The sequence below is a fragment of the Streptomyces barkulensis genome (assembly GCF_002843305.1).
GTDB classification, from domain to species: Bacteria; Actinomycetota; Actinomycetes; order Streptomycetales; family Streptomycetaceae; genus Streptomyces; species Streptomyces barkulensis.
In genome coordinates this window covers 170,403-219,483 of record NZ_PGSG01000110.1, presented here as the reverse complement: position 1 = coordinate 219,483, position 49,081 = coordinate 170,403, and the positions used below count along the sequence as shown (strand labels likewise).

Genomic DNA, 49,081 nt, shown 5'->3' with positions numbered 1-49,081 from the left:
CCGATGCCGAGCTTCTCCTTGATCTTCTTCTCGATCTCGTCGGCCAGATCCGGGTTGTCGCGCAGGAAGTTGCGGGCGTTCTCCTTGCCCTGCCCCAGCTGATCGCCCTCATAGGTGTACCAGGCGCCCGACTTGCGGATGAAGCCGTGCTCCACCCCCATGTCGATCAGCCCGCCCTCCCGGCTGATCCCCACCCCGTAGAGGATGTCGAACTCCGCCTGCTTGAACGGCGGCGCCACCTTGTTCTTGACCACCTTCACCCGGGTGCGGTTGCCCACCGCATCGGTGCCGTCCTTGAGCGTCTCGATCCGGCGGATGTCCAGCCGCACCGAGGCGTAGAACTTCAGCGCCCGCCCACCGGTGGTCGTCTCCGGCGACCCGAACATCACTCCGACCTTCTCGCGGAGCTGGTTGATGAAGATGGCGGTGGTCTTGGACTGGCTGAGCGCACCGGTGATCTTGCGCAGCGCCTGGCTCATCAGCCGCGCCTGCAGGCCCACGTGCGAGTCGCCCATCTCGCCCTCGATCTCCGCGCGCGGCACCAGCGCGGCCACCGAGTCGATCACGATCAGGTCCAGCGCCCCGGAGCGGATGAGCATGTCGGTGATCTCCAGCGCCTGCTCGCCGTTGTCGGGCTGGGACAGGATCAGCGAGTCCACGTCCACCCCCAGCCGCTTGGCGTACTCCGGGTCCAGCGCGTGCTCGGCGTCGACGAAGGCGACCGTGCCGCCCATCCGCTGGGCGTTGGCCACCGCGTGCAGGGTCAGGGTGGTCTTGCCGGAGGCCTCCGGCCCGTAGACCTCCACCACCCGGCCGCGCGGCAGACCGCCCACGCCCAGCGCCACGTCCAGGGCGGTCGACCCGGTCGGAATGGCCTCGATGGGATCCCACGCCCCGTCGCCCAGGCGCATCACCGCACCCTTGCCGAACTGCCGTTCAATCTGTGCGAGCGCGGCGTCGAGCGCCTTCTCGCGGTCCTGTGCTTTCACTGGGTCCACCTCGGTGGGTCGGGTTGCGCCGGCGCGGCGGGCGGCCTGGGGTGTCGGTCGCGGCCGCCCGCCGCCGTGGCGCCGGGTGTGCGGCCTTGTGGAAGACCGCCGCGGTCAGAAGGGGAGTTCGCTCTCCCTGGGTGCGTGCCGCTCACCGTCGTCCCGTCCGGGCGGGCCTTCGGCCGCCGGTGCGGCGCCGAAGCGGTCGCCGGCGGGGACACCCGTACGCGGGCCCCTGGCGAGGGTCGCGCTGGCGAACCGCAGGGAGGGACCGACCTCGTCCACCTCGCACTCCACCACGGTGCGCTTCTCGCCCTGTCGTGTCTCGAAGGTCCGCTGGCGCAGCCGGCCCTGGACGATGACGCGCGTGCCGCGTGTGAGGGACTCGGCGACGTGCTCCGCCTCCTGCCTCCAGGCCGAGCAGCGCAGGAACAGCGTCTCGGCGGAGTCCCTCCACTCGTTGCTCCGCCGGTCGAAGGTGCGGGGTGTGGAGGCGACGGTGAAGTGGGTGACCGTGTCTCCGGACGGGGTGGTGCGGATGTCGGGGTCGTCGGTCAGGTTGCCGACGACGGTGATGACGGGCTCACCGGCCATGGCCGGCTCCTCTCGTGCCAGGGATGTACGGCGGATGTGGGGCGGCTGCGAAGCGGACGCGCCGTGGGCGCGCGGCGCCGGTGGTCAGCGCTCCTCGCCCCGGGCCTCGCTACGGGCCTCGCTACGGGTCTCGCCCCGGATCTCGCCGCGCCCTTCGCCGCCATCGAGGGCGAGCAGCCGGGGCAGGTCGATCTCGCCGGTGCGCCAGGCCCGGGCGACGTGCTCCGTTCCGCCCGGCACGGGCCGGAGGCTGAACGAGCGCGGCTCCGGCGGCGGGGCCGTCTCCAGGCCCGGGACCACCTCTCCGGTGTGCGGGTCGGTGACCGGCCCCGGCCAGGCGGTGAGCCCGGCGGTGAACTGCCTGCGCCAGCTGGGGCGCACCCTCACGAGCGTCTCCACCTCGTCCGGGTGGTTCTCGACCACCCAGGTGGTGAAGGCGTCCTCGTCGGCGACCACGACCTCCGGCCTGGGGTCGATGAGCGTGATGGTGGCGATGGGCGTGCCGTCCCGCAGGGTCACCCGTATCGACTTCAGCGCGTACTCCTCGCGGGCCGCACGCAGTTCGTCGAGGACCTCGCGGCGGGTGGCCTGATACTGCTCCTCCACCGCGTCGCGCAGCGCCTTGAGTACGGCGACCCTGGTCGCGTGCTCCTTGAGGTTCATGCCGGCACGGCTTTCCGATCGGTCTCCTTCCGGGTCTCCCCGGCTTTCCCGGCCTCCTTCCTCGCCTCAGTCCCGCGGCGCACGATGAGGTCGCCCAGTGTGGTGGGCTCCCCCGCCGGGTCCAGGACGGCGGCGGCGAGCAGGTTGTGCCGGCGGGCCTCCTCGTAGAGGGCGCGCAGTTCCTCGTAGGTGGTGTTCGGGGCGGTGGCGGTGGCGAGGTAGTCGGACGCGCTCGGGGTGGGCTTGCCCGCGTTGAGCCAGTCGAGGACGGAGTCGGCGAACTCCGTGCCCGGTTTGCGGATCACCAGCCCGGACAGCGGCTTCGCCCGCGACTTGGAGATCACCAGGGTGTTCTCGTGGTCGAGGTCGCCGACGATGTCGAACTCGTACTCGATGCCCTCCCGCTGCTCGGGCTTGAGCCCGACCTTGCGCGGCACCTTGCGCCCGCGGTCGTCGGTCTCCACGACGTACTCGGTCTTGGTGCGCATGGTGACGATGAGGTGACCGGGGTAGGCGAGCAGGGCGTCGATCATCGCCCGCTCCATGGGGCGGGTCTCCTTCCAGGCGGCGAAGCTGCTGCCCGTCCCGTAGCGTTTCGCGGCGTTGTCGACCTGTTCGAGCACTCCGCCCGCGCCGGACCAGAAGTGCGAGAGCGAGTCGACGATCACGGTGTCGTAGCCCTGGTGGGCGGCCACCGCGAGGACGTCGATGAGCCCGGTGGGCTCGAACGAGGTGAGCTGGAGGGTGTCGAAGGCGAACTCGTCGGCGTACTTGGACGCGCTGCCGTGCTCGGTGTCGATGAGGGCCACCCGCTCACCGATCGCGGTGCCGGTGATGAGCGCGGTGTAGGTCTTGCCCGATCCGGTCGGTCCGGTCAGCGCGATGCGGGCCTTGGCCTGTTCCTTGGTGGCGGGGGCGAAGGTGAAGGTGTTCACGCCATTTCTCCTCTGGCGCATCCGACGGCGGTTCGGGGTGGGCTCGCCGGTTGGCGGGACGCGGTCCCGGTCCGGCGGGACGTACACCCCACGGCCGAAGCTTCAGTTCGAATCTACGTTCGAAATCTGTCCTGAGTCACAGACTAGGCACGTCTTGTCGACAAATCAACACTTACGGGACGGAAAGTCCCATGGGCTCCGGCGCCCGGACCGCCGACTCCCCGAGCTGCGGCACGACCCGCCGCCAAGACCTGCGGACAAGGCGCCCCGGAGCCTCTCACTCCTCTTTGACCAGGCCTTTTGTCAGTGGCCCACAGTAAAATGGAAGGCAGATCGAGACGGCCGGACGACCACCTCAGGAGGAAGCCGATGGCCTCTGCCGCGCTCGCCGCCAAGCACCCCTCGAAGGTCCCGACCACACCCGCCGCCACCGCGCTGACGACCCTGACCACCCTGCCCAAGAAGCCGCTCCCGGCCGGCCGGCCCCGCGAGTGGTACGTCTCGCACAACCGCCGCCTGAAGGCCATGCGCCTGGCCATAGCCCTGCTCGACACCGGCGTCCACCGTCCGGAGCGGGCCACCGACCGCAGGATCCGCGCCACGGCCGAGCAGATCGGCGTCCACCCGCCCTCCGGGGCGACCTGCCGCATGGTCCGTTCCCTGCTCCGCCACGGCGACAGCTGACCGGGGCGGAAGCGCCGCCCCGGCGGTACGGACGGAGGGTCCCGTCGCGCACCTGCGCAGGTGCGCGACGGGACCCTCCCGACCGCGGTGGGCGCGGGGGCGCGGCGCCCCCGCCCCGTGCGTCAGTCCACGGTCATCACATTGCGCGGCGCCCCGGCCGGCCAGGCGAACGCCCCGCCGAAGTCGCTTTCGACCTCCGCCTTCTCCGCCGCGTTCGGATAGGGGTTCGTGCACGCGGTCCCGGCGCTGGAACCGGACATCAGGCTCGAGCAGGGGCCGGGCTTGCGGTCCGGCAGCCCCAGGATGTGGCCCAGTTCGTGGGAGGAGATGCGAACGGTGTTGTAGCCCTGGTCGACGGCCTGCCGGCCCATGTATACGACGCCGTTGCCCAGCGAGTAGGTGTAGGCGCGGGGCCAGCCGTTGTCGGCGAGGATCCGGATGTTGGCGCGCTGCCCGGCCGCCACCGGCCGCAGTTCGACGGCGTCGACACTCTCGTTCCAGATCGCCGCGCCCCGGTCGACCGCGGCCCTGAACTCCGCCGCCCCGCTCGCGTCGTAGGTGAGGATCCGCGGGGCGAGGGCGCGGTCCCCGGCCGCGGGGGCGGCCGGCGCGGCGGCGGCCTGGCCGCCGGCCAGTGCGAAGGCAACCGCCAGGGCCGCGGTGAAGCCGCGGACGAGTGTGCGGACGTGCATGGTCGTCCTCCTTGTGGGGGGTTGAGCGTGCTCATGACATGCTGCAAGCTCCCTGCCCAGCCGCGGCGCACCCCAATCCGTCAATCGGCACGCTCCCGGCGGCGGGACCGATCGGGCGGCGGGACCGATCGGGCGGCGGGACCGGCCGCTGTGGACCGGCACCGCCGCCCGGTCGCGGGGTGGCCGGCGAGGGGTCAGCTCGCCCAGATCTCGGCGTCGTCAGCCGGGACGGTGGTGGCCAGGCCGAGCTCCTTGCGGGCGGCGACCGTGTCACCGGGGTCCAGGCCGGTGAAGGCGGGGTCGTAGGCGATGTAGAACGCGTCGGCGTCGCCGGCCTTGGCGGCGTCCTTCCAGTGGCCGGCGGTCTTCTCCAGCCGGGTGCGGAGCCTGCCGGTCTCCGTCCCCTCGATGCCGCGCAGACCGTCGAGGTGCGCGTCGAGGGCGGTGGCGACGGCGTCGGCCTGCGCCTTGTAGGCGTCGAGGTCCTCCTCGACGGTCTCCGCCTCGGGCTGGTTCGCCCACAGAGCCTCGTAGACGGCGTTCGCGTCGTTCAGGTAGGTCTTCCGGCCCGGCTTCAGCGACTTCGCGCCGACCTTGAGCGAGCCGGTGAACTCGCCCGACTCCTTGGTGTAGGTGCAGCTCACGGCGCGGTCGCCGGTGGCCCAGCTCTCCGCGGTGGGGGTGTAACAGGAGAGGCCGACCCCTTCGGGCAGCGCCCAGGTGTCCGGGGCGAACTCGCCCGCCTCGGCCGGGCACCGCTCGTCGGCGATCGCCGTGACCGCCTCCTCGCCGGGGGAGTCCCCCTTCTCCTCGATGTCGAACTCACCGACGGCCTGGCCCCGGTGCGGCTCGCCGCACGGCACGAGTTCGATGGCGAGCGCCTCGCCCTCGATCTTCCACGGCTCGCGGACTCCTGCGATGGGCACCGCGAAGTGCACCCAGTGCGGCACGACCGGCCTGGAGCCGGGATTCACCGAGGACTCGGGCGACAACTCCCGCGGATACGCCCGCTGGATCGCCGGACCGCTGGAGCGCGGCGTGTTCGGTGGCGCCAGGCGTGTGGGCCGTCCCCGGTGGTGGATCGACGCCTACCGCTGCCCGAGGTGCGGGCATCTGGAGCTCTTCGCACGTCAACCGGCCTGAACCACCGCGCCCGGTCCCGGCGCGTCAGCTTGCCGCTTCCGCGTCGCGCCACAACTGCCACAGCGCCTCGTTGACCGCCTGTGGCTGCTGGGTGTGCGGGTAGAAGCCGGGGACTCTCAGATGACGTGCGCCGACCGTCTCGGCGATCACCTCGGCACAGGCGATCAGCGGTTCGCCCGCGTACTTCCGGTACGGCTCCGGGGCGCCGGCCCAGTCGCCGGAGACCAGCAGCGTGGGCCAGGGCGCGTCGGCGATCGGCCGCAGCGGGATGTCCGCGTCCCAGCAGGGGCGTTCCCGCATCGAGGTGCGCGCGGCGCGCAGCCGCTCCCGTGTCGGCTCCGGCATCGGCAGCCCCAGTCCCTCGGTGGAGGCGCGCAGGTAGTCCTGCGCCGACATGTCCGCGGGGAGTTCCGCGGTGCTCCGCCGTGCGCGGGCCAGCGCCTCGGCCACCACCGGGTGCCGCTCGGCCACCCGCAGCGCCCCCGGCTGGATGAGCGTCAGGGAGCGGACCAGATCGGGCCGCCGCGAGGCGGCGAGCATCGCGCCGACGCCGCCGTAGGCGTGCCCGACCAGATGGGCGCCCTCCCCCAGGAGGGAGACGATGTCCTCGGCGTCCACCGCGTAGTCGCTGCGGTCGGTGTCCGGGCTGCGGCCGTAGCCCCGGCGGTCCATCAGCAGCAGCCGGGCGCGGGCGGCCAGTGGGCGCTGCGCCGCGAAGCCGTACTCGGCGTCGTCGCCCCAGGTCATGATGTTGTGGACGAAAACCGCCACCGGCGCGTCGGCGTCGCCGTCCTGCCAGGTGGTCACGTGTACGGGCGCGGTCGTCATCGGTGGCCTCCCACGGGTCGGGGCGTCCTGCCGGGGGTGCGTCACCCCCCGGCGGAAACGGTAGGCGCGCCGGTGCCGGGAACGGGAGGGGGTGGTGCGCCGTGCCGTCAGTGCGCGCCGGTCCGGCGCACCGCCGCGGTCGCCTTCCGGGCCGCCACCAGCACCGGATCCCACAGCGGGGAGAACGGCGGCGCGTATCCCAGGTCCAGGAACGTCATCTGTTCGACCGTCATGGACGCGGACAGGGCGACCGCGGCCACGTCCACGCGTTTGCCCGCGCCCTCGCGTCCGACGATCTGCACGCCCAGCAGGCGGCCCGTGCGGTGCTCGGCGAGCATTTTCACATGCATCGGCGCGGCGCCCGGGTAGTAGCCGGCGCGGCTGGTCGACTCGATCGTCACGGTCACGAACCGCAGCCCCGCTGCCCTGGCCTGGCTCTCCAGCAGGCCGGTGCGGGCGATCTCCAGATCGCAGACCTTGCTGACGGCCGTGCCGACGACGCCGGGGAAGGTGGCGTAGCCCCCGCCGATGTTGGTGCCGATGACCTGACCGTGCTTGTTGGCGTGCGTGCCCAGCGCGATGTGGCGGTCGAGGCCGGAGACGAGGTCCAGGACCTCGACGCAGTCTCCGCCGGCCCAGATGTTCTCCCTCCCCCGCACCCGCATCGCCAGATCGGTGAGCAGGCCTCCGGACTCCCCCAGCGGCAGTCCCGCCTCGCGCGCGAGCCCGGTCTCGGGCCGCACCCCCAGTCCGAGGACCACCAGGTCGGCCGCGTACTCGGCGTCCTCGGTGGCGACGGCCCGCACCCGGCCGTCCTCACCGGTGCGGACGGCGGTGACGGCGGCCTCGGTGACCGTCTCGATGCCCATACCGGCCATCGCCTCGCGCACCAGCCGGCCCATGTCGGGGTCCAGGGTGGTCATCGGCTCCTCGGCCCGGTCCAGCACCGTGACCCGGTAACCGCGGCGGACCAGCGCCTCGGCCATCTCCACGCCGATGTAGCCGGCGCCGACCACGACCGCGCGCCGCCCGGTGCGCGCCGACTCGGTCTCCTCCAGGGCCTCCAGCAGGGATCTGCCGTCGTCCATGGTCTGTACGCCGTGTACGCCCTGCGCGTCGATGCCCGGCAGGCCGGGGCGCAGGGGGCGGGCGCCGGTGGCGATGACCAGGTGGTCGTAGCCCAGCCACTTCCCGGGGCCGCCGCCGTCACCGCCGTCGCGGACGCGGACGCGGACGCGGCAGCCGTCCGGGTCGAGCTCGGTGACCTCGGTGTGCAGCCGCAGATCGATGTCCCGCCCGCGGTGCTCCTCGGGGGTCCGTGCGATCAGGTCCTCGGCGGCCGCGACATCACCCCCGACCCAGTAGGGGATGCCGCAGGCGGAGTAGGAGGCGTAACCGCCCCGTTCGAGGGCGATGATCTGCAGTTCCCCGGGCCCCTTCAGTCTTCGTGCCTGCGACGCGGCGGACATGCCCGCCGCGTTGCCTCCGATGACCACCATGCGCTGCGCGGTCGCCATGGTGTGTGCTCCCTTCGCCGTACCGGGCACGCGTCGGCCCCGGCCTCCGTATGCCCACGCTACGCTCCGCCACCGCCGCCGCCCGGCTCCTCCCGGCGCGGGCGTCAGTCCCGCGGGGCGGCGCCGGCGTCCAGGACGGGACCGAGCTCCCGCGCCACGGTCTCGAGGGCGCGTACGTCGCGCTCGGCCCTGGCTATCACGATCGCCCCTTCCAGCGCGCTGATCATCAGGGTCGCCAGCGAGGCGGCCCGCCCGGACGGCACGCCCATCTCCGTCAGCGCCCGCGCCACCGGGCGGTTCCAGGCGGCGAACGCGGCGGCGGTCGCCTGCCTGGTGGACTCGGCGGAGCCGGCGCGGTCCACCGTGGCGGCGACGACGGGGCAGCCCGTCGCGAACCCGGCCGACCGGTACTCGTCGGTCCACTGACGCACCATCGCCTCGAACAGGCGGCTCGGCGACGGCTCGGGCATCTCGGCCAGGAACCGGGCCACGCGCTTGGCCGCGTAGTGTCCGGCCCACTCCACGGCCTCGTTGACGAGCTGCTCCTTGCCGCCCGGGAAGTAGTGCCGCAGCGATCCTCTCGGGGCCTGCGCGTGCTCGACGACATCGCGCAGGCCGGTCGCGGCGACTCCGTCGCGCCGGATGAGCTGGGCCGCGCTGAAGACCATCCGCTCGCGCGGTCCCCGCCGGGAAACCGCCATCGCCGACCTCCGATCCCCTGGCGAACCGGGCGGGCGGCGCTCGCCCCGCCGGTCCGGCCAGCCTATCGGTGCCGCTCCGGCCGTCCCGGTACGGGAGAGAGATCCCGTCCGGCCCACCCAGGACCGGACCGCGCCCGGCGCTATGACACACGTCACAACGGCCGCTACTATGACGGCTGTCATAGAGGGCGGGGCCGGCAGGCAGGCGAGGGCCGGGGCCCTCCGGTCGGAAGGGCGGCACAGCGTGGACGTGGGTTTCGTCGGCCTCGGCGTCATGGGACAGCCCATGGCGCTGAATCTGGCCCGCGCCGGCATGGCGCCGGTCGTCTGGAACCGCACCGCCGCCCGGAGCGAGCCGCTGCGCGCGGCCGGGGCCGAGGTGGCGGCGAGCCCCTCCGAGGTCTTCCAGCGGGCCGGCACCGTCTTCCTGATGCTGGCCGACGAGGCGGCGACGGACGCCGTACTGGGCCGCGGCACACCGGACTTCGCCCCGCGCGTCGCCGGGCGCACGGTCGTGCACATGGGGACGACCTCGCCCCACTACTCGCGCGGGCTGGAGGCCGACGTCCGCGCGGCCGGCGGCGGTTACGTCGAGGCCCCCGTCTCCGGCTCCCGCGTGCCCGCCGAGGCGGGGCGGCTGGTGGCGATGGTGGCCGGGGAGCCGGCGGCCGTGGAGCCGGTGCGCCCGCTGCTGCGGCCGATGTGCCGGGAGGTGTTCGTGTGCGGGCCCGCTCCGAGCGCGCTGCTGATGAAGCTCTCGGTGAACCTGTTCCTGATCACCATGGTCACCGGTCTCACCGAGGCGTTCCACTTCGCCGACCGCCACGGTCTGGACCGGCGGCTGTTCCTGGACGTGCTCGACGCCGGCCCGATGGCCAGCGGCGTCTCCCGTATGAAGGCGCCCAAACTGCTGGCGCGCGACTTCGGCGTCCAGGCCGCCGCCCTGGACGTACTGAAGAACAACCGGCTGATCCACGAGGCGGCCCGGGAGGCCGGTCTGGCCTCTCCCCTGCTGGAGGTCTGCCACGCCCTCTTCGGCGAGACGGTCGCGCTGGGGCACGGCGACCGCGACATGGTGGCCGTTCTGCACGCCCTCGAGACCAGGACCGACCGCGGTCGGCGGCCCGCTCCCTGACGCTTCCCGGACGGGGCCACCACCCGGACGGGGCCGCCACCCGGACGGGGCCGCCACCCGCCCCGCTCCGGAGCGGGAGGCCGGAGCGGGGCGGGTGTTTCACCCCGGAAGCCGCCGGCGGCCGCGGGCCGCCGCCACCAGTTCGGGGACGGTGGCCAGCTTCTCCCTGGGCCGTCCGGCCCGCAGTCCGCGGGCCACCTCCACCCGGTCGATCGCCGCCTGGCCCCGGGCGTCGACCAGGCGGCGGTTGCGGCCTCTCACCAGTCGGCGGAAGGCTCTCGCGCCGTGCTCGGGCGCGGGCAGGGCGCCGTCGAGCGCGTCGGCGAGCAGGGTGCCGACCGTCTCGGCCGCGCAGGCGCGGTTGGCTCCGATACCGCCCGAGGGGCCGCGTTTGATCCAGCCCACGACGTATGTCCCCGGCCGCCCGGTCACGCGCCCGCCCTCGTGCGGGACGGTGCCGGTGGCCTCGTCGAAGGGCAGACCGGGAACCGGCGCGCCGCGGTAGCCGACCGCCCGCACCACCAGGCCGGCCGGTATCTCCAGCTCTCCCCCCGCCGCCGTGGCGCGCACCGCCCGCACCCGCCCGTCGCCGAGCACCTCCGCCGGCGCGCTGTGGAAGCGCAGCACGATGCGCCGCCCCGGCGCGGGCGGGAGGGACCAGTCCACCGTCTGCCGGGAGACGTCCCGCAGTACGGCCGCCTTGTCCCCCGGGCCTGCCGCGTCGATGCTTCCGGCGATGCGGGGGTCGTGGTCGTCCACGACCAGCTCCACACCCGGCAGATGCTTCAGGGCGAGCAGTTCCGGCCTGGTGTACGCCGCGTCGGCCGGACCCCGGCGTCCGAGGAGGACCACCTCCCGCACCTTTCCGGTGCGCAGCGCGCCGAGCGCGTGGGCGGCGATGTCGGTACCGGCCAGCTCCTGCGGGTCGGCCGTCAGGATCCGGGCGACGTCGAGGGCGACGTTGCCGTTGCCGACCACGACCACTCGCTCGGCGGACGGGTCGACGGCGTCCGGGGCGGTCTCCGGGTGGGCGTTGTACCAGGCCACCAGCGTGGTCGCGGAGATGCTTCCGGGCAGCTCCTCACCCGGGATCCCCAGGCGGCGGTCGGCGCGGGCCCCGACGGCGTAGACGACCGCGTCGTGGTGCGCGGCCAGTTCCTCCGCGGTGACGTCGGCGCCCACCTCCAGGCCCAGGTACATCCGGACCCGCGGGTGCGCGTACAGCCGCGCGAAGGTGTCCCCGACCCCCTTGGTCCCGGGGTGGTCGGGGGCCACCCCGTAGCGCACGAGACCGCCGGCCACCGGCATCCGGTCGACGAGGGTCACCTCGGCGCCGGTGTGGAGCAGCAGGTCCTCGGCGGCGTACATACCGGCCGGGCCGGTGCCGACGACCGCGACCCGCAGCGGCGCGAAGTCGGAGGGCAGGACGCGCTCGAACGCCGGCCTGCCCCAGGCGTGGAAGTTCGGCCCGTGGTCGGCGGGTCCGGAGCCGGATCCGCCGTCCGCGCCGCCCGCGCGGTCCTCGAAGTACGCCGCGTTGACGGCTGCGTACTCGCGCTGCGCCCCGGTGAGCCGGTCCTCCGGGAGGATCGCGTCCACCGGGCAGGCGTCCGCGCAGGCACCGCAGTCGATGCACGCCCCGGGGTCGACGTACAGCATCTCCGTGCTGCCGAAGTCCCTCTCCTGCGGAGTCGGGTGGATGCAGTTGACCGGGCAGACGGCGACGCAGGTGGCGTCGCCGCAGCAGTTCTGGGTGATGACGTGGGTCATGTCGCGGCCCGTCCGGTCTCAGATGAGGTTGGCGCGCTTGTAGAACACCAGCGCGGGCTTCGTCAGCAGGCCGGTGGAGGCGAGGAACTCCATCAGGCCCGAGCAGCTGGAGCGCATCATCGCCTTGTGGTGCTCGTTGGTCCTCGCCTCCCGGACCGCGCGCTTCTCGTCGAGCCCCGCGTTGGCGTACACCTTGCGGTTCACCATGCTGGTGACGATGACGTAGGCCGAGATCGCGATCACCAGGGCGTGGATCCGGCGGCGCAGCCGGCCGGCGCCCGCCAGGCGCTTGCGCGTCTCGTCACGGGCGAACTTCATGTGCCGGGACTCCTCGACGACATGGATGTTGTTGATGGTGCGGACGAACGGCACGACCCGCTCGTCGCGCATCCAGTCGCGCTGCATGACGTCCAGGACCTCCTCGGCGACCAGGATCGCCGCGTACGCCGCCTCGCCGAACGCCAGCGTCTTGAACGCCCGGCCGAGTTCGAAGGCGAACCGGTGGGGGCGGTACGGCGGGGCGCCCAGCTTCCGGGCCCCCCGGGCGAACATGATCGAGTGCCGGCACTCCTCGGCGATCTCGGTCAGCGCCCACTGGAACTCGGCACTGGTCGGGTCCTTGGAGTAGATGTCGCGCAGCACCATCTGCTGGAGGATCATCTCGAACCAGATGCCGGTGCTGGCCACCGAGGCGGCCTCCTGCCGGGTCAGCTCCTTGCGCTGCTCATCGGCCAGCTCGTCCCAGTACGGGGTGCCGTAGAGGGTGCTCCACTCGGGGCTGGCGCCGTGGAAGTCCTTGTCCAGCGGCGTCTCCCAGTCCACCTCGACGGCCGGGTCGTAGGCCAGCCTCGCCGCCGAGTCGAGCAACCGGCGGGCGACGTCCTGCTCGTCGTGCCGGTCGTGTTCCGCCGGTCGTTCCGCCTGACGTCCCGTCGGTCGCCCCGCCGGTCGGACGATGCCGGTGCTGCTCGCCATGCGCACTCCTCGAACTCGTGTACGACGTTCCCTGTCCGTCCGCCGCGCCGGAGGCGGCCGTGAAGCCGCCGGTCCGCTCCCGCGTCCCGCGGCCCACCGAAGGCGCCCTCCAGGCTTGTTAGACAAAATGTAAATCAAGGGGTGCCGTGCATGCTACCCCTGGTAACACTTCCGATGACCGGCCGGGAGAAGTGACCGCGCGCGTGTACGGCGCCGTTCAGACGCGCAGACCGCGAACCGCGGTGCGCAGGGCCTCGCGGACCGCCTCGACCGGACCCTCCCCGCCGGCCCGCGTCCCCTCGGCGGCGCGCAGTGCGTGGTGCTCGACGGCGGCGCGGAGGGCACCGTTGACCATGGCCGCCCCACCGCCACCCACAGACCGCCGGCGGGCCGGCCGGTGCGGCGCGCGGCCTCGTCGACGAGCGCGGTGATGTCGTCGCCGGGCCGCCACTCCCCCGGGGCGCGCGCCACGACGTCGGTGCCCGTGGTGAGCAGCGGGCGGACGCAGTCCTCCTTGCCGGAGGAGTAGCGCCAGAAGGTGCGCAGCGAGATCCCGGCCTCGACGGCGATGTCCTCCACGAAGGTCGCCGCCACCCCGCGTTCGGTGAGCAGCCGGACGGCGGCACGCGCGATCTCGGCCCTGGTCTCGGCCTTGCGCCGCTCGCTCGGCGGGGGCCGCGTACACGGCCTCCAAGCACGGTGTCGTGGGCCTGACCAAGTCCCTGGCCGTGATGTACCGGAACTCCGGCATCCGCACCAACGCCGTAGCGCCCGGCGGGACCAGGACCTCCATCACCGGCGGCGCCGCGGAGGGACACGGCCCGGCCACCCTCATGCCCTACATGGGCGGCGTCGGCCGCATCGCCGAGGCCGAGGAGCAGGCGGCGGTGATCGTGTTCCTCGCCTCGGACGCGGCGAGCAACGTCAACGGCGCGATCGTCCCGGTCGACAACGGCTGGTCGGCGGTCTGAGGACCGCCACCGGCACGGCGGGCGGGCGCCGGCGTGCCGCAGGGCCGCCCGACCCAGGCGCCGCGGCGCCTTCGCGGCCGCTCTGCCCGGCCGCGAAGGCGCCCGACCAGGAGCGTGCCCGCGGGCGCTCTCAGCCCTGCTCGTCCAGCGTGATCGCCGCGGCCGGGCAGACGGCGGCGGCCTCGCGGACCGCGGTGTGCAGATGCCCGGCGGGCGCCGGGTCCAGCAGGACGACCACCCCGTCCTCGTCCCGCTGGTCGAACACGTCCGGTGCGGCCAGTACACAGGAGCCGGCGCCGCAGCACTTGTCCTCGTCAACGGTGATCTTCACGTCTCGACTCCTCGGTTCGATCGGTCCGGCGTGACGGCGCACGACGGCGCGCACCGGATCGGTCCCGGCGCCGAAGCGGTGGTCGGCCGCGAGGCCGCCGCCCCGGCGGGCCGCCTCGCCGATCCGGCGGCCGGAGGCGGCGGACGCCCGCCCTGCCCGGCCCGCGCGTCCGCCACCGCTACCAGCGCACCGGCAGCGTGCGCAGCCCACCCACCACGAGCCCCTCCAGCCCTTCCAACTCGTCTGCGGGTACGGCGAGTTCCAGTCCGGGGAGTCTGCGCAGCAGCACCTCGAGCACGGCCTGCAGTTCGGTGCGGGCCAGTGCCTGCCCCAGGCACGAGTGTGCGCCGACCCCGAAGGCCAGGTGGGTGTTGGGGGCGCGGCGCAGATCCATCGTCTCCGCACCGGTGAAGGCGTTCTCGTCGCGGTTGGCCGAGGACAGGCTGCACACCACGGTCGTACCGCGCGCAAGCACCGTCTCCCCGACCCACGTGTCCTCGGTGATGTACCGGGGCAGACCGAAGCCTCCGTTGGCGTCCATCCGCAGCGCCTCCTCGACCGCGGTTCGCACCAGTGACCGGTCGGCGAGCAGTTCCTCCCAGCGGCCGCGGTCGGCCAGCAGCATCCCGACCATCTTGCCGATCATGTTGGAGGTGGTCTCGTGCCCGGCGACCAGCAGCCCCTGGGCGGTCGACAGCAGCACGTCGTCGGGCATGACGTGGCCCGCGTCGGCAGCGGCGGAGATCAGTTCGCTGACCAGGTCCTCGCCGGGGCGCTCACGGGTCGCGGCGATGTGATCGGCCATGTAGACGCGGAACTCCGCCTGCGCCGCGTCGATCTCGTCCTGGGTGTAACGGGTCAGGCTGAGCAGTGTGTCGGACCAGTACGCGAACTTCTCCCTGTCCCGCTCCGGCACCCCGAGCATGTCGCAGATGACCCACACCGGCAGCGGGAAGCCGAGTTCCGCCCGCAGGTCGGCGGGCGCGCCGCTCTCGACCATCCCGTCGATCAGCCGCTCGGCCATCGCCTCGATGCCCGGGCGCAGAGCGGTCATCCGCCTGGCGGTGAACCACTTGCCGACCATGCGCCGCCACTGCCGGTGGGTGGCGGCGTCCATCGGCCTGGCCAGCGTCCCGCTGAACACGCCGCCGGACTCGTCGGCCGTCACACGGGCGGCGTCGGGGGCACTGAGGTGGCGGCTGAACCGCGGGTCCGCCAGGACCTGCCTGACGTCCTCGTAACGGGTCAGCAGTGACGCCTCGTCACCGCTGGGCAGCCTCACCCTGGCCACCGGGCACTCCCGCCGCAGATCGGCCCACTCGGCCGGGGGCTCCAGTGGAGTCGGAGCGGGAATGGGGTAGTCGAGCAGCTGGTCGGCGTCACCTTGTGCCACCGGACCTCCTCGTGTCGGTCTGCGCCGTCCCTCGGGCTCAGCCAATCGACTCCCGGGATACGGGTCAAGTGACTGACTCGAAACCGACGGTGATATCGGGGCGCGGGTCCGGATGCCGTTGCGCGCGGGCGCGGGGCGGTCGGCGGGACACCGGGATCCGCGCCGGCGCGCGCTTCCCGCGTGCTCCAGACGACACCTCGGGGCGCCCTCACCGAGACACCGGGGAAGAGGAGCGCCTCCTTGGGGTTGAGGACGTTGGTGAGCAGCGCCTCGGCGAACCTCCCCCGCAGGGCGGCCCACACACACCCGGAGCGCCGGACGCCCACCGGTTCCGTGACATCCGTCACAGCGCATATCGGTACTACGCCTGCCGGGTAGTAGACGACACCCGGCGGACATAGAGGCCCGTCCCACCCGAAACGGTCATACCGCGCGTCCGGTTCGGTGGACTCCGCCCCGCTTCGCGCACTCCTCCGTGCACGACGGCACGGGACGGCTCCTGACGGGGCGACACGGCACCACCGCGCACCCCGGCGCCCGCCCCGGCACGGTCCCGCGCCGACCGCAAGGGGCGCGGAGACCTACGAGGCGGCGTAGTACCAGCGCTCGTTGCCCAGTCGGCCGAACGCTTCCGACAATGACGGCCCGCACCGCGTTCCCACAGCTCAGAGGTGGGTTCCGTGCGGGTCGTCCATATCCCGGGGGGATCCGCGATCCGACGATTGGGGCCACACATGAACAAGCACCGCAGAACGAGGCGCTACCGGAAGATATCCGTCGCGGCCCTCGCCGTGACCGCCCTGGGAGTGCCCACCGTGGCCCTTGCGTGCGTGGACCGGCCGGCGACCGCCGACAACCGCTCCCACTCGTGGCAGAGCCGTTCCCACGATGACCGTGAACGCTCCTGGCAGGACCGTTCCTCCGGCGACCGGGACCGCTCCTGGCGAAGCCGGCGCTCCGAGGACCGGTCGCCCGTCTCCAGGTCGACCTCGCGGCCCGAGGCGGAGAAGACCCGCACGCCCGCCGCTCCCCCGAGCGCCTCCCCGGCCCCCGACTCCTCCGCGCCTTCCACTCCCTCCTCCCCCGCTCCCAGCACCTCCGCGCCTTCCACTCCCTCCTCCCCCGCTCCCAGCACCTCCACGCCTTCCACTCCCTCCGCACCCGCCCCGGCCGACGATGCCGCGGCCCGCGTCGTGGAACTCGTCAACAGCGAGCGGGCCAAGGCCGGATGCGCGCCCCTGAAGGCGAACGAGAAGCTGACCGAGGCCGCCCGGGCCCACAGTCAGGACATGGCCGACCACCGGAACATGTCCCACACCGGCTCCGACGGCTCCGGCCCCGGGGACCGGATCGAGCGGGCCGGCTACGAGTGGCGGACCTACGGCGAGAACGTCGCCTACGGCTACCGGACCCCCGAGAGCGTGATGGACGGCTGGATGTCCAGCCCCGGCCACAAGCGCAACATCCTCAACTGCTCGTTCGAGGAGATCGGTGTCGGCCTGGCCCAGCCCGGCGACTACTGGACGCAGACCTTCGGCACCGCCCGATAGGGCGGGGCGCGCCGGGAGGCCCGCCGGCGTCCGAATCATCCGGCGGACCGGTGTCACGCCCCGCCCGCTCCGGGGACGGCGCAGGCGGGGTGACCCCAGCCGTCGGGGTTCTTCGCGATCGTCTCGCCCTTCGCGTACGGCCGGCCGCAGCGGCACCGGCCCGGGAAGCGGGCCTTGAGCGACCTCCCGGAGGAGCGGCCCGGTGCCCCGGCCTTCCGCGCCGGCTTCGCCCCCGTCGCGCGGGAACGCCCGCCGGCGGGGGCGGTGCCGGGCTCGGGCGGCGGCAGGTCGTCCCCCGCCGCGGAGCCGATCGGCCGCTGGGTGCGGGCGCTGTGGCTCGCGGCGCGGTCGGCGGCGTCGTTGAGCCGGTCCCCGCCCGCCCGGTGGGCCGGGGTGTGGACGAACTCGACGTCCCGTCCGGCCAGTAGTTCGTCGATGCGCATCACCAGGTCCCGGTTGGCCACCGGTGTGCCGGCCGAGGTCTTCCAGCCCTTGCGGCGCCAGCCCGGCAGCCAGGTGGTGACCGCCTTCATCGCGTACTGGGAGTCCATCCGCACCTGTGCCGGTACGGCCGGGTCCAGGGCCTGGAGCAGTCTCTCCAGCGCGGTCAGTTCCGCCACGTTGTTGGTCGCCCGGCCCAGCGGGCCGGCCTCCCACCGCTCCACGTCCCCGTCTGTTCCGGCGATGACCCATGCCCAGGCCGCGGGTCCGGGGTTTCCCTTCGAGGCGCCGTCACACGCGGCGATGATCCGTTCCAGCACCCTGCGATCCTGCCATCCCCTCCCTGGCCGCGGTCACCGGCCCGGCGTCTCTGCCCGTCTCCGCCGTACCCTGCCGGGGAGCCGGAAGGAGAAGCGATGCGCGCACCGGAGACGGTCCGGGTGGAGACGGGCGTCCACCTGGTCACGGCAGCGACACCAACTGGGTGATCGTCCAGGACGGCGACCCCGTGACCCTGGTGGACACCGGGTGTCCCAAAGACCGCGAGCTGCTGCTCGCCTCGCTCCACGCGGTCGGCGCCGATCCGTCCGCGGTGGCGGCCGTACTGGTCACGCACGCCCACAGCGACCACATCTGCTCGGCCGAGTACCTGCGCACGCGGTACGGGATCCCCGTCCTGGCCCACCGGGAGGAAGTGCCCCACGCCCGCCGGGACTTCCTCCAGCAGGTCTCCGTCGGACGGATCGCCGCAGGCGCGTGGCGCCCCGGCGTCCTGCCCTGGGCCGTGCGCGCGCTGCGGTCCGGCGGGAAGAGGGTGGCGGGCGTCCGGGCTGCTGCGGGCGGCCGCCGGTACCGCCCGGCGGGCCTGGCCGCCCCGGCCGGCGAGCTGCGACGGCTGCTGGCCCGGCCGGAACACGAGTGGGAGGCCGCCTCCGGGGGGCACCCCTGGTGTCGGGGCAGCTGGACGAGGAGTCGGGCCGGGATAGGTGACAGGTCGGGAGAGGTGACGGATCAGGAGAGGTGACCGGCCGCCTGCGGCCTGCGGGCGCGGCGCCGCGCCGCGGGCACCACCAGCGGGGTCCCGGTCTCCGGGTCCTCGATGACCCGGCAGGGCAGGCCGAAGACCTCCTCGACCAGTTCGGCGGTCACGATCTGCTCCGGCGGCCCGGAGGCCACCACCCGCCCGTCGCGCATGGCGATCAGATGGGTGGCGTAGCGGGCGGCGTGGTTGAGGTCGTGGAGGACGGCGACCAGGGTGCGGCCCTCCTCCTGGTGGAGGCGGGCGCACAGGTCCAGGATGTCGATCTGGTGGGCGAGGTCGAGGTAGGTGGTCGGCTCGTCCAGCAGCAGCAGGGGGGTCTGCTGGGCCAGCGCCATGGCGATCCACACCCGCTGCCGCTGCCCGCCGGACAGTTCGTCCACCGAGCGGTCGGCGAGGTCGGCGACGCCGGTGGAGGACATCGCCTCCGCGACGACGCGCTCGTCCTCGGCCGACCACTGGCGCAGCAGGCTCTGGTGCGGATAGCGGCCCCGGGAGACCAGTTCGGACACGGAGATGCCCTCGGGTGCGACGGAGGACTGCGGCAGCAGGCCGAGAGTGCGGGCGACCTGCTTGGCGCCCGTCGAGGAGATGTCCCTGCCGTCCAGGAGCACCGCCCCGGCGGCCGGCTTCAGCATCCGTGACAGGGCGCGCAGCAGGGTGGACTTGCCGCAGGCGTTGGGGCCGATGACGACGGTGAAGGAGCGGTCCGGTATCGCGACCGTGAGGTCCTCGGCTATCGTCCGCCGGTCGTAGGCGAGGGTCAGGCCCTCGCCGCTCAGCCTCGTCCCCCCGGCTTCCGGGGTGCCGTGGTCGCGGTGGTTGCCCTGCGTCATCCGTTCTGCTCCGTCCTGAGGGTGTCCGACCGGGGCCTGGAGGTTCCGGGGGCCGGGGAGGTCCCGTACCGCCGCGGGGATGTTCATATCCTTCCCGCCTTCCGCTGGGTGGCCAGCAGCCACACCAGGTAGCAGCCGCCGAGGAGGCCGGTGACGACGCCCACGGGGATCTGCCGTCCGGTGAAGAGGTTCTGGGCGACCCAGTCGGCGACCACCAGCACGGCCGCGCCCATGCAGGCGGCGGGCAGCAGGTTGGGGCCGGGTGCGCGGGTGAGGCGCTTGGCGAGCTGGGGCGCGGTGAGCGCGACGAAGGAGACGGGTCCGGCGCAGGCCGCGGCGAAGGAGACCAGGACGACGGCGGAGCCCAGCGCCGTGGTGCGGGCGCGCTCGACGCTCACACCGAGGGCGTGTGCCGCGTCGTCGCCCATCTCCGTCATCCGCAGGGCCCGTCCGCAGCCCAGGACGGTGACCGGGCCCAGCACCGCCAGGGCGATCAGCAGCGGGGTGAGTTCGGGCCAGCCGCGGCCGTCGAGGCTGCCGGTGATCCACAGGATCGCGCGGGAGGCCTCCATCAGCTTGCCGCGGGTGAGCAGGTAGCCGTTGACGCCGGTGAGCATCGCCAGGACACCGATGCCGGTGAGCACCAGCCGGTAGCCGTGGAGCCCCTGGCGCCAGGCGAGGGCGTAGATGAGCAGTCCGGTCAGAAGCCCTCCGGCGATGGCGCCGCCGGCCAGGGCCGCGCTGCTGCCGCCGGCGAGGACGACGAGCAGTGCGCCGGTGGAGGCGCCCTGGGTGATGCCGAGCATGTCGGGGCTGCCCAGCGGATTGCGCACCACGGACTGGAAGACGGCCCCGGCCAGGCCGAGCGAGGCGCCGGTGAGGAGGGCGGCGAACACCCGGGGCAGCCGCAGCTCGTTGACGATGAAGTCCTGGGCCGGGGTGCCGCCCCCGGTGAGGGTGGTCAGCACCTCGGCGGGGCTCATGGGGTAGTCGCCGCTGCCGATGGTGACGACGCCGGCGGCCAGGGCCACGAGCAGGCAGACGACGGCGGCGGCCAGGGCGCGGGGGCGGAAGCGGAGGCTGAGCGCCGGCCCGGCGCGGAGGGTCCTCGTGCCGGTTCCCTCACCGGTTCCGGCGCCGGTTCCCGTGGCGTTCCTCGTGGCGGTTCCCGTGGCGGTCCTCATGCGGCGGCCACCTTCCGCCGCCGCAGGACGTAGAGGAAGAGGGGGCCGCCGAGGACGGCGGTGACGACGCCCACCTGGAGCTCGCCGGGGCGGCCCAGCAGCCGGCCGAGCACATCGGAGCCGAGCAGCAGCACGGGGGCGAGCACCGCGCAGTACGGCAGCACCCAGCGCAGGTCGGGGCCGGTGATCGCGCGGACCAGATGCGGCACCATCAGTCCGACGAAGACGATGGGGCCGGCGGCGGCGGTGGCCGCACCGCACAGCAGGGTGACGGCGACGACGCAGGCGGCGCGCACCTTCTCCGGCCGGGCGCCCAGGGCGCGGGCCTGGTCGTCGCCGAGCGTGAGGGCGTTGAGCGGCCGGGCGAGGGCGAGGGCGGCCAGGGTGCCGGTGGCGATGAACGGCAGCACCTGCACCACGGCGTCCATCCGGGCCGAGGCCAGCGAGCCGACGGTCCAAAAACGCATCCGCTCCAGTGACGCGGCGTCCAGGATCATCGCGGCGTTGACATAGGAGTACAGGGCGGCGTTGAGCGCCGCACCGGCCAGCGCCAGCCGTGCCGGGGTCGCCCCGCGCCCGCCGCCGACGGCGTAGACGAGGACGGAGACGACCGCCGCGCCGGCCAGGGCGAACCACACGTAGCCGGTGAAGCCGGTCACGCCGAGGAAGGCGATGGAGGTGACCACCGCGGCCGACGCGCCGGCGTTGATGCCCAGCAGTCCGGGATCCGCCAGCGGGTTGCGGGTCAGCGCCTGCATCACCGCGCCGGCCAGGCCGAGGGCGAGGCCGACGAGCAGCCCGAGCAGGGTGCGCGGCAGCCGCATCTCGTGCACCACGCTCCAGGTCGCGGAACCGCTGTCGAAGAGCCCGGACCAGACCTCGCCCGCCGACAGCGGCCGGGCGCCGAAGCCGAGGCTCAGCACCAGCAGGACGAGCAGAAGGGCCACGGCGCCCGCCAGTCCGGCGGAGCGCAGGGCGGTACGGGTTCGCGTCGGCGGCCCCTCCACGGCAGGGGGCGGCGCCGGTTCCGTTGTCTCCCCCGCGGGGCTCGGTTTGATGAGTGACACGTGCGGACTCCGGTGTGCCGGGGGGAGATCGGCGACCGCCCCCTTGGGCTCGAACTTTGGTTAGGTTAACCTAACAGCCGCGGCCGGTGGTCTGAACACCTGTCGCATCCTTGTGCGTTTGCTCAGAGAGGCCCAGTCATGTCCTACGCAAGAACCGCCAACCTCTCCCGCCGGGGCATTCTCACGGCGGGCGGCGCCCTCGGCCTGGGCGCCCTGCTCGCGGCGTGCGGGGACGGCGGTTCGCAGACGTCGGGCAGGACCGCCGGGAAGGACGCCGGCCCCTGGTCGTTCACCGACGACCGCAAGAAGAAGGTCACCGCCGACAGAACTCCCGAGCGCATCGTCGCCTTCACCGGCACCGCCGCCGCCCTGGCCGACTTCGGCCTGAAGGACCGGATCGTCGGCGTCTTCGGCGAGACGGTCCTGGAGGACGGCTCGGCCCACCCGCAGGCCGGCGATCTGGATGTGAAGAAGATCGAGGTCATCGGCAACGCCTGGGGCGAGTTCGACATCGAGAAGTACGCCGCGCTCAACCCCGAACTGCTGGTCACGCACCAGTACGACGCCGCCTCGCTGTGGTACGTGCCGGAGGAGAGCGCGGACAAGATCCTCAAGCTGGCCCCCAGCGTCGCCGTCCAGGTCGCGGACGTCTCCCTGCTCAAGCCGATCCAGCGCTACGCCGCCCTGGCCGAGTCCCTGGGCGCCGACCTGAAGTCCAAGCAGGTCACCGACGGCAAGGCCCGTTTCGAGGCGGCGGCCGAGAAGCTCCGCAAGGCCGCCAAGGCCAGCGGCGGGCTGCGGGTGCTGGCCGCCTCCGGAAGCGCGGACTACTTCTACGTCTCCACCCCCGCGCCCGCGGCCGACCTGAAGTACTTCGCCGAGCTGGGCGTCGAGTTCGTCATCCCCGAGGACGTCAAGGCCAGCGGCGGCTACTTCGAGAGCCTCAGCTGGGAGAACGCCGGGCAGTACGAGGCCGACCTCATCATCCTGGACAACCGCAGCACCGCCCTGCAGCCGAAGGACCTGAAGTCCAAGCCCACCTGGGAGGCGCTGCCGGCGGTGAAGGCCGACCAGGTCGCCGAGTGGGACCCGGTGCCGCGCTTCTCCTACCAGGGCGCCGCCCCGCTGATGGAGAACCTCGCCGACGCCATCTCCAGGGCGAAGAAGCTCGGCTGAGCCGGGGCCGAAAGGCGCCGCGTCGCCTTTCGGCCCCGATCGCGCAACCCCAGACCGCGCAGGACAGCAACCTCCGAGAAGGAGAGCCCGCAGATGACACCGCGCACCGCCACCCCCGCCGCCTCTCCCGTCGCCGCCTCTCCCGTCGCCGCCTCTCCCGCGGCTCACCGGCGGCCGGCTCCCCGTCGCGCTCCCGCCGCCCGGCAGGCCGCCTCGGCGTTCGAGTTCTTCGAGGCCTCGGTCGTACGCACCGCGCGGCTGGGGCCGTCCCTGGTCCGGATCACCTTCGGCGAGGAGCGGATCGGGCGGTTCGCGGGCGGCGGAAGGGACCAGAGTTTCTCGCTCTTCCTGCCGCAGCCCGGCCAGAGCGAGCCCCTCGTCCCGGTGGAGCTGGGCGACGGCTGGTTCGCGGCCTGGCGGGCGATGGACCCGGCGGTGCGCGCGGTCATGCGCTCCTACACCGTGGCCGCGCAGCGCCCGGGTGCGGGCGAGGTGGACGTCGACTTCGTCCTGCACGGCGACACCGGGCCCGCGACCCGCTGGGCGCGGCGTGCCCGGCCGGGTGACCGGGTCCGCCTGCTGGGCCCGGTCACCGCGGAGAACAAGAGCGTCGGATTCCGTCCTCCCGCCGGCACGGACCGGGTGCTGCTCGCCGCCGACGAGACGGCGCTGCCCGCCGTCGCCGGGATCCTGGCCTGGCTGCCGGCCGGCGTCCGGGCGCGGGTGTGGGTGGAGGTGCCCCGGGCCGGGGACGTACGGCCGCTGCCCACCGCGGCCGACGCGGAGGTCACCTGGCTGGTCCGGGAGGACTTCCGGCGGCACGGCGCGGTGGTGGACGCCGTACGCGAGGCCGTGCTGCCCGCGGACGCCTGGAGCGGCGCGTACGCGTGGCTGGCGGGCGAGGCCGCCGCGGTGCGGGCGCTGCGCCGTCATCTGGTGTCCGAACGGGGCTTCGCCCGCGGTCGGGTGGCCTTCTCCGGGTACTGGCGGCTGGGCGCCTCGGAGGAGGATCTGCGCGCCGAGGCGCTCGCCGGCGCCGCCTGACGGGAGGTCAACCCCGCACAGAGCCCCACGTACCACCCGCGGTACGAGGGGCTCTCACATGATCAAAGTAAGTTAGGATAGCCTTACCTAAGTTTCCCGCTCCCCCGATTCGGAGGACCCGCGCGTGAGCCCCCAGGGATCCGCCTCCCCTCTCGCTCCTGCCGACACGGCCGACCCCGCCGGCGGCGACCCCCGCTCCCACCTGCTGAACGACTCCACCGCCGAGTACTACCGGCGGCTGGTCTCCGAAGGCGTGGCACGGGTCGCCCGGACCGTCGCCGGAACCAGCCGCCCGTTCACCGGTGTCACCCCCGGTGAACTGGCCCCGGTGATCGACGGCATCGACCTCGACCGCCCCCTGGGCGATCCGGCCGCCGCCCTCGACGAACTGGAGCGGGTCTACCTCCGCGACGCGGTCTACTTCCACCACCCCCGCTACCTCGCCCACCTCAACTGCCCGGTGGTGCTTCCCGCTCTCCTCGGCGAGGCCGTCCTCTCCGCCGTCAACTCCTCCCTGGACACCTGGGACCAGAGCGCCGGCGGCACTCTGATGGAGCGCCGGCTCATCGACTGGACCGCCGCCCGCATCGGCCTGGGCCGCGCCGCCGACGGCATCTTCACCAGCGGCGGCACCCAGTCCAACCTCCAGGCGCTGCTGCTGGCCCGCGAGGAGGCCCTCCGGGTGCTGCGGAAGAACTCCCCCACCCCGCCGCCGGTCTGCGAGATGCTGCCGAAACTGCGCGTCCTGACCTCCGAGGCCGGCCACTTCTCCGTGCTGAAGGCCGCCAAACTCCTCGGCCTGGAGCCGGGATCGGTCGTCTGCGTCCCCTGCGACGGCGACCGCCGGATGCGCACCGACGCCCTCGCCCGCGAGCTGCGCCGCTGCCGGGAGGAGGGCCTGACGGTGATGGCCGTCTCCGCCACCGCCGGCACCACCGACTTCGGCTCCATCGATCCCCTGCCCGAGATCGCCGAACTGTGCCAGGAGGCCGGGACGTGGTTCCACGTCGACGCCGCCTACGGCTGCGGGCTGCTGGCCTCGCCCACACGCCGCCATCTGCTGAACGGCATCGAGCGGGCCGACTCGGTCACCGTCGACTACCACAAGTCCTTCTTCCAGCCGGTCAGTTCCAGCGCCGTCCTCGTCCGCGACGGCGCCACCCTGCGGCACGCCACGTACCACGCCGACTACCTCAACCCGGCCCGCAGCGCGGAGAAGCGCATCCCCAACCAGGTCGACAAGTCCCTGCAGACCACCCGGCGCTTCGACGCGCTCAAGCTGTGGCTGACCCTGCGCATCATGGGCGCCGACGGCGTCGGCGCCCTCTTCGACCAGGTGGTTGACCTCGCCGCCGAAGCCTGGCGGATCCTGGAGGACGACCCCCGCTTCACCGTCGTCACCAGGCCGACGCTGTCCACCCTGGTCTTCCGCTGCACCCCCGGCGGGGACACCGGCGCAAGCTCCGACGAGACGGCCGTGGACCTGGCCAACCTGCACGCCCGCGAAGCCCTGGCCGCCTCCGGCGAGGCCGTGGTCGCCGGAACGGTGGTCGACGGCCGCCACCACCTGAAGTTCACCCTGCTCAACCCGGAGACGACGACGGACGACATCCGCGCCGTCCTCGACCTGATCGCCGGGCACGCCCAGGAGCACCTGGCTTCCTCCGCCGCCCGCCTCAGCGGCTCACCGGCCGCCTGAACCACCGGATCACCAGACCCACGGAGACGACGTGTCCACCCCTCACGACTTCATAGCCATCGGACTGGGCCCCTTCAACCTGGGGCTGGCCTGCCTGACCGAGCCGGTCGACGACCTCGACGGGCTCTTCCTGGAGAGCCGCCCGGAGTTCGACTGGCACCCCGGCATGCTGCTGGACGGCGTCACCCTGCAGACGCCCTTCATGGCGGATCTGGTGACCATGGCCGACCCCACCTCCCCCTACTCCTTCCTCAACTACCTCAAGCAGTCCGGGCGCCTGTACCAGTTCTACATCCGCGAGAGCTTCTATCCGCTGCGCGCCGAGTACAACGCCTACTGCCGCTGGGCCGCCGGCCGGCTGTCCTGCGTCCGCTTCGGCCGCGAGGTCGTCGCCGTCTCCCACGACGAGACCGAGGGCCTGTACACCGTCACCGCCCGCGACACCTCCACCGGCGAGCTCGGCGAGCACCGGGCCCGCCATCTGGTGCTGGGCACCGGCACCCCGCCCTACCTCCCCGAGTCCTGCGAGGGGCTGGGCGGCGATGTGATCCACAACTCCCGCTACCTGGAGCACAGGAAGGCGCTCCAGGCCAAGAAGAGCATCACGATCGTGGGCAGCGGGCAGAGCGCCGCCGAGATCTACCACGACCTGCTCTCGGAGATCGACACCCACGGCTACCGCCTGAACTGGGTCACCCGCTCCCCGCGGTTCTTCCCGCTGGAGTACACCAAGCTGACCCTGGAGATGACCTCCCCCGACTACATCGACTACTTCCACGCCCTGCCCGAGACCACCCGGCACCGGCTGGAGGGCGAGCAGAAGGGCCTGTTCAAGGGCATCAACGAGGCGTTGATCAACGACATCTTCGACCTGCTGTACGCCAAGAGCGCCGCCGGCCCCGTCCCCACCCGGCTGCTGACCAACACCGCGCTGACCTCCGCCTCCCACGACGAGGCGAGCGGCTCCTACACCCTGGGCCTGCACCAGGTCGAGCAGGACGAGGAGTTCACCCTCACCACCGAGGGCCTGGTCCTGGCCACCGGCTACCGCCACCGCGTCCCCGCCTTCCTGGACGGGATCCGTGACCGCCTCCGCTTCGACTCCTCGGGCCGCTTCGACGTCGCCCGCAACTACAGCGTCGACGTCACCGGACGCGGCGTCTTCCTGCAGAACGGCGCCGTCCACGCCCACAGCGTCACCTCGCCGGACCTGGGCATGGGCCCGTACCGCAACTCCTGGATCATCCGCGACATCCTCGGCCGCGAGGTCTACCCCGTCGAGAAGTCCATCACCTTCCAGGACTTCGGCGCCCCCGAGGGAGGCATCGCGTGAGCGACGTCCTCTTCCACCGCGAGGACCCCCGTCTGGGGGGATTCTCCGTGGTCGCCCTCGACCCCGCCGCCGACGCGCCCCTGCTGCACTCCTGGGTGACCCATCCCAAGGCCGTGTACTGGATGATGCAGGACGCCGACGAGCGGCAGGTCGCCGACGAGTACCGGCGGATCGCCGAACACCCGCACCACGACGCCTTCCTGGGCCTGCACCGCGGCGGCCCGGCCTTCCTCGTCGAGCGCTACGACCCCGCGCACGTGGAGCTGGCCGGGCTGTACGACCACCGGGCGGGCGACGTCGGGATGCACTTCCTCACCGCGCCGTCCGGCACCCCGGTCCACGGGTTCACCCTCGCCGTCATCACCACGGTGATGGCGATGCTCTTCGACGACCCGGCCACCCGCCGCGTGGTCGTCGAGCCCGACGCCCGCAACACCGCCGTGCACGCCCTCAACGCCGCCGTCGGCTTCGAGGTCGCCGGCACGATCGCCAAACCGGAGAAGGAGGCCCTGCTGAGCTTCTGCACCCGCGAGCGCTTCGAGGCCGCCACACGAGGAGCCGCCCTGTGACCGCCCCCTCCCCCCACGCCGTACCGCAGCCCGATCCGCACGGGGCCGTGGCCCATCTGACCCCCGGCAACTGGGACACCGCCGTACGGCTGCTGCTGCGCAAGGCCCTGTCGGAGTTCTCCCACGAGCGCCTGCTGGTCCCCGCCGAACTGGGCGGCGGACGCTACGCCGTCACCGGTGGCGGGGACGGGGACGGGGACGGCGGCGAGGAGACCGAGTACCGTTTCACGGCCCGTCTGATGGCGCTCGACCACTGGCAGATCGACGCCGACAGCATCACCCGCCACCGCGGCGGCGCCGAACTGCCCCTGGACGCCTTCGCGTTCTTCACCGAGTTCCGCGGCGCCCTGGGCCTGAGCGACGAGATCCTGCCCGTCTACCTGGAGGAGATCAGCTCCACCCTGGCGAGCACCGCGTACAAACTGGCCAAGGAGCCGGTCACCGCCGCCGAACTGGCCGGCGCCGGCTTCCAGGCGATCGAGACCGGTATGACCGAGGGGCATCCCTGCTTCGTCGCCAACAACGGCCGCCTCGGCTTCGGGATCCACGAGTACCTGGCCTACGCGCCCGAGACCGCGGCCCCGGTACGGCTGCTGTGGGTGGCCGCCCACCGCGACCACACCACCTTCACCTGCTCGGCCGACACCGACTACCACGCGCTGCTGCGCGCCGAACTCGGCGAGGAGACCCTGGACCGGTTCGGCTCCGTCCTGCGCGGCCAGGGCCTGGACCCGGCGCACTACCTGCTGATCCCCGTCCACCCCTGGCAGTGGTGGAACAAGCTCGCCGTGACCTTCTCCGCCGAGGTCGCCCAGCGCCGGATCGTGCTGCTGGGCGAGGGCGGGGACGAGTACCTGGCCCAGCAGTCCATCCGCACCTTCTTCAACACCTCCGCGCCGGACAAGCACTACGTCAAGACGGCCCTGTCCGTGCTGAACATGGGCTTCATGCGAGGCCTTTCGGCGGCCTACATGGAGGCCACCCCCGCCATCAACGACTGGCTGGCCGACCTGGTCGCCAAGGACCCCGTCCTGCGCGCCACCGGCCTGGAGATCATCCGCGAGCGCGCCGCCGTCGGCTACCGCCACCCCGGCTACGAGGCCGCCACCGACCGCTACTCGCCCTACCGCAAGATGCTCGCGGCCCTGTGGCGCGAGAGCCCCGTCCCCGCCCTGGAGGAGGGGCAGCGCCTGGCCACCATGGCGTCCCTGCTCCACACCGACACCGAGGGGGGCTCGCTGGCCGCCGCGCTGATCGAGCGCTCGGGCCTGACCCCCGAGGCCTGGCTGGGCCGCTACCTGGACGCCTACCTCGCCCCGCTGCTGCACAGCTTCTACGCCTACGACCTGGCGTACATGCCGCACGGCGAGAACGTCATCCTCGTCCTGGAGGACGACGCGGTGGCGCGGGCGGTGTTCAAGGACATCGCCGAGGAGATCGTCGTGATGGACTCCGGCGTGGAGCTGCCCCCCGATGTGGAGCGCATCCGCGCCGAGACACCCGAGGACATGCGGCTGCTGGCGATCCTCACCGACGTCTTCGACTGCTTCCTGCGCCACCTCGGCGCGATCCTCGCCGACCGGGGCGTGCTGACCGAGGACGCCTTCTGGCGCACCGTCGCCGAGGCGGTGATCCGCTACCAGGAGTCCGTGCCGGAGCTGGCCGGGCGGTTCGAGCGGTACGACATCTTCGCCGAGGAGTTCGCGCTGTCCTGCCTCAACCGGCTCCAGCTGCGCGACAACCGGCAGATGGTGGACCTGGCGGACCCCTCCGGCGCGCTCCAGCTCGTCGGTAGCCTGAGGAACCCCATCGCCCCCTACGCCCCGGGGAGGGCCTGACACACCGTGGTGACGACCGACCCGGCCACCGGCGCCGGCCCGGCGCCCGGTCCCGCACCCGATTCGGCGGCGGCCGGACCACCCGGCGGGCACCCCGCCCGCTGGGCGATCCTGGCCGTGGTCTGCCTGGCCGAGCTCGTCGTGGTGCTCGACAACACCGTGCTCAACGTGGCGATCCCGTCGCTGACCGGCGAGCTGGGCGCGTCCACCGCCGACATCCAGTGGATGATCAACGCCTACGCGCTGGTGCAGGCGGGCCTGCTGCTCGCGGCGGGCAACGCCGCCGACCGCTACGGACGCAAGCGGATGCTGCTGGCCGGGCTGGCCCTGTTCGGGGCCGGCTCGCTGGCGGCGGGACTCGCCTCCTCCTCCGCCCAGCTCATCGCGGCCCGCGCGGGCATGGGCGTGGGCGCGGCGCTGCTGCTGACGACCACCCTCGCCGTCGTCATGCAGGTCTTCGACGCGAGCGAGCGGCCCAAGGCCATCGGCCTGTGGGGTGCCGTCAACGCCCTCGGCTTCGCCTCCGGGCCGGTCGTCGGCGGGCTGGTGCTCAGCCACTACTGGTGGGGTGCGATCTTCCTGATCAACATCCCGGTGGTGCTCATCGGCCTGGTCGCCGTCGCGGTCCTGGTACCCGAGAGCCGCGACCCTCGCGGCGGCCGCCTCGACCTGCCGGGCCTGGTGCTCTCCGTCACCGGCATGACCTGTGTGGTCTACGCCGTCATCACCGGGCCGGAGGAGGGCTGGGGCTCTCCCCGGATCCTGGTGCCGGCCGTGCTGGGCGCCGCCGTGCTGGCGGTCTTCCTGCGCTGGGAGCGGCGCACGGAGCATCCGATGCTGGACCCGGCCCTGTTCCGCAGCCGCCGCTTCACCGGGGCCGTGACGGGTGTCGTGCTGATCACCTTCGGCAGCGGCGGCGCCCTGTACCTGCTCACGCAGCAGTTCCAGTTCGTCCGCGGCGACAGCCCGCTCCAGGCGGGGCTGGCCGTCGCGCCCTTCGCGCTGACGGTGGTGCTGGTGAACTTCACCGGCGCCTCCGCGCGGCTGATCGCGCGCTTCGGCCTGCCGGTGATGATCGCCTCGGGCATGGCCGTGATGGCGGCCGGCCTCGCGGTCGTCGCACTCGTCGGCGACGGGGGCTACGGCGGGATCCTGTTCGGCCTGGTGCTGATGGGGGCGGGCTGCGGCTGCGCCAATCCGGCCATCGCCGAGGCCGTCATGAGCTCGATCCCCAAGGAGAAGGCGGGCGCGGGAGCCGGTGTCAACGGCACCCTCACCGAGATGGGCGCCGGTCTGGGCGTCGCCGTCCTGGGGGCGGTCCTGGCCTCCCGGTTCGCCGCCCTGCTGCCGGACTCGGCCGGCGCCGCGCAGTCGCTGCCCGCCGCCCTGGCCCGGGTCTCCCGGGAGGCGGATCTGGCCGCGGTCGCCGAGGCGTTCGCCTCCGGTCTGCGGACCGGGCAGCTGGCCGGCGCCGCGGCGGTCCTCGCGGGCGGCTGCGCGGCCGGCCTGCTGCTGGGCCGCGCCGGGCGGTCCGCCGCCGGGAAGGGGGATCGAGCATGACCGTGAGGGTCTACCGGGACGCCTGGGGCGTACCGCATCTGCGCGCGGACGGCGCGGACGAGCTGGCGTACGCCCAGGGACGCAACGCGGCGGCCGACCGCGCCTGGCAGATCGAGGTCGAGCGGCACCGCGCGCAGGGCACCACCGCGTCGTTCCTCGGTGCGGAGGCCGTCTCCTGGGACCGGTTCGCGCGGCGGGTGCGGCTGGAGGACACCGCCCGGCGGTGCATGGACACCCTGGAGCGCGAGGATCCCGGCACCGCCGCCTGGATCCGCTTCTATGTCGACGGGGTCAACGACGGGCTGGCGGAAGGGGCCGCCCGGGCCCCGGAGTTCGCCGCCACTGGCCTGGCCCCCGGCCGCTGGCGGCCGTGGACGCCGCTGGGCGTCTGGCTGTCGGCGCACATCCTGTTCGCGGGCTTCCCGGCCAAGCTCTGGCGCGACGCCGTCGCCCGCCGTCTGGGGCCCGAGTGGGTGGGGGTGTTCGCCACCGACGGGCCCGGCACCTCCGGCAGCAACAGCTGGCTCGTCCCGCCGGAACACAGCACCACGGGCGCGGCGATCGTCGCGGGCGACCCCCACCGGTTCATCGAGGCCCCGGGGGTCTACCAGCAGATCCGGCTGGCCTGCCCGGAGTTCGACGTCGTCGGCCTCGCCGTCCCCGGTGTCCCCGGCATCGCCCACTTCGGCCATGCCGGCCCGGTGGCCTGGGCCATCACCAACGCCATGGCCGACTACCAGGACCTCTACCGCGAGCGGCTGCGGCGCACCGGGCCGGGCGGGGAGCGGGTGGAGGCGCTGGGCCCGGACGGGTGGCGGCCCGCCGAGCGCCGGGTGGAGACGATCGAGGTGGCCGGCGGCGAGCCGGTGACGGTCGAGGTGATCGAGACCGAGCGCGGCCCCGTCATCGCCGACGGCGACGAGGCGGCGCACTGGGCGGACCCGGACTCCCCGGTGCGGGACTCCCCGGCCGGGGACGTCTTCGGCGCGCTCTCCCTGCGCCACCCCCCGCGGGTGAGCGCGGACCTCGGCTTCCGGGTGCTTCCCGCCCTGCTGCGGGCCCGCTCCGTCGCCGACGTCGACCGCGCCCTGGACGGCTGGGTGGAGCCCGTCAACGTCGTCCTGGCCGCCGACACCGCGGGCGGGACGCTGCACCGGGTGGCGGGCGCCGTCCCCGTGCGCCACCCGGACAACCGGATACGGGTCGTGCCCGCCTGGGAGCCCCGGTACGCCTGGCGGGCCTGGCACGGGCCGATGCCGCGCGAACGTGTCGAGGGCGTGGCGGTCATGGCCAACCAGCGCGGGATCGCCGAACCCCTCGGTGCGGAGTTCGCACCGCCGCACCGGGCCGAACGCATCCGGGAGCTGCTGGCGGAGCGGGCCGTGTGGTCCGCGAAGGACATGGCGGCCGTCCACCGCGACACCCTGCTGGCCTCGGCCGCGCCCCTGCTGGACCTGCTGGCGCGCACCGACCCCGGGGAACTGGGGCCGGACGCCCGGCGGTTGCGGGAACGGCTGCTGGACTGGGACCGCCGTATGGACGCCGACAGCGCCGGCGCCGCCTCCTTCGCCGCCGTCCGCACCGCGACGGTCAGGCTGCTGGCGAGGCATCCGCTGCTGCGGCCGCTGGCGGACCCGCCGCCCGCACCGGAGGTCTTCCGGCCCTGGCTCGCGCTCGTGCCCCGCGTCGGATACGCCCTGGAGCATCTGCTGGCCACGGACCTCCTGCCACTCGCGGACCGGGCCGCGGCCGTACGGGCCGCCGTCGAGGAGGTGGCGGCCGGCGAGGCCGCCGTCCAGGGCCCGCCGGCGCGGTGGGGCGACACCCACCGGCTCGCGCCCTGGCAGGCGCTGCCGGCCGATCCCGGCGAGCCCTGGCCCTCCCTCGCCGGCGACCACGACTGCGTGCTGGCCACCTCCAGCGTGCCCGGGGTCACCGACCTCAGCGCCCGCGCCTCCGCCGCCCGCTACGTGTGGGACCTCGCCCGCCGTGAGGACAGCGCCTGGGTGGTGCCGCTCGGTGCCTCGGGCGTGCCCGGGGACCCGCACCACCGCGACCAGCTTTCGCCGTGGGCGCGCTGCGAGCTGGTCCCGGTCGTCACCGACTGGGAGAAGCTCGCCGAGGAGCCCGCCGCACCGCCGGTACCATCCGTACCGTCCGCAGCCTCCGACCGAGGAGAGAAGTGACCGACCCGGCCGCGCCCTCCGGCGCCTCCGCCCCCTCCGCGCCCTCGGCCCCCCGGCGTCGCCAAGCCGTGCACGAGGCCCGCGTCGAGGGCTTCGGCACGGTCCGCGTCGTCCCCGTGGACCCCGCCCGCGACATCGATCTGCTGTATGACTGGGTGACCCGGGAGCGGGCCCGCTTCTGGGGGATGCTGGACCACACCCGCGAGCAGGTCCTGGAGATCTACGAGTACCTGGACTCCCTGTCCACGCACCACGCCTACCTGATCCACCTCGACGACCGGCCGGTCGCCCTCTTCCAGACCTACGAGCCGGACGCCGACCCGGTCGGCGAGTACTACGAGGTGCGGCCGGGGGACTACGGCCTCCATCTGATGGTCGGCCCGGCGGACGGCGGGGCGCGGCCGGGCTTCACCGGCACCCTGCTGACCGTCTTCCTGGCCCACCTGCTGGCCGAGGACCCCGGCCGCAGGCGGATCGTCGCCGAGCCCGACGCCCGCAACGAGAAGGCGGTCTCCCGGCTGCTGCGTACCGGTTTCGTCCTCGGCCCCGAGATCGAACTGCCGCACAAGCGGGCCCGGTTGGTCTTCCTCGACCGGGACGCCTTCCTCTCCCGCACCGCCTCCCGGCCCTCCTGAGGGACCGGGGCCCCGGCGCGGCACGGCCGTGTCGGTGGTCGCGGCTACGGTATCGCCGTGATCGATTCCGACGACGTCCGACGTATCGCGCTGTCCCTCCCGGAGACCGTGGAGAAGGAGGCGTGGAGCATGCCCACCTTCCGGGTGGCCGGGAAGATGTACATCACGGTCCCCGACGACGAGACCTCCGTCGCCGTGCGCTGCCCGCGCCTTGAGCGCACCGAGCTGATCGCGGCTGAGCCGGAGAAGTTCTGGGTGCCGCCCCACGAGGTGTCCTCGGCGTGGGTGCGGGTCAGGCTGGCCGCCCTGGAGGACATCGCCGAGCTGCGGGACATCCTCGTCGACTCGTGGCGGCAGGCGGCGCCCGAGCGGCTGCTGGAGGCGCATCCGGATCTGGTGCCCGGTGGTGCGGTGGGATCCGGAGCATAGTCCGGGGCACCGTCCGGGCCGTCATCCGGAGCCCGGTCCGCGGGCGTCCGGCCGCTCATCGCCGGCGGCCGGACGCCTCCACCGTGTCCCCGCGCCCGCCGTCGCCGGGGCCCGCACCGGCGCCGCGCTGCCGCAGGACCCTCAGGGCGGTCTCGCACCACTGCAGGTTCTCGCGCTCGAAGGCGATGCCGCGCAGCAGTGTGAGGTAGGGGCCCACGCGCCGGGCCCGGGCGAAGTACTCCTCCTCGGTGCGCCCGTCCAGCAGCTTGGCGCGCCCCCGCTCGTAGCGGGCCAGTTTGGCCGTCGACCACTCCAGTTGCGTCTCGACGGCGGCCCGGACGCCCTCGATGTCGCCCACGTCGGCGCTCTGGACCTTCACCAGCAGTTCGTCGCGGATGACGGTGGGCCGGGCCAGGGCGGCGGCGGTGTAGTCGCGCAGTGCGGCGTATCCCGCCTCGGTCAGGGAGAACAGCCGCTTGTTGGGCCGGCGCTCCTGCTGGACGACGCGGGCCGCCACGAGCCCCTCCCGCTCCATGCGCTCGAGTTCGCGGTAGAGCTGCTGGGGGGTGGCCGTCCAGAAGTTGGCGACCGAGGAGTCGAATCCCTTGGCCAGGTCCCAGCCCGACGCCTCGCCTTCCAGAAGGGCTGCCATCACCGCGTTGCGCAGAGCCATCCCCGTATTGGAGCACGAGGGCGACCTGCCGACAAATCGACCGTTCCGCACCGGCTCCCCCTTCGGTTCCGTGCCGGCGGGCACGGCTCCGGCCCGGTGTGGACAGACTTCCCGCCAGGATTTACTCTCCAATGCACCTAGTAAACTTTTTGGCTATCGAGGTGGTCGGCATGAACCCCTTCCGGCGCGCCGTGGAGGCCCGCGACGAGCAGGCCCTGGCGGACCTGCTGGCCGAGGACGTCGTCTTCACCAGCCCCGTCGCGTTCAGGCCCTACGAGGGCAGGGCGATCACCGCGGCGATCCTGCGCGGCGTGATGCGGGTCTTCGAGGACTTCTCCTACACCCGCGAGTTCTCCGGCCCGGACGGCCGCGACCACGCCCTCGTCTTCACCGCCACGGTCGGCGGCCGGCAGATCCAGGGCTGCGACTTCCTGCACTTCGACGAGGAGGGCAGGATCGACGACCTCACCGTCATGGTCCGCCCGCTGTCCGCCGCCCAGGCGCTGGCCGAGGCCATGGGCGCGCAGTTCGAGCGGATCTCGCGCGAGGCCGCCGGCCGCTGACCGCCGGCCGGTCCCGCTCCTCCTTCCGCCGCCTCGCCCTCACCCGCAGCCCTCACCCGCACCCGCAGCCCTCACCCGCACCGAACCGGGAGACCGACCGCATGACCGCCTACCCCCACCTGCTCCGGCCGCTGGACCTGGGCTTCACCACCCTGCCCAACCGGGTCCTCATGGGCTCGATGCACGTCGGACTGGAGGAGGCCCCCGACGGCTTCTCCCGGATGGCGGCCTTCTACGCCGAGCGCGCCCGCGGCGGCGTCGGCCTGATCGTCACCGGCGGCATAGCCCCCAACGAGGCCGGACGCCCCTACCCCGGCGGCGCCATGCTCACCACCGAGGAGGAGGCCGAACGCCACCGCGCCGTCACCGACGCCGTCCACGCCGAGGGCGGCCGCATCGCGATGCAGATCCTCCACTTCGGCCGCTACGCCTACCACCCCGACCTCGTCGCCCCGAGCCCGCTGAAGGCCCCGATCAGCCCCCACACCCCGCGCGAACTCACCGACGCCGAGATCGAGCAGACCATCGAGGACTTCGCCCACAGCGCCGCCCTCGCCCGGTCCGCGGGCTACGACGGCGTGGAGATCATGGGCTCCGAGGGCTATCTCGTCAACGAGTTCATCGCCTCCGCCACCAACCACCGCACCGACCGCTGGGGCGGCTCGTACGCCAACCGCATGCGCTTCCCCGTCGAGATCGTGCGCCGGGTCCGCGAGCGCGTCGGCGAGGACTTCATCATCGTCTACCGGCTGTCCATGCTCGACCTGGTGCCCGGCGGCTCCACCTTCCCCGAGGTCGTCGAGCTCGCCCGCGCCGTCGAGGCCGCGGGCGCCACCATCATCAACACCGGTATCGGCTGGCACGAGGCGCGCATCCCCACCATCGCCACCTCCGTGCCCCGCGGCGCCTACACCTGGGTCACCCGCAGGCTGATGGGGTCCGTCTCCGTCCCGCTGGTCACCTGCAACCGCATCAACAACCCCGAGCTGGCCGAGCGGATCCTCGCCGACGGCGACGCCGACATGGTCTCCCTGGCCCGCCCCATGCTCGCCGACGCCGACTTCGTCGCCAAGGCCGCCGCCGGTACCCCCGAGGCGATCAACACCTGCATCGGCTGCAACCAGGCCTGCCTCGACCACACCTTCAGCCTCAAGATCACTTCCTGTCTGGTCAACCCCCGCGCCTGCCACGAGACCGAGCTCGTCCTGGAGCCCACCCGCCGGGTCAGGGACGTCGCGGTGGTCGGCGCCGGGCCTGCCGGGCTCGCCTTCGCCGTCTCCGCGGCCGAGCGCGGCCACACCGTCACCCTGTACGACGCCGCCCCCGAGATCGGCGGGCAGCTCAACACCGCCCGCCGCGTCCCCGGTAAGCAGGAGTTCGACGAGACCCTGCGCTACTACCGCCACCGGCTCGACGCCCTCGGCGTCCGGCTGCGCCTGGGCGCCGAGGCGACCGCGGAGCAGCTCGCGGACGCCGGCCACGACGAGGTCGTCCTGGCCACCGGCGTCACCCCCCGCGTCCCCGGGATCCCCGGCATCGACCACCCCAGCGTGGTGGGTTACCTCGACGTCCTCCACGACCGCAGGCCCGTCGGCCGGCGCGTGGCGATCCTGGGCGCGGGCGGCATCGGCTTCGACGTCGCCGCCTACCTCACCCACCCCGGTTCCGGCGGGCCGGGCGAGCCGGAGAGCACCGAGGCGTTCCTCACCCGCTGGGGCGTCGACACCGGGCACCGCTCCCCCGGCGGCCTGACCGAGCCCGCCCACCCCGCCGCCGAGCGCACCGTCCACCTGCTCCAGCGCAAGACGAGCAAGGTCGGCGCGGGCCTGGGCAAGACCACCGGCTGGATCCACCGCACCGAGCTCAGGCAGCGCGGCGTCACCATGCTCCCCGGTGTCGCCTACGAGCGCATCGACGACGAGGGCCTGCACATCACCGTCGACGGGCGGCCCCGGGTGCTGCCGGTGGACACCGTCGTGCTGTGCACCGGGCAGGAGCCCCGGCGCGACCTGTACGACGAGCTGGCCGGACGCGGAGTCAAGGCCCACCTCATCGGCGGCGCCGACATCGCCGCCGAGCTCGACGCCAAGCGCGCGATCGACCAGGGCACCCGTCTGGCGGCCGCCCTGTAGGGCACGGGCACGGCGGCCGCCCGGTCCGCTCCCGCGCGGGGGCGGACCGGGCGGCCGTCAGCCGCGCAGGGCCGCCTCGACGACGGCCGCCCACTGGGCCACGACCCGCTCGCGGCGGGCGCCGTCGTCGGTCAGAAGGTTGGCCAGGCCCAGACCGCGGGCCATGTCGAGCAGGCCCTGCACGGTCTCCCGCACCCCGGGCACGCTCTCGTCCGCGCCCAGCAGACGCACCGCCATGCGGTGCGTCTCCCGGCCGATGCGCGCCTCCAGCGCGACCACCCGGGGCGCGAGCTGGGGTTCGTTGGAGGCGGCCACCCACAACTGGAGCGCGGCGCGGAAGAGTTCGCCGGTGTAGAGACCCACGATCGCCTCGACGGCCTCTGGGACGCCGGCCGGCCTGGGCAGGTCCCGTACAACGGCCGACCGCTCCTCGGCGACGTACTCCACCGCCGCCGTGAACAGGTCCTCGCGGGTGGGGAAGTGGTGCTGGGCCGCCCCGCGGGTGACGCCCGCGTGCTCGGCGACGACCGCGACCGTGCTGCCCGTCCAGCCGCGCTCGGCCAGGCAGGCCACCGCGGACTGGAGCAGACGCCGCCGGGTGGCGCGGCTGCGGTCCTGCTTGGGCGCGTTGCCCCGTGCGGTCAGTGGTGCACCCATCGGGGGTCCCGTCGTTCGAGGAAGGCGGACATGCCCTCGCGCGCCTCGCTTGACGCGAACAGCCGCGCGGAGAGCTCCGCCAGGCTATCGGTGTCCCGGTCGAAGGCCCGCAGCACCTCCGCCGTGACCAGGCGTTTGGACTCCGCCAGGCCCTGCGGCGAGGCACGCCGCAGACCGTCCAGGACCGGCTCCAGCGCGGCGTCCACGTCCTCGGCGGCCAGGGTGACCAGCCCGATGCGGGCCGCCTCCGCCGCGCCGAACCGCTCGCCGGTCAGGTAGTACCGTCCGGCCGCCCGCGCGTCCAGCCGCGGCAGCAGTGGCAGGGAGATCACCGCGGGGGCCAGTCCGAGCCGCGCCTCGGTGAAGGCGAAGGTCGCGCCGGGGCCGGCCACCGCGATGTCGCAGGCGCCCACCAGCCCGGCGCCGCCCGCCCGTACGTGCCCGGTGACGCGGGCGACGACGGGCCTGGGGAAGGCCACGACCGTGCGCAGCAGCCGTGCCAGGCCCAGGGGCGCGTCGGCCGGCCCGGCCGACGCGCCCGCCTCGCCCAGGTCGGCGCCGGCGCAGAAGGTGGTGCCGGTGTGGGTGAGCAGCACCGCCCGGGTGTCCGGGTCGTGCCCGGCCGCCTCCAGGTGCGCGTACAGCTCGCCCACCAGCCGGGCGGAGAGCGCGTTGCGGTTGTGCGGCGAGTCGAGGATGAGGGTGGTGACGCCCCGCCCGGCCGAGCTCCGCACCAGGGGCCTGTCCCCGCCGCCGCCCGTGTTCTCGCCGTCGTCCGTGTTCCCGCCGTCGTCCGTGCCTCTCATGCCGTGGTGCTCCTCTCCTGCTCCCGCTCCCCGGCCCGCGGTTCGCGCCACACGGCGTCGTGGACTCTTCGGCCGAGGTGTGGGACATCGGTGTGCTCGCCGCGGAACGCGGTGTCCTCCGGACAAGGGGGGCGGGTGTCTCAGTAGGACCTGGGCAGTCCCAGGGTCCGGTGGGAGACGAAGTTGAGGATCATCTCCCGGCTGACCGGCGCGATCCGGGCGACGCGGGAGGCGGTGACGAGGGAGCCCAGACCGTACTCACTGGTCAGGCCGTTGCCGCCGAGGGTGTGCACGGCGCGGTCGACGGCCTTCGCGCAGGCCTCCGCCGCCGCGTACTTGGCCATGTTGGCCGCCTCGCCCGCCCCCGCGTCGTCGCCCGCGTCGTACAGCAGGGCCGCCTTCCGCGTCAGCAGACGGGCCAGCTCGATCTCCACGTGCGCCTCGGCCAGCGGGTGGGCGATGGCCTGGTGGGCGCCGATCGGCTCCTTCCACACCTGCCGGGTGCGGGCGTAGTCCACCGCCCGGGCGACGGCGAAGCGGCCCATGCCGAGCGCGAACGCGGCGGTCATGATCCGCTCGGGGTTGAGTCCGGCGAAGAGCTGGAGCAGTCCGGCGTCCTCGTCGCCGACGAGTGCGTCCGCGGGCAGCCGTACGTCGTCCAGCACCAGCTCGAACTGCTTCTCGGGGGCGGACAGTTCCATCTCGATCATGCTGCGGGAGAAGCCGGGGGTGTCCCTGGGGACGATGAACAGGCAGGGCTTGAGGCGGCCGGTGCGGGCGTCCTCGGCCCGGCCCACGATCAGGGTGGCGTCGGCGATGTCCACACCGGAGACGAAGACCTTGCGGCCGGTCAGGACCCACCCCCCGCCGTCGCGGCGGGCGGTGGTGGTGATGCGGTGGGAGTTGGATCCGGCGTCCGGCTCGGTGATGCCGAACGCCATCTTGCGGCTGCCGTCGGCCAGTCCGGGCAGCCAGGCCCGCTTCTGCTCCGCGGTGCCGAAGCGGGCGATGACGGTGCCGGTGATGGCGGGGGTGACGATGAGCATCAGCAGCGGGCAGCCCACCGCTCCCAGCTCCTCCAGCACGATCGACAGCTCGGTGACGCCGCCGCCCCCTCCCCCGTACTCCTCGGGGAGGCTGACGCCGAGGTAGCCGAGCTTTCCGGCCTCCCGCCACAGCTCGTCGGTCTGCCCGCCGGCCCGGCGCACCCGCTCGAAGTACGCGCGGCCGTAGCGCTCGCCGAGCGCGGAGACGGCCGCGCGCAGCGCCCGCTGCTCGTCGGTCTCCAGCAGTGCGGCCGCCGTGTGCCCGGTGTGCTGATCGGTGGTCATATGTCCGCCCCTTCGTCGGTCGCCGGACTCGCCGGCGTTTCCCCGGTGCCGTCGCGGCCCTGCTCCCGGGAGGTGACGACCGCCAGGACGGCCCCGACCTCCACGCGCTGCCCGGCGGTCACCCGCAGCTCCCGCAGCACCCCGTCGGCCGGCGCCGTGACGCGGTGCTCCATCTTCATCGCCTCCAGCCACAGCAGCGGCTGTCCCGCCGTCACCGCGTCGCCGGCGGCCAGGCGGTCGGCGACGCGTACGACCGTGCCGGGCATCTGCGCCAGCAGCGAGCCCGGCTCGGTGCTGCCCTGCGGGTCGGAGAAGCGAGGCAGCGCCGTGAAGGTGTGAGCGCCCAGCGGCGAGTCCACGAAGACCCTCGTCCGCCCCTCCCCGCCGCCCGGTCCGGTCCGCCCGCCCGGCCCGTCCGGGTACGCCGTGACGTCGAAGCGGTGCCGTACACCGTCGATCTCCAGCTCGACGCGGTCGGCGGCCACGCGCAGGGCGCGTACACCCGGCAGGTCCTCGGCGAGCGGCGGGCCGCCGCGCGCGGGCCGGTAGCGCACCTCCACCTCCGTCCCGCCGGGTTCGGCCCGGTAGCGCTTGGTCTGCGGGCCGGAAGGGAGGCTGCGCCAGCCGCCGAGCCGCCCGGAGACGGTCCGCGCGGCCGTGCGGCGCGCCTCGGCGTCCGCCAGGGCCGCCGCGAGGGCCGCCGCCCGCAGGCGCCGTCCGCCGTCCGGGGGTTCCTGGCACAGGCTTGCCAGATGCCGGTCGTAGAAGCCGGTGTCCATACGTCCGGAGGCGAATTCGGGGTGCCGCAGTGAGCGCACCAGCAGGTCGCGGTTGGTGGCCGGGCCGTGGACGCGGGCCCTCTCCAGCGCGTGTGCCAGTTTCCGCACGGCCTCGGCGCGGGTGGGCGCCCAGGCGATGACCTTGGCGAGCATCGGGTCGTAGTGGACGGTGATCTCGTCGCCCACGCCCACGCCCGCGTCCAGCCGCACTCCTGGGCCGCCGGGCACCTCCAGACGGTGCACCCGGCCGGTCTGCGGGCGCCACTGCCGGGCCGGGTCCTCCGCGTAGAGGCGGGCCTCGACGGCATGGCCGCCCGGTTCGGGCGGCCGCGCGGCGGGCAGCGGGGAGCCTTCGGCGATCCGCAGTTGCAGCGCGACGAGGTCGAGGCCGTACACGCACTCGGTGACGGGGTGCTCAACCTGGAGGCGGGTGTTCATCTCCAGGAAGTACGCCCGCCCGTCCGGTGCGAGGAGGAACTCCACCGTGCCCGCGCCCCGGTAGCCGACCGCGCGGGCGGCCCGCCCGGCCGCGCCGTGCAGTGCGGCGCGCTGCTCCCCGGTCAGGCCCGGCGCGGGGGCCTCCTCGATCACCTTCTGGTGGCGGCGCTGGAGCGAGCAGTCGCGGGTGCCCAGGGCCCACACCGTGCCGTGGCCGTCCGCGAGCACCTGCACCTCCACATGGCGGCCGCGCTCGACGTAGGGCTCGGTGAAGACCTCCCCGTCGCCGAAGGCCGCCTCCGCCTCGGCCGACGCGGCGCGGATCCCGCCCTCCAGCGCGGCCGCCTCGCGCACGATCCGCATGCCGCGCCCGCCGCCGCCCGCCGCGGCCTTGACCAGCAGCGGCAGGTCCTCCTCGCGCACCTCACCGGGCCGCACCGTTTCCAGCAGCGGCACCCCGGCCTTCCTCATCAGCTCCTTGGCGCGGGTCTTGGAGGCCATGGCCTCGATCGCTCCGGGCGGCGGACCGATCCAGACCAGGCCCGCCTCCAGCACCGCCCGGGCGAAGCCGGCGTTCTCGGAGAGGAAGCCGTAGCCGGGGTGGACGGCGTCCGCGCCCGCCGCCAGGGCGGCCGCCACGATCAGGTCGCCGCGCAGATAGGTGTCGGCGGGCGCGTCGCCGGGCAGCGGCACGGCCGCGTCGGCCTCCCGCGCGTGGGGGGCGTCCGCGTCGGCGTCGGAGTGGACGGCGACGGTGGCGACGCCCATCTCCCGGCAGGTACGGAAGACGCGCCGGGCGATCTCGCCGCGGCCCGCGACCAGGACGGAGCCGATGGTCCGCTCCGCGTCCGGCTGTGTCGACATGTCCACTCCTCACATCCGGAAGACGCCGAAGCCGCCGCGTGCGCCCGCCACCGGCGCGGTGTGCACGGCCGACAGGCACACGCCGAGCACGGTGCGTGTGTCGCGCGGGTCGATGACGCCGTCGTCGTAGAGCCGCCCGGACAGGAACACCGGCAGTGACTCGGCCTCGATCTGCTGCTCGACCATGGCGCGCAGCGCCGCGTCGCCCTCCTCGTCGTAGGGCCTGCCCCTGGCCGCCGCGGACTCGCGCATCACGATGGAGAGCACTCCGGCGAGCTGCTGCGGTCCCATGACGGCGGACTTGGCGCTGGGCCAGGCGAACAGGAAACGCGGGTCGTAGGCCCGGCCGCACATGCCGTAGTGGCCGGCGCCGTAGCTCGCTCCCATCAGCACCGACAGGTGCGGCACCCTGGAGTTGGAGACCGCGTTGATCATCATCGCGCCGTGCTTGATGATGCCGCCCTGCTCGTACTCGGTGCCGACCATGTAGCCGGTGGTGTTGTGGAGGAACAGCAGCGGGATGTCGCGCTGGTTGGCGAGCTGGATGAACTGGGCCGCCTTCCGGGACTCCTGGCTGAACAGCACGCCGCGGGCGTTGGCCAGGATGCCGACGGGGTAGCCGTGCAGGGTCGCCCAGCCGGTGGTCAGGCTGGTGCCGTAGAGCGGTTTGAACTCGTCGAAGTCGGAGTCGTCGACGATCCGGGCGATCACCTCGCGCGGGTCGAAGGGGACCTTGAGGTCGCCGGGCACCACGCCCAGCAGCTCCTCCTCGTCGTGGCGCGGCGGGCGTACGTCCGCCGCGCCGGGGGCGGGGTGGGCCTTGGGCCGGTTGAGGCGGGCGACGACGCGGCGGGCCTGGCGCAGCGCGTCGGGCTCGTCCACCGCGAAGTGGTCGGCGAGTCCGGAGACCCGGGCGTGCATGCCGGCGCCGCCCAGTTCCTCGTCGTCGGCCTCCTCGCCGGTGGCCATCCTCACCAGCGGCGGGCCGCCGAGGAACACCTTGGCGCCCCGGTCCACCATGATCACGTGGTCGGACATGCCGGGGACGTAGGCGCCGCCGGCGGTGGAGTTGCCGAAGACGACCGCGATCGTGGGGATGCCGGCCTCACTGAGCCGGGTGAGGTCGCGGAAGAGGGCGCCGCCGGGGATGAAGATCTCCTTCTGGCTGGGCAGGTCCGCCCCACCGGACTCCACCAGGCTGATGAGCGGCAGCCGGTTGGCCCGGGCGATCTCGTTGGCCCGCAGGGCCTTCTTCAGCGTCCAGGGGTTGCTGGCCCCGCCGCGCACGGTCGGGTCGTTGGCGGTGATCAGGCACTCGACGCCCTCGACCACGCCGATGCCGGTGACCAGCGAGGCGCCGACGGTGTAGTCGCTGCCCCAGGCCGCCAGCGGGGACAGCTCCAGGAAGGGGGTGTCGGGGTCGAGCAGCAGCTCGACCCGTTCGCGGGCCGGGAGTCTGCCGCGCCCACGGTGGCGGGCGAGGTACTTCTCCCCTCCCCCGGCCAGGGCCTTGGCGTGTTCGGCCTCCAGTGCGTCCAGTTTCGCGAGCATCGCCTCGCGGTTGGCGGCGTACTCCGGCGCCGTGGTGTCCAGCACCGAGCGCAGCACGGTCACAGCAGCTCCTCGGGTATGTCGATGCGGCGGGAGCGCAGCCACTCCCCCAGCGCCTTGCCCTGCGGGTCTAAGCGGGCCTGGGAGGCCACGCCCTCGCCGAGGACGCCGTCGATCACGAAGTTCAGGGCGCGCAGACCGGGCAGCACATGCCGGGTGACGGGCAGCTCGGCGGTCTCCGGCAGCAGCTCTCGCAGCCGGCCGGCGGTGAGGGTGTGCGCCAGCCAGCGCCAGGTCCGCTCCTCGCGCGCCCACACACCGATGTTGGCGCCGCCGCCCTTGTCCCCGCTGCGCGCCCCGGCCACCGCCCCCAGCGGCGCCCGGCGGACGGTGTTCAGGCTCTCCTGCGGCAGCGGCTCGGGCAGCGGGGGCCCGGCCACCGGTTCCAGCGGCCGAGTGGTGCGGGGCGGCGGCACCGCGATCCGCCGCCCGTCGGGCAGTACGGCCGTGTGCGGCACCTCGGCCGCGTCCAGGTACGCCGCCCCGAACACCCCGTACGGCGCCGCTCTGCCCGGTGGGGCGGTGACGTGGAAGCCGGGGTAGCTGCCGAGCGCCAGCTCGACGGCGGCGCCGCTGACGGCCCGCCCCACCCGGTCGGCGTCCGCGTCCCGCACCACGAGGCGGAGCAGGGCGCTCGCCTCCTGCTGTACGGGCGCGTCCGCGCGGTCGGTGCGGGCCAGGGTCCAGCGGACCTCGGCGGGGCGGCCGCCGGGCGCGGCGTCCAGCCGGTCCTCCATCTGCTCGCGCACCAGTGCCGCCTTGGCCTCTATGTCCAGGCCGGTGAGGACGAAGGTCACCTCGTTGCGGAAGCCGCCCAGGCGGGTCAGGCCCACCTTGAGCGCGGGCGGCGGCGCCTCGCCGCGCACGCCCTCGATCCGCACCCGGTCCCGCCCGTCGGCCCGCAGCCGTACGGTGTCCAGGCGTGCCGTCACATCGGGCCCGGCGTAGCGCGCGCCGGCCGTCTCGTACAGCAGCTGGGCGGTGACGGTGCCGACGGTCACCGCCCCGCCGGTGTCCGGGTGCTTGGTGATCACCGAGCTGCCGTCGTGGTGCAGTTCGGCCAGCGGGAAGCCGGGGCGGCGCACGTCGATCCCCTCGGAGGCGAAGAAGGCGTAGTTGCCGCCGGTGGCCTGGGTGCCGCACTCCAGCACGTGCCCGGCGACCACGGCGCCGGCCAGCGCGTCGTGGTCGCGCGGGTCGCCGGTGTCCCAGCCGAAGCGGGCGGCGGCGGCCCCGGTGACCAGTGCGGCGTCGGTGACCCGGCCGGTCACCACCACGTCGGCGCCCGCCTCCAGGCATGCGGTGATGCCGGCCCCGCCGAGGTAGGCGTTGGCGGTGAGGACGCCCTCGCCCCAGCCGCCGCGGGCGGTCACGTCGTCGCCCTCGACGTGCGCCACTCCCGCCGGCAGGCCGAGTCTGTCGGCCAGCTCCCTCACGGCACCGGCCAGTCCGGCCGGGTTGAGTCCTCCGGCGTTGACCACCAGCGGCACACCGCGCTCGACGGCGGGGCCGAGGGTGTCCTCCAGCTGCCGCAGGAAGGTCTTCGCGTAGCCGAGACCGGGGTCCCTCATCCGGTCCCGGCCCAGGATCAGCATGGTCAGCTCGGCCAGGTAGTCGCCGGTCAGGACGTCCAGCTCGCCGCCGGTGAGCATCTCGCGCACCGCGTCGAAGCGGTCGCCGTAGAAGCCGGAGGCGTTCCCGATCCGCAGCACTCCGCCGCCGGCGGCGGTCATCGCGTGCCCCCGTCCGTGTGGCCGCGCGTCCCCCGCGCCCTTCCGGCGCCGGGCGGGCCCGCGAAGGCCTGGGCGATGGAGAGCCAGCCCTCGGCGCCGGCGCCGGTGGCGCGCAGGGCGGTGTCGTCGCGGTGGACGCGCCGGGTGACGAGCAGGCAGAAGTCCAGCGCGGGCCCGCCGACGCGCTGCGGGGCGTCGGCGGGGCCGTACGTCCACAGCTCACCGGGGCCGTTGCCGGCCGTCGGGGGCGGGGTGAGTTCGACGCGGAACGGCTCGGCGGGCGGCTCCAGTCCGTTCACCAGATGGGCGAAGTCCCTCGTCCGCACGCCGAGCCGGGCGACATGGCGCAGACGGGCGGTCGGCTCGCGTCGCACGCCGAGCGCCCCGGCGATGTCCTCGCCGTGCGCCCAGGTCTCCATCAGCCGGGCCGTGGCCATGCCGGCGGGGCTCATCGGCGGCCCGTACCAGGGGATGCGGTGCCTGCCCGGACCTCCGGCCAGTTCCTCGAGCGCGCCGGCGAGCTTCCGCCGCCCGGCGCGCCACAGCGCCAGCAGCGCGCCGGGCGGCAGCGCGGCACCGCGGCGGGCTCCGTCGTCGACGTAGGTGTCCACGGCCGCCGGGTCCGCGAACGCCGCCTCCGCCTCCCGCCGGAACGCCTCCGGGTCGCGGGCGGCGAGCAGGGAGCGCTCATCGGTCCAGGCCAGGTGGGCGATCTGGTGGGCGACGGTCCAGCCGGGCGCCGGGGTGCCGGCCGTCCACCGCCCGCCGGCCCCCTCGGCCAGGGGGGCCACGAGCGCGTCCAGTTCCTCGCCCTCGCGCCGCAGGTCCTCCAGCACCTCGTCCGCAGCCGTACCCGGCATACCGCCCTCCCTCGCCTCGGCCGTGCGGGCCTTCCCGTCCGGCGAGCGTGACAGGGACGGAGGAAACAAGCAAGCACGCATGCATGATTTTCTGCGCCCGACACCGCCGACGCCGGGCGGGACGAGCGGTGAGCCGGGGAACAGATCCCCCTGCGGCGGGGTTGCGCAGGAAGCCGGCCCGGCCGGGGCCGGCACGGGCGCGACCACCGGTCGTCCCGGACGACGGACTCGGAAAGGCAAGCGATGAAGATCGGCATCATCGGCGCGGGCAACATCGGCGGCAATCTGACCCGGCGGCTGACCGCGCTCGGCCACGAGGTGTCGGTGGCGAACTCGCGCGGACCCCACACCCTCACCGCACTGGCCGAGGAGACCGGAGCCACCCCCGTCGCCGCCGCCGAGGCGGCGCGCGGCGCGGAGGTCGTGGTGGTCACCGTCCCGCTGAAGGCCGTGCCCGACCTGCCCTCCGGACTGCTCGACGGGGCCGCGCCCGGGGCGGCCGTCATCGACACCGGCAACTACTACCCCCGGCAGCGCGACGGCCGGATCGACGCCATCGAGGACGAGGGGCTGACCGAGAGCCGCTGGACCGAGCGGCAGATCGGCCACCCGGTGGTCAAGGCGTTCAACGGCACCTACGCCCAGGACATCCTCGACAGGCCCCGCCCCGCCGGCGACCCCGGGCGCATGGCCCTGCCCGTGGCCGGGGACGACGAGGACGCCAAGCGCCGGGTGCGGGACCTCGTCGAGGAGATGGGCTTCGACACCGTCGACGCGGGCGGCATCGACGACTCCTGGCGCCAGCAGCCCGGCACGCCCGTGTACGGGCTGCGGGCCGGGACCGGGGAGGTCGCCGCCGCGCTGGCCGAGGCGTCCCCGGAGCGGCCGGCCGACTTCCGCGCCTGACACCGAAGCCGCGGCGGGCGGCCGTCAGCCCTCCCCGTCCCGCTCCCCGGGGTCGCGGCGGGCGGCCGTACGCCCGCCCGCCGCCCTCCTCTCCCCCGCCTTCCTTCCCGTCCTTCGCCCCGCCGGCCTGCCCGCCTTCCCCGGCTCCTCGCGCTGCGGGCCGTTCGCCGCCATCCCCGCCGCCGTCGGCATGAAGTCGCTGAGCAGTTCGTGGGTCTCGCGCACCAGGGGCCGCAGCAGGCGGAAGCGGGTCAGGGATATCGCGCGGGCGACGATCGGCGCCACGCGCTCGGCCAGGCGGCGGCTGTTCGCCGAGCCCTCGGAGCGGTCGTAGACCCAGAACAGGACCATGCCCATCTGCTGGAGCCAGAGCAACCGGGGCAACTGCTCGGCGAGTTCGGGGTCATAGGCGGTGTCCGCCCCCGCCAGGACCCTGCGGTGGACCTCGATCGCGGCCTCCCGCGGGCCCTCGGACTCCGCGGAGAAGGGGCTGAGCGGACTGTCGGGGTCGGCGGCGTTCTTGAAGAACTGGGCCGCGAACTCGTGGTACGGCTCGGCGATGTCCAGCCATGCGAGGAGGACCCCGCGGATGCGTGCCGCGAGGTCCCCCTCGCCGTCCAGGACGGCCTCGGCGGCCGCCTGGTGCTGCTCGGCGATCCGGTCGTAGAAGCCCTGGATCAGGTGCTCCTTGCTCCCGAAGTAGTAGTAGGCGTTGCCGACGGAGACCCCGGCCTCCTGGGCGATGGCACGCATGGTCGTGCGGTCGTATCCGCGCTCGCGGAACAGGCGCAGGGCGGTCTCCAGGATGAGGGCCCGCGTCTGCTCGCTCCTGGGCCGCCGGGCGGGCCCGGCGGCCTTCTCCGGCTCGCCCCGCTTCCCGGCTCCGGGGGCCGCGGTGGGCTCGGAGGAGCCGGCCACGGCGCCCTCGCGTACGGATCTCGGTGCTGCTTCCACACGGGTGAGCCTAATCGGGCGCCGGACATTCTCCCCCGCAGGCCGGGGGGAGGGAGGAGGGCGGGGCCTGGCCCGGGGCCCGGCCGGTGAAGGTCCAGCCCGTGGCCGGGTCGTAACTCCAGCCGTCGTGCGCGCCGTAGGCCCGCCCGCCCCGGTCGCCGCTCCACTCCGGCCTGCGCGCCACCTGCCGGTACTTCGCGGCGGCGAGCACCGCCGCGCGTGCCAGCGGCGCGCCCGCCGGGGTGCTGAGCCGGTGGGCCGTGGGCCGGTACTCGGCCAGGGCCCACAGGCACACGACCCAGGCCGCCGGCCCTCGGTAGACCTGTCCGCCGTCCCCCACGACCGTGATCTCCTCCAGGGTTCGGCCGTGGTCGAGTCCCGGCAGCCTGCGCCGCGCCTCGTCCGAGCCGGCGGGCACCAGGTCGAGGGGGACGAGCTTGCGCTGCCGCGCCAGCCAGTCGCAGATGTGCCGGCACAGCGGGCAGCCCGCGTCGTAGAGCACCGTCAGCCGGTGGACCGGGACGCGCACGGCGTCCCGGTGCCCGGCGTCCGTCCCCGGCACGCCCCTCACGCCTCGGCGGCCGGCGCGGTCCAGCCCTGCGGCGGCACCGGGGGCGTCTGCTCCCGCTCCATCGTGCCCCGCCGCCGGATCCGGTTGAGCACGTAGACGTTCCCCAGGTGCAGCACACCGAGGACCAGCAGCACCACGCCCAGTTGCTTCGACAGCGCCTCGAACACCTCCCTGGTGTCGTCCACCGGGGAGCCGACCCTCAGGTACAGGGCGACGAAACCGAGGTTGACGAGGTAGAACCCGACCACCAGCAGGTGGTTCACGGCGTCCGCGAGCTTCTCGTTCCCGCGCAGGAC

At 73.8% G+C, this 49,081-nt stretch carries 47 protein-coding genes and 1 pseudogene (1 of these 48 running past the window's edge); 19 read left to right on the top strand and 29 right to left on the bottom strand.

Going from position 1 to position 49,081, the window contains the following annotated elements; all coding sequences use genetic code 11:
- From recA to CUT83_RS25855, 4 genes are all read right to left on the bottom strand, one after another.
- The coding region (gene recA / locus CUT83_RS25870) for a recombinase RecA (RefSeq protein WP_101258240.1) at window positions 1-989 on the bottom strand (989 nt) is incomplete at its 3' end.
- 114 nt (window positions 990-1,103) lie between these two features.
- A complete protein-coding gene (locus CUT83_RS25865) occupies window positions 1,104-1,583 on the bottom strand; it encodes a single-stranded DNA-binding protein (RefSeq protein WP_101258239.1) in 480 nt (159 codons plus the stop codon).
- A gap of 84 nt (window positions 1,584-1,667) precedes the next feature.
- Window positions 1,668-2,246 carry a hypothetical protein gene (locus CUT83_RS25860; RefSeq protein WP_240958220.1) on the bottom strand — a complete coding sequence of 193 codons (579 nt, stop codon included), beginning with the start codon at window positions 2,244-2,246 and terminating at the stop codon, window positions 1,668-1,670.
- Window positions 2,243-3,181: an ATP-binding protein gene (locus CUT83_RS25855; RefSeq protein ID WP_240958219.1), complete on the bottom strand. Its 939-nt coding sequence runs from the start codon at window positions 3,179-3,181 to the stop codon at window positions 2,243-2,245. The genes CUT83_RS25860 and CUT83_RS25855 overlap by 4 nt, the downstream gene beginning before the upstream one ends.
- Before the next feature lie 369 nt (window positions 3,182-3,550).
- Here CUT83_RS25855 and CUT83_RS25850 point away from each other — a divergent pair, with 369 nt between their 5' ends.
- The gene (locus CUT83_RS25850) at window positions 3,551-3,865 is read left to right on the top strand and encodes a hypothetical protein (RefSeq protein ID WP_101258238.1); all 315 of its coding nucleotides are present in this window, start codon (window positions 3,551-3,553) and stop codon (window positions 3,863-3,865) included.
- A gap of 122 nt (window positions 3,866-3,987) precedes the next feature.
- Here the strand turns inward: CUT83_RS25850 and CUT83_RS25845 are convergent, their stop codons facing one another.
- Together CUT83_RS25845 and CUT83_RS25840 are read right to left on the bottom strand one after the other, a co-directional pair.
- A complete protein-coding gene (locus CUT83_RS25845; protein ID WP_101258237.1) occupies window positions 3,988-4,557 on the bottom strand; it encodes a snapalysin family zinc-dependent metalloprotease in 570 nt (189 codons plus the stop codon).
- A 194-nt stretch (window positions 4,558-4,751) separates the two neighbouring features.
- Complete coding sequence (locus tag CUT83_RS25840) at window positions 4,752-5,483, bottom strand: septum formation family protein (protein ID WP_240958217.1); 732 nt, start codon at window positions 5,481-5,483, stop codon at window positions 4,752-4,754.
- Between CUT83_RS25840 and CUT83_RS29890 the strand changes: the two genes are divergently transcribed.
- Window positions 5,476-5,700, top strand: a complete 225-nt coding sequence (locus tag CUT83_RS29890) for a hypothetical protein (protein WP_143688622.1) — start codon at window positions 5,476-5,478, stop codon at window positions 5,698-5,700. The genes CUT83_RS25840 and CUT83_RS29890 overlap by 8 nt on opposite strands.
- A gap of 24 nt (window positions 5,701-5,724) precedes the next feature.
- On the opposite strand, the gene CUT83_RS25835 is transcribed toward CUT83_RS29890, so the two are convergent.
- From CUT83_RS25835 to CUT83_RS25825, 3 genes are all read right to left on the bottom strand, one after another.
- Window positions 5,725-6,528 (bottom strand): alpha/beta fold hydrolase, encoded by an 804-nt coding sequence (locus CUT83_RS25835; RefSeq protein ID WP_101258235.1) that lies wholly within the window; start codon window positions 6,526-6,528, stop codon window positions 5,725-5,727.
- 107 nt (window positions 6,529-6,635) lie between these two features.
- Entirely contained in the window at window positions 6,636-8,045 is a 1,410-nt protein-coding gene (locus CUT83_RS25830) for an FAD-dependent oxidoreductase (RefSeq protein ID WP_101258234.1), read from the bottom strand.
- A gap of 104 nt (window positions 8,046-8,149) precedes the next feature.
- Entirely contained in the window at window positions 8,150-8,746 is a 597-nt protein-coding gene (locus CUT83_RS25825; RefSeq protein WP_240958216.1) for a TetR/AcrR family transcriptional regulator, read from the bottom strand.
- A gap of 169 nt (window positions 8,747-8,915) precedes the next feature.
- Here CUT83_RS25825 and CUT83_RS25820 point away from each other — a divergent pair, with 169 nt between their 5' ends.
- A complete protein-coding gene (locus CUT83_RS25820) occupies window positions 8,916-9,881 on the top strand; it encodes an NAD(P)-dependent oxidoreductase (protein WP_338104209.1) in 966 nt (321 codons plus the stop codon).
- A gap of 99 nt (window positions 9,882-9,980) precedes the next feature.
- Here the strand turns inward: CUT83_RS25820 and CUT83_RS25815 are convergent, their stop codons facing one another.
- From CUT83_RS25815 to CUT83_RS31200, 3 genes are all read right to left on the bottom strand, one after another.
- Window positions 9,981-11,651 carry an FAD-dependent oxidoreductase gene (locus CUT83_RS25815; protein WP_101258232.1) on the bottom strand — a complete coding sequence of 557 codons (1,671 nt, stop codon included), beginning with the start codon at window positions 11,649-11,651 and terminating at the stop codon, window positions 9,981-9,983.
- Window positions 11,652-11,669: 18 nt separating this feature from the next.
- Window positions 11,670-12,626, bottom strand: a complete 957-nt coding sequence (locus CUT83_RS25810; RefSeq protein WP_101258231.1) for an AurF N-oxygenase family protein — start codon at window positions 12,624-12,626, stop codon at window positions 11,670-11,672.
- 217 nt (window positions 12,627-12,843) lie between these two features.
- Window positions 12,844-12,981 carry a hypothetical protein gene (locus tag CUT83_RS31200; RefSeq protein ID WP_240958230.1) on the bottom strand — a complete coding sequence of 46 codons (138 nt, stop codon included), beginning with the start codon at window positions 12,979-12,981 and terminating at the stop codon, window positions 12,844-12,846.
- Window positions 12,982-13,278: 297 nt separating this feature from the next.
- Between CUT83_RS31200 and CUT83_RS25800 the strand changes: the two are divergent.
- A pseudogene (locus CUT83_RS25800) lies at window positions 13,279-13,597 on the top strand (SDR family oxidoreductase); the annotation flags it as partial.
- 130 nt (window positions 13,598-13,727) lie between these two features.
- Here CUT83_RS25800 and CUT83_RS25795 read toward each other — a convergent pair.
- On the bottom strand, window positions 13,728-13,928 hold the full coding sequence (locus CUT83_RS25795) for a ferredoxin (RefSeq protein WP_101258230.1): 201 nt from the start codon (window positions 13,926-13,928) through the stop codon (window positions 13,728-13,730).
- Between the two features lie 178 nt (window positions 13,929-14,106).
- Entirely contained in the window at window positions 14,107-15,321 is a 1,215-nt protein-coding gene (locus tag CUT83_RS25790) for a cytochrome P450 (RefSeq protein ID WP_240958215.1), read from the bottom strand.
- Window positions 15,322-16,055: 734 nt separating this feature from the next.
- On the opposite strand from CUT83_RS25790, the gene CUT83_RS25785 reads away from it, so the two are divergent.
- Window positions 16,056-16,871, top strand: coding sequence for a CAP domain-containing protein (locus CUT83_RS25785; protein ID WP_101258228.1), 816 nt, complete (start codon window positions 16,056-16,058; stop codon window positions 16,869-16,871).
- Window positions 16,872-16,924: 53 nt separating this feature from the next.
- On the opposite strand, the gene CUT83_RS25780 is transcribed toward CUT83_RS25785, so the two are convergent.
- Window positions 16,925-17,632: a ribonuclease H family protein gene (locus CUT83_RS25780; RefSeq protein WP_101258227.1), complete on the bottom strand. Its 708-nt coding sequence runs from the start codon at window positions 17,630-17,632 to the stop codon at window positions 16,925-16,927.
- A 164-nt stretch (window positions 17,633-17,796) separates the two neighbouring features.
- Between CUT83_RS25780 and CUT83_RS31755 the strand changes: the two genes are divergently transcribed.
- On the top strand, window positions 17,797-18,336 hold the full coding sequence (locus CUT83_RS31755) for an MBL fold metallo-hydrolase (protein ID WP_439145011.1): 540 nt from the start codon (window positions 17,797-17,799) through the stop codon (window positions 18,334-18,336).
- Here the strand turns inward: CUT83_RS31755 and CUT83_RS25770 are convergent.
- From CUT83_RS25770 to CUT83_RS25760, 3 genes are all read right to left on the bottom strand, one after another.
- Window positions 18,324-19,187 carry an ABC transporter ATP-binding protein gene (locus CUT83_RS25770; protein ID WP_101258225.1) on the bottom strand — a complete coding sequence of 288 codons (864 nt, stop codon included), beginning with the start codon at window positions 19,185-19,187 and terminating at the stop codon, window positions 18,324-18,326. The two genes, CUT83_RS31755 and CUT83_RS25770, sit on opposite strands and share 13 nt — an antisense overlap.
- Window positions 19,188-19,270: 83 nt before the next feature.
- Window positions 19,271-20,371 (bottom strand): FecCD family ABC transporter permease, encoded by a 1,101-nt coding sequence (locus tag CUT83_RS25765; RefSeq protein ID WP_101258224.1) that lies wholly within the window; start codon window positions 20,369-20,371, stop codon window positions 19,271-19,273.
- Entirely contained in the window at window positions 20,368-21,378 is a 1,011-nt protein-coding gene (locus tag CUT83_RS25760) for a FecCD family ABC transporter permease (RefSeq protein ID WP_240958228.1), read from the bottom strand. The genes CUT83_RS25765 and CUT83_RS25760 overlap by 4 nt, the downstream gene beginning before the upstream one ends.
- 198 nt (window positions 21,379-21,576) lie before the next feature.
- On the opposite strand from CUT83_RS25760, the gene CUT83_RS25755 reads away from it, so the two are divergent.
- From CUT83_RS25755 to CUT83_RS25710, 10 genes are all read left to right on the top strand, one after another.
- On the top strand, window positions 21,577-22,614 hold the full coding sequence (locus CUT83_RS25755) for an ABC transporter substrate-binding protein (protein ID WP_101258222.1): 1,038 nt from the start codon (window positions 21,577-21,579) through the stop codon (window positions 22,612-22,614).
- A gap of 93 nt (window positions 22,615-22,707) precedes the next feature.
- The gene (locus CUT83_RS25750; protein WP_101258221.1) at window positions 22,708-23,658 is read left to right on the top strand and encodes a siderophore-interacting protein; all 951 of its coding nucleotides are present in this window, start codon (window positions 22,708-22,710) and stop codon (window positions 23,656-23,658) included.
- Window positions 23,659-23,860: 202 nt separating this feature from the next.
- Entirely contained in the window at window positions 23,861-25,357 is a 1,497-nt protein-coding gene (locus CUT83_RS25745) for a pyridoxal phosphate-dependent decarboxylase family protein (protein WP_240958227.1), read from the top strand.
- Window positions 25,358-25,388: 31 nt separating this feature from the next.
- Entirely contained in the window at window positions 25,389-26,690 is a 1,302-nt protein-coding gene (locus CUT83_RS25740) for a lysine N(6)-hydroxylase/L-ornithine N(5)-oxygenase family protein (RefSeq protein ID WP_101258219.1), read from the top strand.
- The gene (locus CUT83_RS25735; protein ID WP_101258218.1) at window positions 26,687-27,259 is read left to right on the top strand and encodes a GNAT family N-acetyltransferase; all 573 of its coding nucleotides are present in this window, start codon (window positions 26,687-26,689) and stop codon (window positions 27,257-27,259) included. Before CUT83_RS25740 ends, CUT83_RS25735 begins: the two co-directional genes overlap by 4 nt.
- Window positions 27,256-29,097: an IucA/IucC family protein gene (locus CUT83_RS25730; protein ID WP_101258217.1), complete on the top strand. Its 1,842-nt coding sequence runs from the start codon at window positions 27,256-27,258 to the stop codon at window positions 29,095-29,097. The genes CUT83_RS25735 and CUT83_RS25730 overlap by 4 nt, the downstream gene beginning before the upstream one ends.
- 6 nt (window positions 29,098-29,103) lie before the next feature.
- Window positions 29,104-30,657: a DHA2 family efflux MFS transporter permease subunit gene (locus tag CUT83_RS25725; protein ID WP_420882466.1), complete on the top strand. Its 1,554-nt coding sequence runs from the start codon at window positions 29,104-29,106 to the stop codon at window positions 30,655-30,657.
- On the top strand, window positions 30,654-32,843 hold the full coding sequence (locus CUT83_RS25720) for a penicillin acylase family protein (RefSeq protein WP_101258216.1): 2,190 nt from the start codon (window positions 30,654-30,656) through the stop codon (window positions 32,841-32,843). Before CUT83_RS25725 ends, CUT83_RS25720 begins: the two co-directional genes overlap by 4 nt.
- Window positions 32,840-33,478, top strand: coding sequence for a GNAT family N-acetyltransferase (locus CUT83_RS25715; RefSeq protein ID WP_101258215.1), 639 nt, complete (start codon window positions 32,840-32,842; stop codon window positions 33,476-33,478). Before CUT83_RS25720 ends, CUT83_RS25715 begins: the two co-directional genes overlap by 4 nt.
- A 57-nt stretch (window positions 33,479-33,535) precedes the next feature.
- Window positions 33,536-33,907, top strand: a complete 372-nt coding sequence (locus CUT83_RS25710; protein ID WP_101258214.1) for an MmcQ/YjbR family DNA-binding protein — start codon at window positions 33,536-33,538, stop codon at window positions 33,905-33,907.
- Between the two features lie 55 nt (window positions 33,908-33,962).
- Here the strand turns inward: CUT83_RS25710 and CUT83_RS25705 are convergent, their stop codons facing one another.
- The gene (locus tag CUT83_RS25705; protein WP_101258213.1) at window positions 33,963-34,580 is read right to left on the bottom strand and encodes a PadR family transcriptional regulator; all 618 of its coding nucleotides are present in this window, start codon (window positions 34,578-34,580) and stop codon (window positions 33,963-33,965) included.
- A gap of 170 nt (window positions 34,581-34,750) precedes the next feature.
- Between CUT83_RS25705 and CUT83_RS25700 the strand changes: the two genes are divergently transcribed.
- Together CUT83_RS25700 and CUT83_RS25695 are read left to right on the top strand one after the other, a co-directional pair.
- On the top strand, window positions 34,751-35,143 hold the full coding sequence (locus CUT83_RS25700) for a nuclear transport factor 2 family protein (RefSeq protein ID WP_101258212.1): 393 nt from the start codon (window positions 34,751-34,753) through the stop codon (window positions 35,141-35,143).
- Window positions 35,144-35,244: 101 nt separating this feature from the next.
- On the top strand, window positions 35,245-37,275 hold the full coding sequence (locus CUT83_RS25695; RefSeq protein WP_101258211.1) for an NADPH-dependent 2,4-dienoyl-CoA reductase: 2,031 nt from the start codon (window positions 35,245-35,247) through the stop codon (window positions 37,273-37,275).
- Between the two features lie 57 nt (window positions 37,276-37,332).
- Here CUT83_RS25695 and CUT83_RS25690 read toward each other — a convergent pair whose 3' ends face one another.
- From CUT83_RS25690 to CUT83_RS25660, 7 genes are all read right to left on the bottom strand, one after another.
- Window positions 37,333-37,932: a TetR/AcrR family transcriptional regulator gene (locus CUT83_RS25690; protein ID WP_101258210.1), complete on the bottom strand. Its 600-nt coding sequence runs from the start codon at window positions 37,930-37,932 to the stop codon at window positions 37,333-37,335.
- Window positions 37,917-38,738 (bottom strand): enoyl-CoA hydratase family protein, encoded by an 822-nt coding sequence (locus tag CUT83_RS25685; protein ID WP_101258209.1) that lies wholly within the window; start codon window positions 38,736-38,738, stop codon window positions 37,917-37,919. The genes CUT83_RS25690 and CUT83_RS25685 overlap by 16 nt, the downstream gene beginning before the upstream one ends.
- A gap of 140 nt (window positions 38,739-38,878) precedes the next feature.
- On the bottom strand, window positions 38,879-40,069 hold the full coding sequence (locus CUT83_RS25680) for an acyl-CoA dehydrogenase family protein (RefSeq protein ID WP_101258208.1): 1,191 nt from the start codon (window positions 40,067-40,069) through the stop codon (window positions 38,879-38,881).
- Window positions 40,066-42,150 (bottom strand): ATP-binding protein, encoded by a 2,085-nt coding sequence (locus CUT83_RS25675; protein WP_101258207.1) that lies wholly within the window; start codon window positions 42,148-42,150, stop codon window positions 40,066-40,068. The genes CUT83_RS25680 and CUT83_RS25675 overlap by 4 nt, the downstream gene beginning before the upstream one ends.
- A gap of 9 nt (window positions 42,151-42,159) precedes the next feature.
- Window positions 42,160-43,764 (bottom strand): acyl-CoA carboxylase subunit beta, encoded by a 1,605-nt coding sequence (locus CUT83_RS25670; RefSeq protein ID WP_101258206.1) that lies wholly within the window; start codon window positions 43,762-43,764, stop codon window positions 42,160-42,162.
- Window positions 43,761-45,494 (bottom strand): acyclic terpene utilization AtuA family protein, encoded by a 1,734-nt coding sequence (locus CUT83_RS25665; RefSeq protein ID WP_101258205.1) that lies wholly within the window; start codon window positions 45,492-45,494, stop codon window positions 43,761-43,763. The genes CUT83_RS25670 and CUT83_RS25665 overlap by 4 nt, the downstream gene beginning before the upstream one ends.
- A complete protein-coding gene (locus CUT83_RS25660; RefSeq protein ID WP_101258204.1) occupies window positions 45,491-46,354 on the bottom strand; it encodes a TIGR03084 family metal-binding protein in 864 nt (287 codons plus the stop codon). Before CUT83_RS25660 ends, CUT83_RS25665 begins: the two co-directional genes overlap by 4 nt.
- Window positions 46,355-46,498: 144 nt before the next feature.
- Between CUT83_RS25660 and CUT83_RS25655 the strand changes: the two genes are divergently transcribed.
- Complete coding sequence (locus tag CUT83_RS25655) at window positions 46,499-47,260, top strand: NADPH-dependent F420 reductase (RefSeq protein ID WP_338104210.1); 762 nt, start codon at window positions 46,499-46,501, stop codon at window positions 47,258-47,260.
- A 24-nt stretch (window positions 47,261-47,284) separates the two neighbouring features.
- Here CUT83_RS25655 and CUT83_RS25650 read toward each other — a convergent pair whose 3' ends face one another.
- The 3 genes from CUT83_RS25650 to CUT83_RS31180 form a co-directional block, all read right to left on the bottom strand.
- Window positions 47,285-48,067: a TetR family transcriptional regulator gene (locus CUT83_RS25650; RefSeq protein ID WP_240958224.1), complete on the bottom strand. Its 783-nt coding sequence runs from the start codon at window positions 48,065-48,067 to the stop codon at window positions 47,285-47,287.
- A gap of 157 nt (window positions 48,068-48,224) precedes the next feature.
- On the bottom strand, window positions 48,225-48,785 hold the full coding sequence (locus tag CUT83_RS31185) for a thiol-disulfide oxidoreductase DCC family protein (RefSeq protein WP_420882464.1): 561 nt from the start codon (window positions 48,783-48,785) through the stop codon (window positions 48,225-48,227).
- Window positions 48,782-49,081, bottom strand: partial view of a hypothetical protein gene (locus tag CUT83_RS31180; protein WP_240958212.1) — the 3' portion only. The gene runs 108 nt beyond the window's last position; only the last 300 of its 408 coding nucleotides appear in the window; its start codon lies off the right edge, out of view — the gene reads right to left on this strand; its stop codon occupies window positions 48,782-48,784. The genes CUT83_RS31185 and CUT83_RS31180 overlap by 4 nt, the downstream gene beginning before the upstream one ends.

Bases quoted from the DNA above. Each gene is read 5' to 3' on its own strand.
- CUT83_RS25705 (WP_101258213.1), bottom strand. From the start codon at position 34,580: ATGGCTCTGCGCAACGCGGTGATGGCAGCCCTTCTGGAAGGCGAGGCG.
- CUT83_RS25700 (WP_101258212.1), top strand. From the start codon at position 34,751: ATGAACCCCTTCCGGCGCGCCGTGGAGGCCCGCGACGAGCAGGCCCTG.
- CUT83_RS25845 (WP_101258237.1), bottom strand. From the start codon at position 4,557: ATGCACGTCCGCACACTCGTCCGCGGCTTCACCGCGGCCCTGGCGGTT.
- CUT83_RS25665 (WP_101258205.1), bottom strand. From the start codon at position 45,494: ATGACCGCCGCCGGCGGCGGAGTGCTGCGGATCGGGAACGCCTCCGGC.
- CUT83_RS25850 (WP_101258238.1), top strand. From the start codon at position 3,551: ATGGCCTCTGCCGCGCTCGCCGCCAAGCACCCCTCGAAGGTCCCGACC.
- CUT83_RS25820 (WP_338104209.1), top strand. From the start codon at position 8,916: ATGACGGCTGTCATAGAGGGCGGGGCCGGCAGGCAGGCGAGGGCCGGG.
- CUT83_RS25835 (WP_101258235.1), bottom strand. From the start codon at position 6,528: ATGACGACCGCGCCCGTACACGTGACCACCTGGCAGGACGGCGACGCC.
- CUT83_RS25680 (WP_101258208.1), bottom strand. From the start codon at position 40,069: ATGACCACCGATCAGCACACCGGGCACACGGCGGCCGCACTGCTGGAG.
- CUT83_RS25675 (WP_101258207.1), bottom strand. From the start codon at position 42,150: ATGTCGACACAGCCGGACGCGGAGCGGACCATCGGCTCCGTCCTGGTC.
- CUT83_RS25810 (WP_101258231.1), bottom strand. From the start codon at position 12,626: ATGGCGAGCAGCACCGGCATCGTCCGACCGGCGGGGCGACCGACGGGA.
- CUT83_RS25765 (WP_101258224.1), bottom strand. From the start codon at position 20,371: ATGAGGACCGCCACGGGAACCGCCACGAGGAACGCCACGGGAACCGGC.
- CUT83_RS25660 (WP_101258204.1), bottom strand. From the start codon at position 46,354: ATGCCGGGTACGGCTGCGGACGAGGTGCTGGAGGACCTGCGGCGCGAG.
- CUT83_RS25690 (WP_101258210.1), bottom strand. From the start codon at position 37,932: ATGGGTGCACCACTGACCGCACGGGGCAACGCGCCCAAGCAGGACCGC.
- CUT83_RS31200 (WP_240958230.1), bottom strand. From the start codon at position 12,981: ATGGTCAACGGTGCCCTCCGCGCCGCCGTCGAGCACCACGCACTGCGC.
- CUT83_RS25830 (WP_101258234.1), bottom strand. From the start codon at position 8,045: ATGGCGACCGCGCAGCGCATGGTGGTCATCGGAGGCAACGCGGCGGGC.
- CUT83_RS25825 (WP_240958216.1), bottom strand. From the start codon at position 8,746: ATGGCGGTTTCCCGGCGGGGACCGCGCGAGCGGATGGTCTTCAGCGCG.
- CUT83_RS25750 (WP_101258221.1), top strand. From the start codon at position 22,708: ATGACACCGCGCACCGCCACCCCCGCCGCCTCTCCCGTCGCCGCCTCT.
- CUT83_RS25685 (WP_101258209.1), bottom strand. From the start codon at position 38,738: ATGAGAGGCACGGACGACGGCGGGAACACGGACGACGGCGAGAACACG.
- CUT83_RS29890 (WP_143688622.1), top strand. From the start codon at position 5,476: ATGGGCACCGCGAAGTGCACCCAGTGCGGCACGACCGGCCTGGAGCCG.
- CUT83_RS25865 (WP_101258239.1), bottom strand. From the start codon at position 1,583: ATGGCCGGTGAGCCCGTCATCACCGTCGTCGGCAACCTGACCGACGAC.
- CUT83_RS25815 (WP_101258232.1), bottom strand. From the start codon at position 11,651: ATGACCCACGTCATCACCCAGAACTGCTGCGGCGACGCCACCTGCGTC.
- CUT83_RS25785 (WP_101258228.1), top strand. From the start codon at position 16,056: ATGAACAAGCACCGCAGAACGAGGCGCTACCGGAAGATATCCGTCGCG.
- CUT83_RS25770 (WP_101258225.1), bottom strand. From the start codon at position 19,187: ATGACGCAGGGCAACCACCGCGACCACGGCACCCCGGAAGCCGGGGGG.
- CUT83_RS25695 (WP_101258211.1), top strand. From the start codon at position 35,245: ATGACCGCCTACCCCCACCTGCTCCGGCCGCTGGACCTGGGCTTCACC.
- CUT83_RS25720 (WP_101258216.1), top strand. From the start codon at position 30,654: ATGACCGTGAGGGTCTACCGGGACGCCTGGGGCGTACCGCATCTGCGC.
- CUT83_RS25755 (WP_101258222.1), top strand. From the start codon at position 21,577: ATGTCCTACGCAAGAACCGCCAACCTCTCCCGCCGGGGCATTCTCACG.
- CUT83_RS25860 (WP_240958220.1), bottom strand. From the start codon at position 2,246: ATGAACCTCAAGGAGCACGCGACCAGGGTCGCCGTACTCAAGGCGCTG.